This window comes from Acidiluteibacter ferrifornacis, assembly GCF_009909615.1.
Taxonomy (GTDB): domain Bacteria; phylum Bacteroidota; class Bacteroidia; order Flavobacteriales_E; family Vicingaceae; genus Acidiluteibacter; species Acidiluteibacter ferrifornacis.
Map to the genome: position 1 here is coordinate 57,672 of NZ_WWNE01000006.1, position 56,291 is coordinate 113,962.

At 35.5% G+C, this 56,291-nt stretch carries 66 protein-coding genes (2 of these 66 cut by a window edge); 22 read left to right on the forward strand and 44 right to left on the reverse strand.

Annotated features, from left to right (window positions below; translation table 11 throughout):
* From GQN54_RS06740 to GQN54_RS06765, 6 genes are all read left to right on the forward strand, one after another.
* Positions 1-187, forward strand: partial view of a hypothetical protein gene (locus GQN54_RS06740; protein WP_160632771.1) — the 3' end only. It extends 1,199 nt beyond the left edge of the window; only the last 187 of its 1,386 coding nucleotides appear in the window; its start codon lies beyond the left edge, outside the window; it ends in the stop codon at positions 185-187.
* A 74-nt stretch (positions 188-261) separates the two neighbouring features.
* Entirely contained in the window at positions 262-2,013 is a 1,752-nt protein-coding gene (locus GQN54_RS06745; RefSeq protein WP_160632772.1) for a DUF6089 family protein, read from the forward strand.
* A gap of 6 nt (positions 2,014-2,019) precedes the next feature.
* On the forward strand, positions 2,020-3,135 hold the full coding sequence (locus tag GQN54_RS06750; RefSeq protein WP_160632773.1) for an NAD(P)/FAD-dependent oxidoreductase: 1,116 nt from the start codon (positions 2,020-2,022) through the stop codon (positions 3,133-3,135).
* A complete protein-coding gene (locus GQN54_RS06755; RefSeq protein ID WP_160632774.1) occupies positions 3,132-4,166 on the forward strand; it encodes an endonuclease/exonuclease/phosphatase family protein in 1,035 nt (344 codons plus the stop codon). Before GQN54_RS06750 ends, GQN54_RS06755 begins: the two co-directional genes overlap by 4 nt.
* 80 nt (positions 4,167-4,246) lie before the next feature.
* Complete coding sequence (locus GQN54_RS06760; RefSeq protein ID WP_160632775.1) at positions 4,247-5,863, forward strand: S41 family peptidase; 1,617 nt, start codon at positions 4,247-4,249, stop codon at positions 5,861-5,863.
* A gap of 41 nt (positions 5,864-5,904) precedes the next feature.
* Positions 5,905-6,429 (forward strand): DUF1573 domain-containing protein, encoded by a 525-nt coding sequence (locus tag GQN54_RS06765; RefSeq protein ID WP_235932996.1) that lies wholly within the window; start codon positions 5,905-5,907, stop codon positions 6,427-6,429.
* Between the two features lie 56 nt (positions 6,430-6,485).
* Here GQN54_RS06765 and GQN54_RS06770 read toward each other — a convergent pair whose 3' ends face one another.
* The 38 genes from GQN54_RS06770 to rpsL form a co-directional block, all read right to left on the reverse strand.
* Positions 6,486-7,580 carry a BamA/TamA family outer membrane protein gene (locus GQN54_RS06770; RefSeq protein WP_160632776.1) on the reverse strand — a complete coding sequence of 365 codons (1,095 nt, stop codon included), beginning with the start codon at positions 7,578-7,580 and terminating at the stop codon, positions 6,486-6,488.
* A gap of 24 nt (positions 7,581-7,604) precedes the next feature.
* Entirely contained in the window at positions 7,605-9,446 is a 1,842-nt protein-coding gene (locus GQN54_RS06775) for a UbiD family decarboxylase (RefSeq protein WP_160632777.1), read from the reverse strand.
* Positions 9,447-9,558: 112 nt separating this feature from the next.
* Positions 9,559-10,845 (reverse strand): citrate synthase, encoded by a 1,287-nt coding sequence (locus GQN54_RS06780; protein ID WP_160632778.1) that lies wholly within the window; start codon positions 10,843-10,845, stop codon positions 9,559-9,561.
* A 115-nt stretch (positions 10,846-10,960) separates the two neighbouring features.
* Entirely contained in the window at positions 10,961-12,250 is a 1,290-nt protein-coding gene (eno, locus tag GQN54_RS06785; protein WP_160632779.1) for a phosphopyruvate hydratase, read from the reverse strand.
* A gap of 4 nt (positions 12,251-12,254) precedes the next feature.
* On the reverse strand, positions 12,255-13,364 hold the full coding sequence (gene carA / locus GQN54_RS06790) for a glutamine-hydrolyzing carbamoyl-phosphate synthase small subunit (protein WP_160632780.1): 1,110 nt from the start codon (positions 13,362-13,364) through the stop codon (positions 12,255-12,257).
* A gap of 84 nt (positions 13,365-13,448) precedes the next feature.
* The gene (gene rplQ / locus GQN54_RS06795) at positions 13,449-13,946 is read right to left on the reverse strand and encodes a 50S ribosomal protein L17 (RefSeq protein ID WP_160632781.1); all 498 of its coding nucleotides are present in this window, start codon (positions 13,944-13,946) and stop codon (positions 13,449-13,451) included.
* Between the two features lie 5 nt (positions 13,947-13,951).
* Entirely contained in the window at positions 13,952-14,944 is a 993-nt protein-coding gene (locus GQN54_RS06800) for a DNA-directed RNA polymerase subunit alpha (protein ID WP_160632782.1), read from the reverse strand.
* Between the two features lie 27 nt (positions 14,945-14,971).
* Positions 14,972-15,577: a 30S ribosomal protein S4 gene (gene rpsD, locus GQN54_RS06805; RefSeq protein ID WP_160632783.1), complete on the reverse strand. Its 606-nt coding sequence runs from the start codon at positions 15,575-15,577 to the stop codon at positions 14,972-14,974.
* Between the two features lie 41 nt (positions 15,578-15,618).
* The gene (gene rpsK / locus GQN54_RS06810) at positions 15,619-16,005 is read right to left on the reverse strand and encodes a 30S ribosomal protein S11 (protein WP_160632784.1); all 387 of its coding nucleotides are present in this window, start codon (positions 16,003-16,005) and stop codon (positions 15,619-15,621) included.
* Positions 16,006-16,022: 17 nt separating this feature from the next.
* Positions 16,023-16,400 carry a 30S ribosomal protein S13 gene (rpsM, locus tag GQN54_RS06815; protein ID WP_160632785.1) on the reverse strand — a complete coding sequence of 126 codons (378 nt, stop codon included), beginning with the start codon at positions 16,398-16,400 and terminating at the stop codon, positions 16,023-16,025.
* 25 nt (positions 16,401-16,425) lie between these two features.
* Entirely contained in the window at positions 16,426-16,542 is a 117-nt protein-coding gene (gene ykgO, locus GQN54_RS06820) for a type B 50S ribosomal protein L36 (RefSeq protein WP_160632786.1), read from the reverse strand.
* Between the two features lie 43 nt (positions 16,543-16,585).
* Positions 16,586-16,804, reverse strand: a complete 219-nt coding sequence (infA, locus tag GQN54_RS06825) for a translation initiation factor IF-1 (protein ID WP_160632787.1) — start codon at positions 16,802-16,804, stop codon at positions 16,586-16,588.
* Between the two features lie 4 nt (positions 16,805-16,808).
* Complete coding sequence (map, locus tag GQN54_RS06830) at positions 16,809-17,591, reverse strand: type I methionyl aminopeptidase (RefSeq protein WP_160632788.1); 783 nt, start codon at positions 17,589-17,591, stop codon at positions 16,809-16,811.
* A 2-nt stretch (positions 17,592-17,593) separates the two neighbouring features.
* The gene (gene secY / locus GQN54_RS06835; protein WP_160632789.1) at positions 17,594-18,934 is read right to left on the reverse strand and encodes a preprotein translocase subunit SecY; all 1,341 of its coding nucleotides are present in this window, start codon (positions 18,932-18,934) and stop codon (positions 17,594-17,596) included.
* 7 nt (positions 18,935-18,941) lie between these two features.
* Entirely contained in the window at positions 18,942-19,391 is a 450-nt protein-coding gene (rplO, locus tag GQN54_RS06840; protein ID WP_160632790.1) for a 50S ribosomal protein L15, read from the reverse strand.
* Between the two features lie 12 nt (positions 19,392-19,403).
* On the reverse strand, positions 19,404-19,583 hold the full coding sequence (gene rpmD, locus GQN54_RS06845) for a 50S ribosomal protein L30 (protein ID WP_160632791.1): 180 nt from the start codon (positions 19,581-19,583) through the stop codon (positions 19,404-19,406).
* 11 nt (positions 19,584-19,594) lie between these two features.
* Complete coding sequence (gene rpsE, locus GQN54_RS06850) at positions 19,595-20,113, reverse strand: 30S ribosomal protein S5 (RefSeq protein WP_160632792.1); 519 nt, start codon at positions 20,111-20,113, stop codon at positions 19,595-19,597.
* A 20-nt stretch (positions 20,114-20,133) separates the two neighbouring features.
* On the reverse strand, positions 20,134-20,490 hold the full coding sequence (rplR, locus tag GQN54_RS06855; protein WP_160632793.1) for a 50S ribosomal protein L18: 357 nt from the start codon (positions 20,488-20,490) through the stop codon (positions 20,134-20,136).
* A gap of 9 nt (positions 20,491-20,499) precedes the next feature.
* Positions 20,500-21,054, reverse strand: coding sequence for a 50S ribosomal protein L6 (gene rplF, locus GQN54_RS06860; protein ID WP_160632794.1), 555 nt, complete (start codon positions 21,052-21,054; stop codon positions 20,500-20,502).
* Positions 21,055-21,074: 20 nt separating this feature from the next.
* A complete protein-coding gene (gene rpsH, locus GQN54_RS06865) occupies positions 21,075-21,473 on the reverse strand; it encodes a 30S ribosomal protein S8 (protein ID WP_160632795.1) in 399 nt (132 codons plus the stop codon).
* Between the two features lie 18 nt (positions 21,474-21,491).
* Positions 21,492-21,761 (reverse strand): 30S ribosomal protein S14, encoded by a 270-nt coding sequence (gene rpsN / locus GQN54_RS06870; RefSeq protein ID WP_160632796.1) that lies wholly within the window; start codon positions 21,759-21,761, stop codon positions 21,492-21,494.
* Between the two features lie 2 nt (positions 21,762-21,763).
* Positions 21,764-22,327: a 50S ribosomal protein L5 gene (gene rplE, locus GQN54_RS06875; RefSeq protein WP_160632797.1), complete on the reverse strand. Its 564-nt coding sequence runs from the start codon at positions 22,325-22,327 to the stop codon at positions 21,764-21,766.
* Positions 22,327-22,647, reverse strand: coding sequence for a 50S ribosomal protein L24 (rplX, locus tag GQN54_RS06880; RefSeq protein ID WP_160632798.1), 321 nt, complete (start codon positions 22,645-22,647; stop codon positions 22,327-22,329). Before rplX ends, rplE begins: the two co-directional genes overlap by 1 nt.
* Positions 22,648-22,670: 23 nt before the next feature.
* Positions 22,671-23,039 (reverse strand): 50S ribosomal protein L14, encoded by a 369-nt coding sequence (gene rplN / locus GQN54_RS06885; protein WP_160632799.1) that lies wholly within the window; start codon positions 23,037-23,039, stop codon positions 22,671-22,673.
* A gap of 1 nt (position 23,040) precedes the next feature.
* Complete coding sequence (gene rpsQ / locus GQN54_RS06890) at positions 23,041-23,298, reverse strand: 30S ribosomal protein S17 (protein WP_160632800.1); 258 nt, start codon at positions 23,296-23,298, stop codon at positions 23,041-23,043.
* 13 nt (positions 23,299-23,311) lie between these two features.
* On the reverse strand, positions 23,312-23,512 hold the full coding sequence (rpmC, locus tag GQN54_RS06895) for a 50S ribosomal protein L29 (RefSeq protein WP_160632801.1): 201 nt from the start codon (positions 23,510-23,512) through the stop codon (positions 23,312-23,314).
* Positions 23,513-23,529: 17 nt separating this feature from the next.
* A complete protein-coding gene (gene rplP / locus GQN54_RS06900; protein WP_160632802.1) occupies positions 23,530-23,949 on the reverse strand; it encodes a 50S ribosomal protein L16 in 420 nt (139 codons plus the stop codon).
* 42 nt (positions 23,950-23,991) lie between these two features.
* Positions 23,992-24,717, reverse strand: a complete 726-nt coding sequence (gene rpsC / locus GQN54_RS06905; protein WP_160632803.1) for a 30S ribosomal protein S3 — start codon at positions 24,715-24,717, stop codon at positions 23,992-23,994.
* 29 nt (positions 24,718-24,746) lie between these two features.
* Positions 24,747-25,142, reverse strand: coding sequence for a 50S ribosomal protein L22 (gene rplV / locus GQN54_RS06910; RefSeq protein WP_160632804.1), 396 nt, complete (start codon positions 25,140-25,142; stop codon positions 24,747-24,749).
* Positions 25,143-25,153: 11 nt separating this feature from the next.
* Entirely contained in the window at positions 25,154-25,435 is a 282-nt protein-coding gene (gene rpsS / locus GQN54_RS06915) for a 30S ribosomal protein S19 (protein ID WP_160632805.1), read from the reverse strand.
* Positions 25,436-25,448: 13 nt separating this feature from the next.
* Positions 25,449-26,273: a 50S ribosomal protein L2 gene (rplB, locus tag GQN54_RS06920; RefSeq protein WP_160632806.1), complete on the reverse strand. Its 825-nt coding sequence runs from the start codon at positions 26,271-26,273 to the stop codon at positions 25,449-25,451.
* Between the two features lie 12 nt (positions 26,274-26,285).
* Complete coding sequence (rplW, locus tag GQN54_RS06925) at positions 26,286-26,576, reverse strand: 50S ribosomal protein L23 (RefSeq protein ID WP_160632807.1); 291 nt, start codon at positions 26,574-26,576, stop codon at positions 26,286-26,288.
* Between the two features lie 6 nt (positions 26,577-26,582).
* Positions 26,583-27,209: a 50S ribosomal protein L4 gene (gene rplD, locus GQN54_RS06930; protein WP_160632808.1), complete on the reverse strand. Its 627-nt coding sequence runs from the start codon at positions 27,207-27,209 to the stop codon at positions 26,583-26,585.
* 21 nt (positions 27,210-27,230) lie between these two features.
* Entirely contained in the window at positions 27,231-27,845 is a 615-nt protein-coding gene (gene rplC, locus GQN54_RS06935) for a 50S ribosomal protein L3 (RefSeq protein ID WP_160632809.1), read from the reverse strand.
* A gap of 25 nt (positions 27,846-27,870) precedes the next feature.
* Positions 27,871-28,176: a 30S ribosomal protein S10 gene (gene rpsJ, locus GQN54_RS06940; protein WP_160632810.1), complete on the reverse strand. Its 306-nt coding sequence runs from the start codon at positions 28,174-28,176 to the stop codon at positions 27,871-27,873.
* 17 nt (positions 28,177-28,193) lie between these two features.
* Positions 28,194-30,302 carry an elongation factor G gene (gene fusA / locus GQN54_RS06945; RefSeq protein ID WP_160632811.1) on the reverse strand — a complete coding sequence of 703 codons (2,109 nt, stop codon included), beginning with the start codon at positions 30,300-30,302 and terminating at the stop codon, positions 28,194-28,196.
* A 25-nt stretch (positions 30,303-30,327) separates the two neighbouring features.
* Complete coding sequence (gene rpsG / locus GQN54_RS06950) at positions 30,328-30,798, reverse strand: 30S ribosomal protein S7 (protein WP_160632812.1); 471 nt, start codon at positions 30,796-30,798, stop codon at positions 30,328-30,330.
* A gap of 35 nt (positions 30,799-30,833) precedes the next feature.
* Complete coding sequence (rpsL, locus tag GQN54_RS06955) at positions 30,834-31,208, reverse strand: 30S ribosomal protein S12 (RefSeq protein WP_160632813.1); 375 nt, start codon at positions 31,206-31,208, stop codon at positions 30,834-30,836.
* A 258-nt stretch (positions 31,209-31,466) separates the two neighbouring features.
* Here rpsL and GQN54_RS06960 point away from each other — a divergent pair, with 258 nt between their 5' ends.
* The 7 genes from GQN54_RS06960 to GQN54_RS06990 all read left to right on the forward strand — a co-directional run bounded on the left by GQN54_RS06960 (position 31,467) and on the right by GQN54_RS06990 (position 40,516).
* Entirely contained in the window at positions 31,467-33,803 is a 2,337-nt protein-coding gene (locus tag GQN54_RS06960; protein WP_160632814.1) for an ATP-dependent helicase, read from the forward strand.
* Positions 33,804-33,870: 67 nt separating this feature from the next.
* Entirely contained in the window at positions 33,871-34,518 is a 648-nt protein-coding gene (locus GQN54_RS06965; protein WP_160632815.1) for a DUF4290 domain-containing protein, read from the forward strand.
* Positions 34,519-34,530: 12 nt separating this feature from the next.
* Complete coding sequence (gene murA, locus GQN54_RS06970; RefSeq protein ID WP_160632816.1) at positions 34,531-35,838, forward strand: UDP-N-acetylglucosamine 1-carboxyvinyltransferase; 1,308 nt, start codon at positions 34,531-34,533, stop codon at positions 35,836-35,838.
* A 12-nt stretch (positions 35,839-35,850) separates the two neighbouring features.
* On the forward strand, positions 35,851-36,399 hold the full coding sequence (locus tag GQN54_RS06975) for a peroxiredoxin family protein (RefSeq protein ID WP_160632817.1): 549 nt from the start codon (positions 35,851-35,853) through the stop codon (positions 36,397-36,399).
* Positions 36,400-36,490: 91 nt separating this feature from the next.
* The gene (locus tag GQN54_RS06980) at positions 36,491-37,099 is read left to right on the forward strand and encodes a nucleotide exchange factor GrpE (RefSeq protein ID WP_235932998.1); all 609 of its coding nucleotides are present in this window, start codon (positions 36,491-36,493) and stop codon (positions 37,097-37,099) included.
* A 16-nt stretch (positions 37,100-37,115) separates the two neighbouring features.
* Positions 37,116-38,270, forward strand: coding sequence for a molecular chaperone DnaJ (dnaJ, locus tag GQN54_RS06985; protein ID WP_160632818.1), 1,155 nt, complete (start codon positions 37,116-37,118; stop codon positions 38,268-38,270).
* A 158-nt stretch (positions 38,271-38,428) separates the two neighbouring features.
* Positions 38,429-40,516, forward strand: coding sequence for a 7TM diverse intracellular signaling domain-containing protein (locus GQN54_RS06990; RefSeq protein WP_160632819.1), 2,088 nt, complete (start codon positions 38,429-38,431; stop codon positions 40,514-40,516).
* Between the two features lie 83 nt (positions 40,517-40,599).
* Here GQN54_RS06990 and GQN54_RS06995 read toward each other — a convergent pair whose 3' ends face one another.
* Both GQN54_RS06995 and GQN54_RS07000 read right to left on the reverse strand, forming a co-directional pair.
* Positions 40,600-41,577 (reverse strand): T9SS type A sorting domain-containing protein, encoded by a 978-nt coding sequence (locus tag GQN54_RS06995; protein WP_160632820.1) that lies wholly within the window; start codon positions 41,575-41,577, stop codon positions 40,600-40,602.
* 449 nt (positions 41,578-42,026) lie between these two features.
* Entirely contained in the window at positions 42,027-43,850 is a 1,824-nt protein-coding gene (locus GQN54_RS07000; RefSeq protein ID WP_160632821.1) for a T9SS type B sorting domain-containing protein, read from the reverse strand.
* 257 nt (positions 43,851-44,107) lie between these two features.
* Here GQN54_RS07000 and GQN54_RS07005 point away from each other — a divergent pair, with 257 nt between their 5' ends.
* The 5 genes from GQN54_RS07005 to GQN54_RS07025 all read left to right on the forward strand — a co-directional run bounded on the left by GQN54_RS07005 (position 44,108) and on the right by GQN54_RS07025 (position 49,926).
* Positions 44,108-45,043, forward strand: a complete 936-nt coding sequence (locus tag GQN54_RS07005; RefSeq protein WP_160632822.1) for an ABC transporter ATP-binding protein — start codon at positions 44,108-44,110, stop codon at positions 45,041-45,043.
* Positions 45,036-46,361 (forward strand): ABC transporter permease, encoded by a 1,326-nt coding sequence (locus GQN54_RS07010; RefSeq protein WP_160632823.1) that lies wholly within the window; start codon positions 45,036-45,038, stop codon positions 46,359-46,361. The genes GQN54_RS07005 and GQN54_RS07010 overlap by 8 nt, the downstream gene beginning before the upstream one ends.
* Position 46,362: 1 nt before the next feature.
* The gene (locus tag GQN54_RS07015) at positions 46,363-47,295 is read left to right on the forward strand and encodes a Ppx/GppA phosphatase family protein (RefSeq protein WP_160632824.1); all 933 of its coding nucleotides are present in this window, start codon (positions 46,363-46,365) and stop codon (positions 47,293-47,295) included.
* A 4-nt stretch (positions 47,296-47,299) separates the two neighbouring features.
* Entirely contained in the window at positions 47,300-48,466 is a 1,167-nt protein-coding gene (locus GQN54_RS07020; RefSeq protein ID WP_160632825.1) for a sigma-54-dependent transcriptional regulator, read from the forward strand.
* 98 nt (positions 48,467-48,564) lie between these two features.
* Positions 48,565-49,926, forward strand: coding sequence for a UDP-N-acetylmuramate--L-alanine ligase (locus GQN54_RS07025; protein WP_160632826.1), 1,362 nt, complete (start codon positions 48,565-48,567; stop codon positions 49,924-49,926).
* Here GQN54_RS07025 and GQN54_RS07030 read toward each other — a convergent pair.
* The 3 genes from GQN54_RS07030 to GQN54_RS07040 all read right to left on the reverse strand — a co-directional run bounded on the left by GQN54_RS07030 (position 49,923) and on the right by GQN54_RS07040 (position 53,342).
* Complete coding sequence (locus GQN54_RS07030) at positions 49,923-50,423, reverse strand: DUF4199 domain-containing protein (protein WP_160632827.1); 501 nt, start codon at positions 50,421-50,423, stop codon at positions 49,923-49,925. The genes GQN54_RS07025 and GQN54_RS07030 overlap by 4 nt on opposite strands.
* 30 nt (positions 50,424-50,453) lie before the next feature.
* On the reverse strand, positions 50,454-52,169 hold the full coding sequence (gene rho / locus GQN54_RS07035; RefSeq protein ID WP_160632828.1) for a transcription termination factor Rho: 1,716 nt from the start codon (positions 52,167-52,169) through the stop codon (positions 50,454-50,456).
* A 144-nt stretch (positions 52,170-52,313) separates the two neighbouring features.
* Positions 52,314-53,342: a Gfo/Idh/MocA family protein gene (locus GQN54_RS07040; RefSeq protein ID WP_207554846.1), complete on the reverse strand. Its 1,029-nt coding sequence runs from the start codon at positions 53,340-53,342 to the stop codon at positions 52,314-52,316.
* A gap of 106 nt (positions 53,343-53,448) precedes the next feature.
* Between GQN54_RS07040 and galE the strand changes: the two genes are divergently transcribed.
* Positions 53,449-54,468: a UDP-glucose 4-epimerase GalE gene (galE, locus tag GQN54_RS07045; RefSeq protein WP_160632829.1), complete on the forward strand. Its 1,020-nt coding sequence runs from the start codon at positions 53,449-53,451 to the stop codon at positions 54,466-54,468.
* Here the strand turns inward: galE and GQN54_RS07050 are convergent.
* Complete coding sequence (locus GQN54_RS07050; protein WP_160632830.1) at positions 54,465-54,935, reverse strand: 23S rRNA (pseudouridine(1915)-N(3))-methyltransferase RlmH; 471 nt, start codon at positions 54,933-54,935, stop codon at positions 54,465-54,467. The two genes, galE and GQN54_RS07050, sit on opposite strands and share 4 nt — an antisense overlap.
* A gap of 79 nt (positions 54,936-55,014) precedes the next feature.
* On the opposite strand from GQN54_RS07050, the gene GQN54_RS07055 reads away from it, so the two are divergent.
* The 3 genes in view from GQN54_RS07055 to GQN54_RS07065 are tightly spaced (at most 6 nt apart) and all read left to right on the forward strand, a layout consistent with a single transcriptional unit that may run on beyond the window.
* Positions 55,015-55,407: a DUF4783 domain-containing protein gene (locus GQN54_RS07055; RefSeq protein ID WP_160632831.1), complete on the forward strand. Its 393-nt coding sequence runs from the start codon at positions 55,015-55,017 to the stop codon at positions 55,405-55,407.
* A gap of 6 nt (positions 55,408-55,413) precedes the next feature.
* Positions 55,414-56,247: a carboxylating nicotinate-nucleotide diphosphorylase gene (gene nadC / locus GQN54_RS07060; protein WP_160632832.1), complete on the forward strand. Its 834-nt coding sequence runs from the start codon at positions 55,414-55,416 to the stop codon at positions 56,245-56,247.
* A 2-nt stretch (positions 56,248-56,249) separates the two neighbouring features.
* On the forward strand, positions 56,250-56,291 hold the 5' portion of the coding sequence (locus GQN54_RS07065; protein ID WP_160632833.1) for a YihY/virulence factor BrkB family protein. 918 nt of this gene lie beyond the right edge of the window; only the first 42 of its 960 coding nucleotides appear in the window; the start codon lies at positions 56,250-56,252; the stop codon falls past the right edge of the window.

The window sequence follows — 56,291 nt, forward strand, 5'->3', positions numbered from 1 at the left end:
TCACGAAGGCTGGAGAAAATATACTGTTGGAAAATTTCCGATTTATAAAGCTGCAAGAGACAAAAGAAATGAAATCTGGGCTGCAAACAACAAAATCTCAGATGCTTTTGTAACAGCATACAACCAAGGGAATCGGATAACCGTGCAAGAAGCTTTAATGATTAGTAAACAGCAATGGTTTAAGTAAGATTCTAAGGGAGCATTCTTCATATTTACAAAAAAGCACGTATATTTAAATTCTGATAACCAGAGTGCAAGCCAATGAAAATCATATCCCTATTTGTAACCTTAGTCTGCCTGTTCTTTTCCACTCAAATATCCGCTCAATATGAGCAAGATACGTTAGAGACTATCGAAAAAACACCTTCTTCATTCACTCCACCAACTGTTGGTTTAGGGGTTGGACTTATTTCATTTTATGGAGATTTACGAGATTATAAATATGGAAACCCTTTTGTAAGCAATCCTGTTTACGAACTATATGTACATCAACCAATCTTAGACTACTTAAGTTTAAATGTTTATTTCATGTTTGGTAAGCTTAGGGTAGAAGAAAGACGAGTAGAAAGAAACTTAAACTTTGAATCTACCATTCGTGCAAGCGGATTAAATTTTGAATATAATTTTGGAAATTTTTTAAACCCTGATAGAAACTTTAGTCCATTCATAACTGCAGGAGTAGAGATTTTTGAGTTTAATTCGAAAACAGATATTCTTGATAAAAATGGTAACCCATATTATTACTGGAGCGACGGAACCATCCGAAATATAGCTCAAGATGATCCCAGTGCAGAGTTTGCAGTAGAAGTTTCAAGAGATTACACGTATGAAACCGATATTCGTGAAGCCAGATTTGGAGGAAAGGAACTGTATCCAGAAAGAGGAGTTGCAATTCCTCTTGGAATTGGATTTGGGCTAAAAATAACCAATCAAATTAATTTTAGATTGGCCTCTACCATGCATCTAACTTTTACCGACAATATTGATGGCATTGATGTTCATTCACCACCAGAAAGACTTGCTAATGATAGAGCAAATGCAAACAATGACTATTTTTTAGCATCAACAGTCTCTTTGACCTATAATTTTAGAAAGGTAGATTCCTATAAAGATGGATTTGATAAGGATGAGGTTATTGATTTTTACGCATATGATAACAACGATTATGATAATGATGGAATCATAGATTTTTATGATAAATGCCCCAATACTCCTGTTGGTGTGGAAGTAGACACACTTGGTTGTCCAATTGATAGTGATGGAGACGGTTTAGCTGATCACTTAGATAAAGAAATTAATTCTCCGGGAACGACTGTAAATGCTGAAGGAGTTTACTTAACAGATGAGATGATCTATGAATCATATCTAAGATATTCAGACACTTCTGGAGAATTCGCTGATGTGGTTTCTACAAATTTTTCAGGAAAAAGCAAAACTCAAAGTAGGTTTAGAATAAATGTAGGAGAATACGCTAGGGGACAAGAGCCTGCGGGAATGGAGCAATTGCTTAACCTTCCTGATTTAAAAACAGAGGTTAAGGATTCTACTGTTTTGTATTCTGTTGGAAGCTCTAACAATTTAGAAGATGTGGTTAAAAGAAAAACTGAAATAAGTCAGTTAGGTCTAAACCCCACGATAGAGGAAAGAAAAAATGATAATAGTTACAGTGATGCAGGTCAACGTGTAAATGAGCTAAAACCTCTTAATAACTCTGGCTCAGGAATTGATCCTAATCAAGTAATATTTAGGGTGCAATTAGGGGCATTTAAATCAAAACCAGATGATTCATACTTCAAAAATGTGGATAACATTATTGTACAAGAGAACGATAATATTTTTAGATATTATTCTGGAGCATTTGACACATTTGAAGCTGCAGCTGCTCACAAAGTAAAGTTGTCTGTGGCAGGATTCAAAGGAGCGTTTGTAGCAGCATTCAAAGGTGGTAAGAAGGTTCCTTTAAAATCAGTTGGTGTTAATCCTATCCAACAATCTCCATTGATTGGAAATTAAAAATTCATGAATAGCTTCTGGGAAAAAGAATCTCTTTTGCATTTTGATGTCATTATAATTGGGGGTGGGATAACAGGTATTTCTGCTGCAATTACGGTCAAAGAGAAAAGCCCGAGTACTTCTGTAGCAATTTTCGAAGCTGGGTCATTTCATTCTGGAGCTACTACCAAAAATGCTGGGTTTGCCTGTTTCGGTAGCATCACTGAACTTCTCGACGATGAACAGTCTATGGGAACTTCTAAAATGCTAGATTTGGTTGAGAAAAGGTGGAATGGATTAAAAAAATTAATCAAAAGAATTGGAGAGTCTAACCTAGACTATCATAATTATGGTGGTTTTGAATTATTGTTCCATCCAATTGATCAAGCTGAAATTGATAGAATTAATCAATTACTCTTTCCTATTTTTAATCAACCAGTTTTCTCAATTAAAAACCAACTTATCCAACAATTTGGGTTTGATCCTCGAAGGGTAAAGCAAATAATTGCAAATCCATTTGAAGGTCAATTGGACAGCGGTAAAATGATGAATCAGCTTCTTAGAATCGCAGGAAGTCTAGATATTAGAATATTTACCAACACAATGGTGAATGAGATAAAATCAAATGTAGTTGAAACGGAGGCTGCAAGTTATACTTGCAATCAAACCGTAATTTGTACCAATGCATTTACGAAGCAATTGTTACCTACTTATGAATTAGATTTGATTCCGGGTCGAGGTCAAGTATTAATTACTAAACCAATACAAAACTTAAAATTTAAAGGGGTATTTCATTATGACAATGGATACTTCTACTTTAGAAATATTGGTAACAGGGTATTATTTGGAGGTGGAAGAAATCTAGCAATGAAAGAGGAAGAAACGACAATTATAGATTTAAACTTTAGCATCCAAAATAAACTCCTCGAAGATTTACATTCAATCATCCTCCCTTCCACTCCATTTGAAATTGACTATCAATGGGCAGGAATAATGGCATTTGGTAAAGATAAATACCCAATAGTAAAAAGAATCAATAATCAACAAACACTGGCTGTTAAATTGGGCGGAATGGGCATTGCCCTAGGTAGCCTAATTGGAGAAGAAATAGCAGAATTAACATTAGAAAAAATTTCCACATGAAAAAGTATTTAATCATTCCCTTCGTTTTATTCCTTGGTTGCACAACGACAAAAGAGTCTACTAAAAAATCAAAATCAATCTCATATACAATAGGATTTTACAATGTAGAAAACTTGTTTGATGTAGAAGATGACCCACTAATAAACGACGATGAATTTGTCCCTGGTTCAGAAAAAGATTGGACTCCCCAGAGATACGAAGATAAACTTATAAAAATAGGCACCGTAATTTTGAATTCTGGGCAAGGAGAGTTCCCATTAGCATATGGGTTGTGTGAAATAGAAAATAAAGCTGTTCTAAATCAACTCATCAATACTGAAATATTATCTGGTGGCAATTATGCCATTGAACACTATGATAGTCCTGATGAAAGAGGTATAGATAATGCTTTTATTTATAGGAAGGATTTTCTGACAGTAGTAAAATCCACTCCAATTTCAATAGATTTAGAGAAACTAGGATATAATGATCAAACGAGGGACATTCTATATGTTGAGACCGTTATTAAAAACACTAAAAAGAAAGTCCACTTTTTTATTAATCATTTTCCCTCTCGTAGTGGCGGACAAGAAGCGTCTGAACCAAAAAGAATGGAAGTAGCCAAAGTTCTCAAAAGCATGGTGGATGATATCGCGCAAAATGAAAAAGATCCATCAATAATAATTATGGGAGACTTTAATGATATGCCGGAAAACAAAAGTATTAGAGAGGTTTTGAAAGCATGTCCTCTAGAAGAGAAGTGTTATCTAAATAATCTTTCATACCCTGAAGCCAAAGCCAATAGAGGAACTTATAAATATAAAGGAGATTGGAATATGTTGGATCAAATAATAGTGTCTAACAGTCTAACTGATACTAGTAATTCCATACATGTTGAAGAAAATAAAGCGCTCATATACCGAGAAGATATTGTAATGTATAACAATGATGCTGGAGATGCTTCTCCAAATAGAACATATGGAGGAAACAATTATTATGGTGGATACTCCGATCATTTGGCAACCTATATTAAACTTATAGTTCGTAAATAACAATTCAAGGAGCTTAACTTTTCTTAACTGTAAAAGGATTCATTTTTAATTAAATTTGGTTTCTTACAATTATTTACGATATGATAAAGGCCTTAAAAATCAGTTTCTGTGCAATTTTACTCTCAGGAATTGCTCCTACTTCATTGACTGCACAAACAATGAGTGCAGAACAAGAAAAAGGAATTCAAAAATTTAATACCCTATTAAGTATAGTTAATTATGCCTATGTAGACACGGTGAATAATTCGCAAATGGTAGATAATGCGATTGTTGCCGTACTAAAAGAACTTGACCCTCACTCCGTGTACATACCCAAAGATGAACTTCAAAAAATGAATGAGCCTTTAGAAGGCAATTTCGAGGGTATTGGGATCCAGTTCAATATTTTAAATGATACTATTACTGTAGTTTCTCCAATTTCAGGAGGACCCTCTGAAAAGTTAGGAATACAGTCAGGTGATAAAATAGTGAATATCGAAGGTGAACTAGTCGCAGGTGTTAAAATTACCAATAGTGGCGTAGCTGATCGGCTAAGAGGTAAAAAAGGCTCGATGGTCAATGTTGAGATTAAGAGGACAGGTGAAAAGAAATTATTATCTTTTGATATAGAACGAGATAAAATTCCAATTTTCAGTTTGGATGCTGCTTATATGGCCACTCCAGAGATTGGATACATTAAAATAAATCGTTTTGCTAGAAATACAACTCAAGAGTTTGATGAGGCGCTTTTAAAATTGAAAAAAGAAGGACTAACTGACCTCATTCTCGACTTAAGAGGCAATGGTGGTGGTTACTTAAACACTGCTTTTACTTTAGCAGATGAATTTTTGGGAGATAAGAAATTAATTGTTTACACCGAAGGATTGAAACAAAGAAGAGAAAACTATGAAGCTACCAATAGAGGAAACTTTGAGAAAGGACGATTAGTCGTTTTGATTGACGAAGGATCAGCTTCAGCAAGCGAAATTGTTTCAGGAGCTATTCAAGATTGGGACAGAGGACTAATAATTGGACGAAGGTCCTTTGGAAAAGGACTGGTACAAAAACCATTTCCTCTTCCTGACGGTTCAGCTGTTAGATTAACAACAGCTAAGTATTACACTCCTACAGGACGTTCCATTCAGAAGCCATATGAAGAAGGGAAAGACGCTTACTATAAAGATATTGTTAATCGATATAAACATGGAGAGTTATTTTCTTCTGATAGTATCAACTTTCCAGATTCCTTAAAATACTTCACCCCAAATCATAGAGTGGTATATGGTGGTGGTGGTATTATGCCTGATTTATTTGTGCCTATTGATACCTCACTTACTTCTGATTATAATTCTAAGCTAATTCGAACTGGCGCATACAATCAGTTTATATTAAATTACTTAGATAAGAATAGAAAAAAACTTTCAAATACCTATCCAACATTCAAAGAGTACAACTCTAATTTTGAGGTCAACAATGATTTATTAGAAGATTTTTACACATACGCTGAAAAAAAGAAAGACATTGAACGCAACTTAGAGGACATTGCAACGTCTGAGAGATTAATCAAAGTTCAATTAAAAGCACTTTTAGCAAGAAACTTATTTGAAGTTTCAGAATACTTTGAAGTAATCAACGAGTTGAATGAAGCATACCAAGAAGCACTAAAAGTATTGCAGAATGACGAATTCATGGGATTACTAGAAGACAATAAAAAATAGTTCATAATTTTACACACAACTAACAATAAACTTTAATTAAAATGAAAAACAACGTACTAATAGGAATTGTAGCCGGAATCGGACTTTTGACCGTTATTAACTCTTACATGATTTTTACAGACAATGGTGTCGACTATCAAAAAACAGAAGCCGTAACACCAACTAATAATATTGCAGCAACTCCTGCAAATCCAAATATGGATATCCAAAGTACTCCTGAAGTGCCTGCAGGTCCTTCTACTTCGATAAAATTTGAAGAAATGGAGCATGATTTTGGAACTATTGAACAAGACACAAAAAACACCAAGATTTTTAAGTTTACTAATACAGGTGAAAATCCATTGATAATTTCTAATGCAACTGGTTCGTGTGGATGTACCGTACCTAACTACCCAAGAAATCCAATCGCACCTGGAGAAACTGGAGAAATTGAAGTTGTTTATAGCCCAGGAAAACAGGTTAATCAACAAACAAAAACTGTAAGTATAACAGCAAATACAGAGCCATCTACTACTGTCTTACGAGTTAAAGCAAATGTTAATCCAGGTGAGCAAACTGAGGGTTAATAAAAAATACAATTATAAAAACGCCTTTTTGATAAACAACAAAAAGGCGTTTTTTTTTAAAATGCCTCTCCGATGGTTAAATAAAATCCATTGGTATTTTGGCCAAATCCCATATCAAGTCGAATATTAATTTTGTCATCTTCATCTAGAGCAAACCTTATTCCTCCTCCATAGGATGGTTTGATAGATTCTAATCTAAATTCACTAAATTCATTAGCAACTGCTGCTATTCCTCCGAAAGCTACTGCCCCTATTCTCCAAAAAAGTGGGACTCGGTATTCTCCTTGAAACACTAATAAATTTTTATCTCTAAATCTTCCTTCGTAATAGCCCCTCATTTTCCTTCGACCACCTAATAGAGCCATTTCATTAAATGGTGGTTTCCCATACATATTTACTGCATAGGTATTCATTGCTAATACCTGATCTTTGAATATACTGATGTATTTCACATAATCTATCGAGATTTTAGTAAACTCAAAAGGACTGCCAAAATATTTGCCATTTTGAGTTAAAACCAATTCTAAATAAGTCCCTTTGGAAGGAAAGTTATAATTATCCCTAGTATCGTAGATGACAATTCCTCCTAAACTAGATACAATTCCACCATTAGCACCCCTTACTTGTCCTTGATCCAATATTCCATTGGTTTCAACATCTCCTACATCATAATTATCAAACCAATACCGTATACCTGCATAAACATTTTTCCGAACCAACTTCGTATAATTCAATCGAACCCTTGAGTAGTTCACTTCGTAGTTTTCTTCTGAAGTAGAATTCGTACTTGACCCTACACCCCAAAAATTATAGGTATAATCATAATAGCCAATTTCACCAAAAGAAAAATATTGATCATTCTTCCAATACAATTGAAACGGTAAATAAAACAAAGATTGTTTTTCTTGAGTATAGGCTCCACCCAATTGAAATTGCGAATTTCTAGCCGTTGGAGACTGTCCTTTAAACCGAAAAGAAAAAAATCCAACAGCACCGAATGCCCAGCGCGTTTCAGGAGTATAGTATACTACTGGAAGAGGTGTAAAATGAAATCGCTTCGTTGAGTCGGGTGTTTGATCTGACTTGTTGTCTTGCGAAAAAACTCCAAGACATAAAAGTAGTGAATACGATAAAAAGGAAAATTTCTTCAAAAGCGATCTTTTAGAGCAATGAAGTTAAATAATTCCATATAAAGAACCACCCTTTTCTGCTAATCGGTCCACACTTTTTTCAACTTCTGGGTCTTTAACTAAAGGTGGGGCATGATGTGGTTTTGTTCGCGCATCAATAATGATTGCAGTTTTAGCTCCCCAATGCTTGTTCTCCATCGTTTCATTTACCCCATAAATATCATGAGATGGATTACTTTTTGTAAAAGTTTCCCAAAGAAAATTATTTAACGTTTTAGCAGTAAAACTACTATCGTCAACAATTAGTATTAAAGGAAATTGATTCAATTCTTCATGATATAACTCAAGATACGCAGCTATTCTCCTTACTCTCCTTTTTTCTATTTCATAGCTTTCGAATGAAGCACCAGAAAAAGCAAGAACCCCTGGAATAACCGATCTAGGTGAAGCAAAATCTTCAGGAATGTTTTCAAATAACGGACAACCTTTTCCAAGTGTACGTTTCTTATCTCCTGAAGCCGCAACCACTAACTTTGAACCAGTGTTTAATCCATCACCACTATAATCTAAAGTGTCAATACTTGTTTTGGTATAGAAGTGAAAATCTCTCTGCAAGTCAATTCGTTCAAGGATTCCTATGAGAAACTCTGCCTCTTCATGAATATCCATTAAGGGGTTATCGGCTTTGTTAGCAATAAAGAGATATTTTGCTAAACTCAACTGACCTGTTCCTAAAATGTGATTTGCGATTGTCAATAGTTCCTTTGGAGCTTGATCTTTTAAATAAGGTGTATACCGCTCACTACCTATTGCAAAAAGCAGTGGGTGGACTCCTGCTGCATCTACAGCATGCACAGCATGTAACCCAGGAATTTCCTGTGGTATAGCTTCTCCAGTCATGTCATGAATTAATGCACCAAAACTCGTATCTTCTTGGGGTGGCCTTCCAACTACTGTAAATGGCCAAATAGCACCCTTGCGATGATAAACCTTTTTTACTTTCATCAACGGAAAGTCATGTTTTAAACTATAATAACCAAGGTGATCTCCAAAAGGCCCTTCAGGTTTATTTTCATTTGGAAAGACCTCCCCAGTTATTACAAAGTCAGCTTCAGAAGAAATAGCGTAACCTTCCTTGTCATAACTATACCTAAACCTCCTAGCTCCTAAAGCACCTGCAAAAGTTAATTCTGAGATTCCCTCAGGCAGGGGCATTACAGCAGAGAAAGTATGCGCGGGAGGCCCACCCACAAAAATACTGACCTTTAAAGGCTGCCCTTTTTCATTAGCTTTGGTTTGATGCACACCAATACCACGATGCAATTGGTAGTGTAATCCTATTTCCTTATCCTGAATATAATCATTCCCACCAAGCTGTATTCGATACATTCCCAAATTTGAATTCATAACACCAGGCTTATCAATATCTTCGCTATAAACGATAGGTAGCGTTACAAACGGACCTCCATCCATAGGCCAACATTGGATTTGAGGAAGTTTAGAAATGGAAGTTTCAAATTCTGTTACTGGGTTCTTACTAGTTTTCTTGGGAAGAGCCGTTAATGCTGTAAAAGGAACTGAAATATTTTTGATCGGATTTTTTAATGCAGAAAGCGGGTCTCCTTTTAATCGAATCAATTGTTCTACTTTAGAGATAGTATCTCTAAACATAAATTTAGACCGTTCGACAGAACCAAATAAATTAGAAACAGCTTGAAATTGGCAGCCCTTTATATTTTCAAATAAGATGGCAGGACCATTATTCTCAAAAACTCTTAAATGTATAGCTGCCATTTCGAGATATGGGTCAACTTCTTCCTTTATTCTAATCAGATGACCATTTTTCTCTAAATCAATAATGCATTCTTGCATGCTTTTGTAGCCCATAAATCCAGTTCAATTTGATATGAAACAAATATAAGATAGAAGAGTTTTCTAGAAGAAAAAAAAGGCCTAAAGTGTTCATCACGATAGGCCTTTATATATTATCTAAATTTTATTATCTTTTTTCCATAGGAACGAAAGGTCTTAAATTTGCCCCTGTATAAATCTGTCTAGGACGACCAATTGGTTCTCCATTTTCTCTCATTTCTTTCCATTGTGCAATCCATCCCGGAAGTCTACCAATTGCAAACATTACAGTAAACATAGAAGTTGGTATTCCAATTGCTCTGTAAATAATTCCTGAATAGAAGTCTACATTAGGATATAATTTTCTTTCGATAAAATACGGATCACTCAATGCAACTTCTTCAAGACCTTTAGCAATTTCTAGAATTGGATCATTTATTCCCAATTTAGCCAAAACGTCGTCTGCAGCCTTTTTAATAATCTTCGCTCTTGGGTCAAAGTTTTTATATACTCTGTGACCAAAACCCATCAATCTAAAAGGATCGTCTTTGTCTTTAGCTTTAGCCATATATTTTTTAACATCTCCACCATCTGCTTGAATAGCCTCTAACATCTCTATAACAGCTTGATTCGCTCCACCATGAAGTGGTCCCCACAATGCATTAATACCACCTGATATAGAAGCATACAAACTAGCATGCGAAGAACCAACAAGTCTAACAGTTGATGTAGAACAGTTTTGCTCATGATCAGCATGTAGAATTAACAACTTATCTAACGCACTTGCAACAACTGGATCTACTTTATAATCATCAGTTGGCAAAGCGAACATCATCTTTAAAAAGTTGGAGCAGTAGTCCAATCGATTATCAGGATAGTTAACAGGATGTCCAATTTCATTCTTATATGCCCAAGCCGCCATAGTTGGCAATTTGGCTAAAATTCTCAAGATACTAAGATTAACACCTTCTGCAGATCTATTCGGATCTAATGATTCAGGATAAAATGCTGTCAATGAAGAAACCAATGAAGATAAAACTCCCATTGGGTGAGCATTAGAAGGGAACCCATCTAAAATACTTTTAATATCTTCATGTATTAAAGTGTGATGAGTAATTTTTGATTTAAAGTTTTCAAGTTCTTTGGCAGTTGGTAACTCTCCATTAATCAATAAATATGAGACCTCTAAAAAAGTAGATTTTTCAGCTAATTCCTCTATCGAATACCCTCTGTACCTCAAAATACCTTTTTCTCCATCTAGAAAAGTTATTGCGCTTTCTGTTGAACCAGTATTTTTAAATCCTGGATCTATCGTAACTAAACCAGATTCGGCTCTTAATTTAGCAATATCAATTGCACGCTCGCCTTCGGTTCCTTCAATAATAGGGAGCTGGTATACTTGGTCACCAACTTTAACTTCTACAAATTCAGACATATATATAATTATGTTTAGAGTGTTATTTTTTCTTATTCAATTCTTACAAATAGCAATATCTGCAAGGCATTTTGGGTTTGCTAATTTAGCCAACAAACCAGCAAATCACAAATACTTATCTAGCAAATTTGAAGCTTTTTCCTGGAAATATTGCACCACTGCCTAATTCCTCTTCAATTCTTAATAGTTGGTTATATTTTGCCATTCTATCAGACCTAGAAGCAGAGCCTGTTTTAATCTGTCCAGTATTTAATGCTACTGCTAAATCCGCAATAATACTATCTTCTGTTTCCCCCGAACGATGACTCATCACAGCTAAATATGAATTTGTTTTTGCCATATCCACAGCGTCAATTGTTTCTGTCAAAGTTCCAATTTGATTTACCTTAACAAGAATTGCATTTGCAATGTTCTCATCAATCCCTCTTTTTAATCTCTTTACATTTGTAACAAACAAATCATCTCCTACCAACTGTACATCTTTACCGATATAATCAGTCAACTCTTTCCATCCTTTCCAGTCGTCTTCAGCAAGCCCATCCTCAATTGAAATAATAGGATATTTATTAGTCCAATCTTTCCAATAACTTGCCATTTCTGATGGTGATAATTTATCTCCAGTAGATTTATGAAAGTGATACACATTCTCTTCTGATTTATAGAATTCTGAAGCTGCTGCATCCATAGCTATATATACGTCTTCTCCTGGACGATAGCCTGCAGACTCAATCGCTTTTAAAACATACTCAATAGCTTGTTCATTTGATTTTAAATTAGGTGCAAATCCACCTTCATCACCAACGTTGGTACTGTAATTCTCTTTCTTTAAAACAGTCTTAAGATGATGAAATATCTCTGTTCCCATTCGTAAAGCTGTACTAAAAGTATCAGCGCCTACGGGCATTACCATGAACTCCTGGAAATCTATGCTATTATCTGCATGTGAACCACCATTTAAAATGTTCATCATTGGGATAGGTAACGTTCTTGCACTAACTCCTCCTATGTATTTATGTAGAGATTGACCTGATGATAAAGCACCTGCTCTTGCAATAGCAAGTGAAACACCTAACATTGCATTCGCACCTAAATTTGATTTATTCTCGGTTCCGTCAAGATTAATCAAATGATGATCAATAGCATTTTGTTCAAAAACTGAAACCCCAGTCAATTCCTTCGCTATTGTTGTATTGACATTTTGTACAGCTTTAAGTACTCCTTTTCCAAGATAGATACCTTTGTCACCATCTCGTAACTCAACTGCTTCATGAATTCCGGTTGAAGCTCCGGATGGAACAGCTGCTCTGCCCATAGCTCCGTTTTGAGTCATTACTTCAACCTCTATGGTAGGATTCCCTCTTGAATCTAATATTTGTCTTGCATGAACTTTAGCTATGTAACTCATATAACTAGTTTTTATTTTGTTTAATTAATTCTATAAAATCATCAAATAAATATCTTGAATCATGAGGCCCAGGAGAGGACTCCGGGTGATATTGTACTGAAAATACAGGTTTATTTTTTAATTTCATTCCAGCAAGAGAATTATCATTCAAGTGAACATGCGTCATTTCAACATCTGGATTCAAACTCAAAGAATTTACATCAACCACAAAGCCATGATTCTGAGATGTAATCTCTCCCTTTGTGGTTAATAAATTCTTAACCGGATGGTTTATTCCCCTGTGTCCATTGTGCATTTTTAAAGTTTTTAAACCATATGAAAGACCCAGTAATTGATGACCTAAACAGATTCCAAAAATAGGAAGACCTGAGTCTACAAAGGTCTTTATAGTCTCGACATTTGAGGACATAGAAGAAGGATCTCCAGGTCCATTACTAAGCATAATTCCATCAGCTCCCCATTCTTTTATCTCATCCAATTGAGTATTCATCGGAAATACTTTCAATTTGCAATTTCTATCTGTTAAACATCGTAGAATATTCTTCTTTGTTCCATAATCCAAAACAGCAACTTTATAAGCAGCATCAGGACTTCCAAGCTCGTATGCTTCTTCAGTTGAAACTCGCGATGACAACTCTAGCCCTTGCATAGATGGTGTTTGCTTCAATAAATTCTTCAATCTATCTAAATCCTCAACTTCTGAAGAAATGATAACATTCATAGCTCCTTTATCACGAATATAACGCACCAAAGCTCTTGTATCAATATCTGAAATAGCAACAATATTATTATTCACAAAATAGTTTTGAAGCGAATCATTTGCCATCGAGCGGCTATAAGTAGAGGCAAACTTTTTACAAATTAAACCGTTAATTTTTACAGCTTCTGACTCAACTTCATCATTACTTACCCCATAATTGCCAATATGAGCAGTGGTACAAACCATAATTTGACCTAAATAAGAGGGATCAGTATAAATTTCTTGGTACCCAGTCATTCCGGTATTAAAACAAATTTCTCCTGTTGCCGTCCCCTTTAACCCAGCAGACTTACCATAGAAAATTGTACCATCCTCTAAAATAATAACTCCTGGAGAAGCATTTAAGTATTTCATAATAAGCTATAAAGTTTAAAAAATTACTCAAAAAAAAAGATAAAACTAACGTTTTATCTTTTTTATATTTTCTATGAAAGCCAATTAGTCATTCTTTGTATTGTCAGACTCTTCAGCATTGTTTGTGCTCGTTTCAGCAGTAGTATCAGCAGCTTTTTTAGCACCACCTCTACGACTTCTCTTTGGCTTAGCAGCTGCTTTTTCAGCACCGCCAACATAAAGATCATTGAAATCTACTAATTCCATCATACACATCTCTGCATTATCACCTAAACGATTTCCAGTCTTAATGATACGAGTATATCCTCCAGGTCTGTTTGCGATTTTAGGTGCTACCTCCCTGAATAACTCAGAAACCGCATCTTTACTTCTAAGGTAACTAAATACAGTTCTACGCATGTGAGTTGAATCATCCTTTGACTTTGTAATCAAAGGCTCTACATATCCTCTCAAAGCTTTAGCTTTAGCCAATGTTGTATTAATTCTCTTGTGCTCAATTAAAGAACAAGCCATATTCGAAAGCATTGCTTTTCTATGACCACTTTTTCTACTTAAGTGGTTAACCTTTTTACCGTGTCTCATTTTCCTTAGTCCTTATCTAATTTATACTTCGCTACATTCATACCGAAATGAAGACCCTTCTTTTCAACTAATTCGTCTAGTTCGGTTAATGATTTCTTTCCAAAATTTCTGAATTTCAATAGATCACTCTTATTGAAAGTTACAAGCTCTCCTAAAGTTTCAACATCTGCAGCTTTCAAACAATTTAATGCTCTAACAGAAAGATCCATATCGACTAATTTGTTTTTCAACAACTGTCTCATGTGCAATGAATCTTCATCAAACTCTTCTACCGCTGATTTTTCTTCACTATCAATTGTAATCTTTTCATCAGAAAACAACATAAAGTGTTGAATTAAAATCTTAGCAGATTCTTTTAAAGCTTCTTTTGGGTGAATTGATCCATCGGTTTCGATTGTTAAAACTAACTTCTCGTAATCCGTTTTCTGTTCAACTCTGTAATTCTCTATATTATACTTAACATTTTTAATAGGAGTATAGATTGAGTCTATTGGAATAACACCTACAACTGATTCAGGTAATGCATTCTCTTCAGAAGGAACATATCCTCTACCCTTATTAATAGTAATTTCGATAGTCAACTTAACAGATGTTTCCATGCTGCAAATCACTAAATCAGGATTCAAAACTTGAAAAGCTGATGTAAACTTACCGATATCACCTGCAGAAAAATTCTCTTGATTACTTACTGTAATAACTACTTTCTCGCTATCAGTTCCTTCTATTTGTTGTTTAAAACGAACTTGCTTTAAGTTCAAAATAATTGAAGTAACATCTTCTACTACGCCTTTAATAGTTGCGAACTCGTGATCAACTCCCTCTATTTTTAAAGAAGTTATCGCAAATCCTTCTAAAGAAGAAAGTAAAATTCGGCGAATAGCATTACCAATAGTAATTCCATAACCTGGTTCTAATGGACGAAACTCAAATTGACCTTCGAAATCGTTAGATTCAATCATTATTACCTTGTCAGGTCTTTGAAAATCTAATATTGCCATGTTTATTTTTTCTAGTGAATGAATAGATTATTTAGAGTACAATTCCACGATAAGCTGCTCCTTGATGTTCTCAGGGATCTGCTCTCTTTCTGGAGAAATAATAAACTTCCCTTTCATAGAAGCATTATCCCACTCTAACCAATCAAAATTATTTTTTCTTGATGCCAAAGAAGCCGTAATCGTTTCTAAAGACTTTGACTTTTCTCGTACTTCAATAACATCTCCTGCTTTTACAGTGTATGAAGGAATGTTTACTACATTTCCATTAACAACGATATGTCTATGACCTACTAATTGGCGAGCTGCACTTCTTGTAGGAGCAATTCCAAATCTAAAAACAACGTTATCTAAACGTGCTTCACAAAGCTTCAATAAGTTTTCCCCTGTAATACCTTTCAGTCTGTTTGCCTTTTCAAAGATATTAGCAAATTGTTTTTCAAGGATACCATAAGTATACTTTGCTTTCTGCTTTTCCATTAATTGAATAGAATATTCAGATTGCTTTCCTCTTCTTTTATTAGGACCATGCTGTCCAGGAGGATAATTCTTTTTTTCTAACGCTTTGTCTGCACCAAAAATCGGTTCTCTGAATTTTCTTGCAATTTTAGATTTAGGACCTGTATATCTTGCCATTTCTAATAATTATTTTTCTTGATAAAAATCTAAAGTATAAATTAAACTCGTCTACGTTTCGGAGGACGACATCCATTGTGAGGAACTGGAGTTACATCAATAATTTCTGAAACTTCAATACCTGAATTATGAATTGTTCTGATAGCAGATTCTCTACCTGCACCAGGACCTTTTACATAAACCTTCACTTTTCTTAATCCAGCTTCATGTGCTACTTTAGAACAATCTTGCGCAGCCATCTGTGCTGCATAAGGTGTATTCTTTTTAGAACCCTTAAATCCCATTTTCCCTGACGAAGACCAAGAAATTACTTGTCCTGTAGAATTCGTAAGTGAAATAATTATGTTATTAAAGGTAGCGTGTATGTGCGCCTGCCCTACAGCTTCAACCTTAACTATTCTTTTCTTTTTCGCAGTCGATTTTGCCATCTTCTATACTTTATTTACTATTTAGTAGCTTTCTTTTTGTTTGCAACAGTTTTCTTCTTTCCTTTTCGAGTACGAGCATTATTCTTCGTCTTTTGTCCTCTTAAAGGCAATCCAACTCTGTGTCTAACTCCTCGATAACAGCCAATATCCATTAATCGCTTAATGTTCAATTGAGTTTCTGATCTAAGAGCACCCTCTACTTTAATACCATCTGTGATAATCTTTCTAATTGCAGAAAGTTCATCATCGTTCCAGTCCTGAACTTTAGTATTCCAATCAACTTTAGCTTCAGTTAAAATATTCTGGGCAGTCTTTCTACCAATACCATAAATGTAAGTTAAACCGATTTCACCTCTTTTGTTCTTCGGTAAATCTATACCTGCTATCCTAGCCATATATGCTTAATTTATTTCTTAATTACTATCCTTGTCTTTGTTTGAACTTAGGGTTCTTTTTGTTGATCACGTAAAGTTTTCCCTTTCTTCTAACAATTTTGCATTCCGCACTTCTCTTCTTAATTGATGCTCTTACTTTCATGTTTACCTATTTTTCGGGGCGCAAAGTTATGATTTTTATTTTATTATTTATACCTATAACTAATTCTTCCTTTCGATAAATCATAAGGTGACATTTCAACCTTAACCTTATCTCCCGGCAATAGCTTGATATAGTGCATTCTCATCTTCCCTGAGATATGTGCAATTATTTCATGCCCGTTCTCAAGTTCAACTCGAAACATTGCATTTGACAACGCTTCTACTATCACTCCATCTTGTTCTATTGACTTTTGCTTAGCCATAAATTTATTTCAATTGTTTATTTAATGCTTCTTCAATATATTCATGTGTTGACAAAACTTCGGCTTTCCCTTTTCTCACAACTACATCATGCTCAAAGTGAGCTGATGGTTTGTTATCCGAAGTAATTATTGTCCATCCATCTTTATCCTGACGAACTCCCTTACTTTTTAAGTTAATCATTGGCTCGATTGCAATCACTAAACCCTCCTTCAAAATCATACCTGAACCACGCTTACCGTAATTCGGAACTTCAGGTCCTTCGTGCAATTCTCTTCCTAATCCGTGTCCAACAAGTTCTCTAACTACACCATATCCTCTAGACTCGGCATGAGCTTGAATTGCGTATCCTATATCTCCGATACGATTTCCAGCAATAGCAGCAGCTATACCCAACTCAAGAGATTCCTTTGTCGTTCTAAGGAGATTTTTGATTTCATCACTTACATCTCCAACTTCGAAAGTATAAGCAACGTCACCGTGAAAGCCATTCATAAATACACCACAATCCAAAGAAATGATATCTCCATCTTTTAGTGGCTTATTATTTGGTATACCATGCACAACGGCTTCATTCAAAGAAGCACACAATGTATTAGGAAAACCATTGTAATTTTTAAAACTTGGTACTCCACCATTGTCTCGGATAAATTCTTCTGCAATTTTATCCAGTTCCAATGTAGTTATGCCAGGTTTAACTAAAGGTGCTACCTCGGCCAATGTTTTACCAACAAGTAAAGAACTCTGTCTTATTAATTCAATCTCTTCTTCTGTCTTCAAATAAATCATTCCTAACCCGCCATATTAATGCTAGAACGACCTTTGATTCTACCCGACTTCATCAATCCATCATAATGACGCATCAACAAATGACTTTCTATCTGTTGCAATGTATCTAAGATAACACCCACCATAATCAACAGCGATGTACCACCAAAGAATTGTGCGAATTGAGCATTCACTCCAAAAATTCCCGCAAAAGCTGGTAAAATAGCTACCAATGCTAAAAATATAGATCCTGGCAACGTTATCCTTGATAATACATTATCAAGAAATTCTGCTGTTCTTTTACCAGGTTTTACACCAGGAATAAAGCCTCCATTCTTTTTCATTTCATCTGCCATCTGATTAGGATTTACAGTTACTGCAGTATAGAAGTACGTAAATGCAATAATCATCAACGCGAATATAAAGTTATACCAGAATCCAGTATAATCACTTAAAGCAGCTGCAAAAGAACCAAGTGTTTCAGAATCACCGAAACCTGCTAAAGTTATAGGAATAAACATAATTGCTTGAGCAAAAATGATAGGCATAACACCCGCAGCATTAACCTTTAAAGGTAGATATTGTCTCACACCACCATATTGTTTATTACCAACAATACGTTTTGCATATTGTACAGGCACCCTTCTAGTTCCTTGAACTAATAGAATAGTACCAACAATAATAACAAGTAGTAAAACTAGCTCTACAAGTAATATTACTAAACCTCCATCTTTTAATCTAGAAGCAAATTCAGCAACAAAGGCAAAAGGTAGATTTGCAATAATACCTATCATAATAATCAATGAGATACCGTTACCAATTCCCTTTTCAGTAATTCTTTCACCCAACCACATGACGAACATTGTACCAGTGATCAAGATGATAACAGTAGTAAACCACCAAAAGAAAGTATCAGGTCTAACCATAGCTCCACCTCCTGTGAATTCAGGAACTTGAGATGCGATGTACCCAGGCGCTTGAAAACCAACTATAGCAATAGTTAAAAAGCGAGTAATTTGATTGATTGTTCTTCTACCACTTTCTCCTTCTTTTTGTAATTTCTGAAAATAGGGAATGGCAATTCCCAATAATTGAACTACAATTGAAGCACTAATATATGGCATAATTCCTAAAGCAAATATTGATGCTCTTGAAAAAGCACCACCTGCAAATAAGTCTAATAAACCTGCTATACCACCACCTGAACCGCTGTTAGCGATTTGTAGAGCCTCTGAGTCCACACCTGGGAGGACTACATAAGAACCTAATCTATATATCAATAAAAAACCTAGGGTATTCAAAATACGCACCCTAAGGTCTTCAATTTTAAAAATATTTTGTATTGTCTCTAGGAATCGCTTCATTTTGGAATTAAATTAATTCTGCTTTACCACCTTTGGTTTCAATTGCTTCTTTTGCTGTTTTGGAGAATGCATGAGCATGTACTTCTACTGAAGCATCCAATGTTCCTCTACCAAGTATTTTAACTAAACTGTTTTTAGAAGCAAACCCGTTATCGATAAATGCATCAAAATCAATTTTTGTTAACTTTTTTGAATCTACCAGAGTTTGAAGAGTATCTAAGTTGATACCAACAAATTCCTTTCTATTAATATTAGTAAATCCAAACTTTGGAACTCGTCTTTGAAGTGGCATTTGTCCTCCTTCAAAACCAACCTTCTTAGAATAACCTGATCTAGATTTTGCACCTTTATGGCCTCTAGCAGCAGTACGTCCTTTACCAGAACCAATACCTCTACCTATTCTTACTTTAGCACTTTTATTTGAACCTTCTGCAGGTTTTAGATTACTTAAATCCATTCTAAAAATATTTTAAATCTCTTCTACAGAGACAAGGTGTTTAACTTTATTAACCATTCCTAAAACTTGAGGAGTTCCCTCTACTTCTACAGATTGATTGTTTTTTCTTAAACCAAGAGCAATCAACGTTCTTTTTTGTCTCTCAGGTCTACCTATGTAACTTCTTACTTGTGTGATTTTAATCATTCCCATCTCTATCAATATTATCCGTTAAAAACAGTATTCAAATCAACACCTCTATGCTTAGCAACTGTATAAGCGTCACGCATCGTAGCTAGAGCTTCAATAGTAGCTTTAACTACGTTGTGAGGGTTAGAAGAACCTTTTGACTTAGCAAGTACATCAGTAACACCTACACTCTCTAAAACTGCACGCATTGCACCACCGGCAATTACCCCTGTACCATGAGCAGCAGGCTTCAAAAATATCTGAGCACCACTATACTTTCCGTATTGTTCATGAGGAACAGTACCGTTTACAATTGGAACCTTAATTAAGTTCTTCTTTGCATCGTCGATACCTTTAGCGATTGCTTCAGTAACTTCATTAGCTTTTCCTAATCCGTGACCTACAACTCCATTTTCGTTTCCTACCACAACTATTGCAGAGAAACTAAAATGTCTACCTCCTTTAGTTACTTTAGTAACTCTTTGAATTCCTACAAGCTTATCTTTTAATTCGATTTCGCTTGACTTTACTCTTTTTATATTCGCGTTTGCCATAATCTAATCCTATTTGCTAATTAAAAGTTTAAGCCACCTTCACGTGCACCTTCTGCCAATGACTTAATTCTACCGTGGTATAAATAACCATTTCTATCAAAACTTACCGTTTCGATTCCGGCAGCCTTTGCTTTTGCAGCAGCAGCTTTACCTACTAAAGCTGCCTTTTCTACTTTATTAGCTTTCGACTTTGCTATTTCAGCTTCAGATGAAGAGGCAGTCAACAATGTAGTTCCCGTTGCATCGTCAATAAGTTGAACGTAAATTTCCTTATTACTTCTGAATACAGACATTCTTGGTCTATCAGAAGATCCTTTAACGACCTTTCTAACTCTTCTCTTAATTCGAATTCTTCTATCTTTCTTTGATAAAGCCATGATTTAATATTATTTAGAGGCTGATTTACCAGCTTTTCTTCTTAATTGTTCTCCTTTAAACTTAATTCCTTTTCCTTTATAAGGTTCAGGCTTTCTAAGTGATCTAATTTTTGCTGCTACTTGACCGATCAATTGTTTATCGTACGATTCCAAAGTAACAGTAGGGTTTTGACCTCTTTCACTTGCTGTAGTAACTGAAACCTCTTCTGGAATTTCAAACACAATATTGTGAGAAAAACCAAGAGATAACTCCAATCTCTGTCCTGTATTAGCGGCTCTGTAACCAACACCTACTAACTCTTGAACTGTTTTATAACCTTCAGATACACCAACAATCATATTGTTAATCAAAGATCGATATAAACCATGCATCGCTTTATGAGGCTTCTGCTCAGTTTGTCTAATCAATTCAACGTGACCTTCTTTCACTTCTACAGTGATAGCGGTATCAACTTGCTGAGTTAAAACACCTTTCGGTCCCTTTACAGTAACTAAATTCTTATCAGAAACTGTAACTTCAACACCTTTTGCTATTTTAACCGGAGCTTTTCCTATTCGTGACATAACTTAACTTATTTCAATTCTTAGTAAACGTAACATAAAACTTCACCACCAACTTTCAAATTATTAGCTTCTTTATCGGTCATTACACCTTTAGAAGTTGAAAGAATAGCTACACCTAAACCATTAATTACACGTGGTAAATTATCTGATTGAGCATATTTACGAAGACCTGGCTTACTAACTCTTGTTAAATTTCTAATTGCTGATTCTTTAGAAACAGGGTGGTATTTCAAAGCAATTTTAATGTTCCCCTGAGTATTTACACCTTCTTCAAATTTATAATTCAAAATATAACCTTTTGAATGAAGAATCTTTGTAATCTCTTTTTTCAAATTAGAAGCAGGTATGTCTACTACTCTATGTTTAGCAGCTACTGCATTTCTAACTCTTGTTAAATAATCTGATATTGGATCTGTCATTTTTAAACTATTACAATATTACCAACTAGCTTTTGTTACTCCCGGTATTAAACCATAAGAAGCCATCTCTCTAAATTTTACCCTTGAAATACCAAATTGACGCATATATCCTTTTGGTCTTCCTGTTAATTTACATCTATTGTGTAATCTAACTGCTGAAGAATTTTTAGGTAATTTCTGTAATGCTTCCCAATCACCTGCCTCTTTTAAGGCAGCTCTCTTATCGGCATATTTTTCAACCAGTCTTTGTCTTTTACGCTCTCTGGCTTTCATTGATTCCTTTGCCATAACTATGCTTCTTTATTAGTTTTCATAAATGGTAAACCAAACTCTTTTAATAAAGCTTTTGCTTCATCATTTGTTTCAGCAGTAGTAACAAAAGTAATGTCCATACCGCTAATATTATTTACTTTATCAATATTGATCTCTGGGAAAATAATTTGCTCTTTAATACCAAGAGTATAATTACCTTTTCCATCAAAACCTTTATTACTGATTCCTTTAAAATCTCTTGTTCTAGGTAAAGAAACTGAAATTAGACGGTCTAAGAATTCGTACATTCTTTCTCCTCTTAAAGTTACTTTAACACCAACAGGCATTCCCTTTCTTAATTTAAAGTTAGAGATATCTTTCTTGGAATAGGTAGCAATTGCTTTCTGACCAGTAATCATTGAAATCTCGTTAACTGCCGAATCAATTAATTTCTTATCCGATACGGCTTTACCAACACCTTGGTTGATACAAATCTTAGTTAATTTAGGAATTTGCATTACACTTTTGTAATCAAATTGCTTCATCAAAGAATCCTTAATCGTTTCTTTGTACTGCTCTTTAAGTCTTGGTGAATAGTTCATTACTTAATTACCTCCCCTGATTTTTTGTTAAATCTTACTGTTTTTCCATCTTCTACTTTTCTACCAGTCTTAGCAGCGACTCCTTTAGAATCAACAACCATTAGGTTAGAAATATGAATAGGAGCATCTTGCTCAACGATACCACCTTGTGGGTTTGCAGCATTAGGCTTAGTATGTTTACTAACCTTTTTAATTTCATCGCCTTCCACTAAAGCTCTTTTGGTGTCAGGATAAACCTTAATAACTGTACCCATCTTATTTTTAGATTCTCCAGCTAAAACTTTTACTTTATCCCCTTTCTTTATATGTAACTTAGACATAGTCTTATTAGATTTCAATTTATTTATAATACCTCAGGTGCTAAAGAAACAATTTTCATAAATTGTCTATCTCTTAATTCACGTGCAACAGGTCCAAATATACGAGTACCTCTCATTTCACCTGCAGCATTAAGAAGAACTACAGCATTGTTATCAAATCTGATATAAGAACCATCAGGTCTTCTTATCTCCTTTCTAGTTCTAACCACTACTGCTTTAGAAACTGCACCTTTTTTAATATTACCAGAAGGGATCGCACTTTTCACAGAAACAACTATCTTATCTCCAATTCTAGCATATCTTTTTCCAGTACCACCTAAAACGCGAATACATAAAACCTCTTTCGCACCGCTATTATCTGCAACAGATAATCTTGACTCTTGCTGTATCATATTACTTAACTCTTTCTATGATTTCTACTAATCTCCAGTTCTTACTCTTACTTAAAGGACGAGTTTCCATGATCTTTACAGTATCACCAATATTACACTCATTCTTCTCATCATGAGCCATAAACTTGGAAGTTTTCTTAATAAACTTACCGTAAATTGGGTGCTTTACTTTACTTTCTACAGCAATCGTAATAGACTTCTCCATCTTATTACTAAGAACAACACCTATTCTTTCTTTTCTTAAATTTCTCTTTTCCATCGAAGTAATTTTCTTATTTAGCTACTTGAAGCTCTCTCTTCCTAATTTCAGTTTTTAGTCTAGCAATAGTTTTTCTAGCAACTGTTATTTGTTTTGGATTTTCCAAAGGAGAAACTGCATGACTCATCTTTAACTTTTCGATAAGTGTTACATTTTCTGCGAGCTGCTCTTGTAGATCATCTGTAGAAAGATTTTTTATATCTGCTTGTTTCATTTGTATCCTGTTTTAGATTATGCTTTATAATCTCTTCTAACAATAAATTTAGTCTTAACCGGTAGCTTTTGTGCTGCTAACCTCATTGCTTCTTTTGCAACCTCTAAAGGCACACCATCCGCTTCGAACAAAATACGGCCAGGCTTAATTGTCGCTACCCATAACTCAGGTGCTCCTTTACCTTTACCCATCCTTACTTCTGCAGGCTTCTTTGTAACTGGCTTATCTGGAAAAATACGAATCCAAATTTGACCTTCTCTCTTCATGTATCTTGTTACTGCAATACGAGCAGCCTCAATTTGTCTAGCAGTAATCCATGCAGCATCCATAGTTTTGATGGCAAAACTTCCAAAAGCAATCTCCGAACCTCTTCCGGCATTACCTTTCATTCTACCCTTCTGCATTTTTCTAAACTTCGTTCTCTTCGGTTGTAACATCTCTTTCTACTTTATTCTATCGTTACTTAAATCTTCGAAATATTATTTTCTTTTCTTTCCTCTAAATCTATTTCCAGCATCAGCTCTACCTTGACCACCTTTTGTTGGTTTGTTCGAACCTATGTTTGGTGATAAATCTCTCTTCCCGTATACTTCGCCTTTACAAATCCAAACTTTCACACCTATTCTACCATAAGTAGTATGTGCTTCCGCTAAAGCATAATCTATATCTGCTCTAAATGTGTGTAAAGGGGTTCTACCTTCTTTATAAGACTCTGTACGTGCCATCTCAGCACCACCTAATCTACCCGCAGTAGAAATCTTAATTCCTTCAGCACCCATTCTAATTGAAGAGGCTACAGCCATCTTAGAAGCTCTTCTAAAAGAAATTCTTCCTTCGATTTGTCGAGCTACACTATCAGCAACTAATTGTGCATCTAATTCAGGACGTTTAATTTCAAATATATTTATTTGAACATCCTTTTTTGTCAACTTTTTTAACTCTTCACGAAGTTTATCAACCTCTTTACCACCTTTACCGATGATAATACCTGGACGAGAAGTGTTAATAGTAACAGTGATTAACTTCAACGTTCTTTCAATAATAATTTTTGAAATACTAGCTTTTGCTAAACGCGCCATCAAATATTTTCTAATTTGATCGTCTTCTGCTAACTTATCGCCGTAATTTCTACCGCCATACCAATTTGAATCCCATCCTTTGATGATTCCTAATCGATTGGCTATTGGATTTACTTTCTGTCCCATTATATACTGATATTCTTCGTAAACAATTATTATTTCACACTATCAACAATGATAGTAACGTGGTTAGATCTTTTTCTAATTCTATGTCCTCTTCCTTGCGGAGCAGGTCTCAAACGCTTGAGCATACGAGCGCTATCAACTTTCACCATACTTACAACAAGTTTGTGGTCTTCTGGTCTCTCACCCTCATTCTTAGCTTCCCAGTTGGCAATAGCTGAACGAAGTAATTTCTCCATTTTCCCTGCTGCATCCTTAGAACTAAACTGTAACATATATAAAGCTTTAGTCACTTCCTCGCCTCTGATCATATCAGCTACTAACCTCATTTTACGTGGTGAAGTAGGGCAATTCTTTAAACTAGCAAAACTTACCGTTTTGTTCGCTTCTTTTCTCTCGTTTGCTCGTAATCTTTTTCTAGCACCCATAGTTCAATTTTTTACTTTCTTCCTTTATCCTTTTTATTACCACCATGGCCTCTGTAAGTTCTTGTTGGAGCAAATTCTCCTAACTTATGACCTACCATATTCTCTGTAACATAAACAGGAATAAATTTATTACCATTGTGCACTGCTATTGTTAATCCTACAAAATCAGGAGTAATTAAAGAGGCTCGTGACCAAGTTTTAATAACATTTTTCTTTCCTGAACTCTGTGCTTCTTCAACTCTTAGAGCTAATTTATAATGCACAAATGGTGGTTTCTTTAATGAACGACTCATACTCTAGCTGTTATTATTTCTTTCTTCTCTCGATTATATACTTACTTGATTGCTTCTTAGGAGCTCTAGTTTTGTATCCCTTAGATGGCAAACCTTTTCTAGATCTAGGATGTCCTCCTGAAGAACGACCTTCTCCACCACCCATTGGGTGATCTACAGGGTTCATAACAACCCCTCTTACTCTTGGACGTCTACCCAACCATCTTGATTTCCCAGCCTTACCTGAACGCTCTAACATATGGTCAGAGTTTGAAACAGCTCCAATAGTTGCCATACAAGTAGTCAAAATCATCCTGGTTTCACCAGAAGGCAATTTAATAACAACATACTTCTCTTCTCTTGCCACCAATTGAGCATAAGAACCAGCACTTCTTGCCATCTTACCACCTTGCCCAGGTCTTAATTCTATGTTATGAATAATTGTACCTAAAGGAATTTCTGAAAGTAACATTGCATTACCAACTTCAGGCTCAACACCCGGACCAGACATTACTGTTTGGTCAACTGCAATACCATTAGGAGCAACAATGTATCTCTTTTCACCATCAGCATACACTAACAATGCGATTCTTGCAGACCTATTCGGATCATACTCAACTGAAGCTACTCTAGCTGGAATGTTATGCTTATCTCTTTTGAAATCTATTACTCTATACTTTCGTTTGTGACCACCACCGATATAACGCATAGTCATTTTACCAGTGTTATTTCTACCACCAGATTTAGACTTAGTAGCAATCAAACTCTTCTCTGGAGTTGACGTTGTAATCTCTTCAAAAGTCGAAGCGTATTTAAATCTTTGCCCCGGTGTAGTTGGTCTTAACTTCTTTACTGCCATCTTTACTTTCTATTAAATATTACTGTAAAAATCAATTGTTTCTCCTTCTTCTAGAGTTACAATAGCTTTCTTAGTACTATTAGTTCTTCCTTCTACCCATCCTGTTCGGGTATATCTTGTCTTTTTCTTACCGAAAATATTCATGGTGTTTACATCTTTCACTGCAACACCATATGCTTTCTCAACAGCCTCTTTGATTTGAATCTTATTTGCTGCTTTATCAACAATAAATCCATATCTACCTAGACTTTCTGTTAGGTTAGTCATTTTTTCGGTAATTACCGGCTTTTGTATAATACTCATGGCTATTTAGCTTAATAATGTTTGAATTGACTCTAAAGACCCTTCACTTAGCAAAATATTTGACGCGTTCATCAAATCATATGTACTTAAACCTGAAGCAGTTACTACTTTAGTGTTTTTCAAATTTCGGGACGACAAATATATGTTTTTATTTAAATCTGAAAGCACAATTAATGATTTTTTATCATTTACTTTCAAATTTTCTAGTATCGACTTGAATTCCTTAGTCTTAGGAGCATCAAAAGTGAAGTCCTCGATAATTGACAATCCACCATTCTTTGCTTTATAAGATAGTGCCGATTTTCTAGCTAATGCTTTTAATTTTTTATTCAATTTAAAGCTATAGTTTCTTGGTCTTGGACCAAAGATAGTACCACCGCCTTTAAAAACAGGAGATTTAATGCTACCAGCTCTAGCGGTACCTGTACCCTTCTGCTTCTTAATTTTCTTAGTACTTCCAGTAACTTCAGCTCTTTCTTTAGCCTTACTTGTACCTTGTCTTTGATTTGCTAGATATTGTTTTACATCTAGGTAAATCGCATGATCATTAGGTTCAATACCGAAGATACTATCCGAAAGATTTACCTTCTTTTTGGTATCGCTACCCTTGATGTTCTTTACAGTTAATTCCATATCGTGATTCCTCCGGATATTTTACTTGTTAATAGTTACGATTGATCCTTTTGCACCTGGCACAGAACCTTTCAACACAATTAGGTTTTTCTCAGGATAAACTTTTACAACCTCTAAATTCTCAGTTGTAACTCTAACTCCACCCATTTGACCTGCCATTCTCATACCCTTCATTACTCTTGATGGAGTAGAAGCAGCACCAATAGAACCAGGAGCTCTTAACCTGTTGTGCTGTCCGTGAGTTTGACCACCAACACCGGCAAAACCATGTCTTTTAACAACCCCTTGGAAACCTTTTCCTTTAGAAGTCCCAGTTACATCTACCCATTCGCCCTCTGCGAATAAAGAAACATCAACTGAATCTCCAACTTTTTTATCTTCAAAACCTTTAAACTCGATAGTCTTGATTTTTGGAGTTGTACCTGCTTTTTTGAAATGACCTTTCATTGCAGCAGAAGTACGCTTCTCCTTTCTTTCTCCGTAACCTAATTGGATAGCTTCATAGCCATCAACTTCGGATGTCTTTACTTGTGTTACGACACAAGGACCTGCTTCTATAACTGTGCATGGGATATTCTTCCCCTCGGCACTAAAAACGCTGGTCATACCTATTTTTTTACCTATTATACCTGGCATCCTATTGATTATAAATTATTACTAATTATACTTTAATCTCAACATCAACTCCACTTGGCAATTCAAGTTTCATCAATGCATCTACTGTTTTAGAAGTAGAACTATAAATATCTAACAAACGCTTGTAAGAACTCAATTGAAACTGCTCTCTTGCCTTTTTACTAACATGAGGAGACTTCAATACTGTGTAAATTCTTTTGTGAGTAGGTAATGGAATTGGACCACTAACTACTGCGCCTGTTGACTTAACAGTCTTAACAATTTTTTCTGCTGATTTATCAACTAAGTTGAAATCGTAAGACTTTAATTTTATACGAATTTTTTGATTCATTCTATTTATCTTAAATATTAAGCTTCTACTTTTCCGTGAGCCTTGTCTATAACTACTTTAGCAAGGTTTTGTGGCAACTGATCATAGTGTGAGAACTCCATAGAAGAAGTCGCTCTACCTGAAGACATCGTTCTTAATGAGGTTACATATCCAAACATTTCTGACAATGGCACCTTAGCTTTAATTACTTTAGCTCCATTTCTATCATCCATACCATCTACTTGCCCTCTTCTTCTATTCAGGTCACCAACAATATCACCCATATACTCTTCTGGAGTTACAGCTTCCATCTTCATAATTGGCTCCAGAATTACGGGATTAGCTTTTGGCATTGCAGCTCTATAAGCCATCTTAGCTGCCAATTCAAATGATAATTGATCAGAATCCACAGGGTGGAAAGATCCGTCGTGTAAAGTAACCTTTAAACTATCAACAGGATATCCTGCAAGCACACCGTTCTTCATTGCTTCTTTAAAGCCTTTCTCAACAGAAGGAATAAATTCTTTTGGAACGTTACCACCTTTTACTTCGTTTACAAACTCCAACCCTTCTTTTTCTACATCAGCAACTGCTTCTATTGTCACTTGTATGTCTGCAAACTTACCTCGTCCACCAGATTGTTTCTTATAAACTTCTCTGTGTTGAACAGCTCCTGTGATAGTCTCTTTATAATTTACTTGTGGTGCGCCTTGATTACACTCCACTTTAAATTCTCTTTTTAATCGATCTAAGATAATATCCAAGTGAAGCTCACCCATTCCGCTTAATACAGTCTGACCAGAATCTTCATCCGTGTGAATAGTCAAAGTTGGATCTTCCTCAGATAATTTAGCTAAAGCCATACCCAATTTATCAACATCCGCCTGAGTTTTTGGCTCAATAGCAATACCGATTACTGGATCCGGGAAATCCATAGATTCTAAGACAATTGGATGTGCTTCATTACAAAGTGTATCTCCCGTTTTAATATCTTTAAATCCAACTAATGCAGCAATATCTCCCGCTTGTAATCTCTCAATTTGATTTTGCTTGTTCGCATGCATTTGAAAGATTCTTGAAATACGCTCTTTCTTACCAGTTCTAGAATTTAAAATATAAGAACCCGCCTCAAGAACTCCAGAATATGCTCTAGTAAAGCACAAACGCCCTACGAAAGGATCTGTTGCAATTTTAAATGCTAATGCAGCGAAAGGTTCATCTATACTTGGCTTTCTGCTTGCTGGTTGATCAGTATTTGGATTCACACCATCAATAGCCTCAACATCCATAGGTGAAGGCAATAATTCCATCACATAATTCAGCATTGTTTGAACACCCTTATTCTTAAAAGATGAACCACACAACATTGGTACAATCTTCATAGAAATAGTAGCCTCTCTTAATGCTTTTAAGATCTCATCCTCTGAAATAGAATTTGGATCTTCAAAATATTTCTCCATTAACGTGTCGTCAAATTCAGCAATTGCCTCCAATAATAATTCACGGTAATGCGTAGCTTCTTCAATCATATCTTCTGGAACGTCGATTGTCTCATAGGTCATCCCCATATCCTCTTCATTCCAAATAATACCTCTCATGTTTAATAAGTCAACAACTCCTCTAAAGTTCTCTTCAGAACCAATAGGCAATTGTAAAGGAACAGCAGTACTACCTAACATCTCCTTCACTTGCTTACATACTTTCAAAAACTCAGCACCCTGACGGTCCATTTTATTTACGAAACCTAAACGAGCTACATTGTAGTTATTTGCCAACCTCCAGTTAGTCTCAGATTGTGGTTCAACACCATCAACCGCACTAAATAAGAATACTAAACCATCTAATACACGCAAAGATCTGTTCACTTCAACAGTAAAGTCAACGTGTCCTGGAGTGTCAATAATATTAATATGGTATTGGTGATCTTTATAAGGCCAAAACACAGTAGTTGCAGCAGAAGTAATTGTGATACCTCTTTCTTGCTCTTGCTCCATCCAGTCCATAGTAGCTCCACCATCGTGAACCTCACCAATTTTGTGACTTACTCCTGAATAATATAAAATACGCTCAGTGGTAGTTGTCTTTCCAGCATCAATATGTGCTGCGATACCAATATTTCTGGTGTATTTAAGATCTCTTTTTGCCATTGTATTATTTTCTTCTTGTGTAATATTAGAATCTAAAATGAGAGAACGCCTTATTTGCTTCTGCCATTCTGTGAGTATCTTCTTTCTTCTTGTGAGAAGCGCCTTCTTCTTTAAAAGCAGCGATAATTTCTCCAGCTAATTTATCAGCCATTGTTTTCTCGTTTCTTTTTCTCGCATATCCAATCATTGCCTTTACAGCCATTGACGTTTTTCTTTCGTCACGGATTTGCTGAGGAATTTGAAACGTCGCTCCCCCTACTCTTCTACTTCTAACCTCTACTTGTGGAGTTACATTCTCAACCGCTTTTTTCCACACTTCTAACGCATTCTCATCTTTCAATCTCTCTTGAACAATATCAATCGCAGAATAAAATATTTGATACGCTATACTTTTCTTACCATCCAACATCATGTTGTTAACAAATCTTGTAACATCAACGTTATTAAATCTTGGATCTGGAAGAATTGGTCTACTTTTAGCTCTAGTCTTTCTCATGGTTTCTTACCTTAATACTTTTAAAGTCTTTTATCTTATTTTTTTGGTCTTTTAGCACCGTACTTAGATCTTCTTTGAGTACGTCCAGCAACACCAGCAGTATCTAAAGCCCCTCTTACGATGTGATAACGAACCCCAGGCAAATCCTTTACTCTACCACCTCTCACTAACACTATAGAGTGCTCTTGCAGGTTGTGTCCCTCTCCAGGAATGTAAGCATTCACTTCTTTTTGGTTGGTTAATCTTACCCTTGCTACTTTTCTCATCGCTGAGTTAGGCTTCTTAGGTGTTGTAGTATATACTCTTACACAAACTCCTCTTCTTTGAGGACAAGAATCTAAAGCAGCAGATTTACTTTTCTTTTCAAGCTTTACTCTACCTTTTCTTACAAGTTGTTGAATCGTTGGCATACGTTATTATTTATATAAATGCACAAATTATCCCAAATTTTTGGGGACGCAAATGTACAAGATTTTTTATTTAAAGCAATGATGCAATTAATTTTTTTTAAATATTTTATGTAGTTTTTTTCTACACCGTTATTTAAAGCGCAAAATTCCACATTTTTTGATTCATTTCAAGACGAAAAAAAATCAAAATATCTCTTCTTAGAATTAAATCTTATCAATCGACCCTAAAAAATTGACTGATTCCCTAATTTTGTACTCATGGATTATTTAGCAGGATTAAACGAAGCTCAGAAAGCTGCGGTTATAAATACAGAAGGCCCTACTATGGTAATAGCAGGTGCAGGGTCAGGAAAAACTAGGGTGCTTACATTTCGTATTGCCCATATGTTGCAAAAAGGTGTTGACCCCTTTAATATTCTTTCTTTAACCTTTACCAATAAGGCTGCTAAAGAAATGAAGGAAAGAATTTCAAAAATTGTGGGAGGAAATGAGGCTAGGAATCTATGGATGGGAACTTTCCACTCTATTTTCGCTCGTATACTCAGAAGCGAAGCTGAAAAATTACATTACCCCTCTAATTTCACCATATACGATTCTGCAGACTCTAAAAGCCTTATTAAAGATATTCTAAAGCAATTAGGACTCGATGACAAATCGTATAAACCTTCTCTAGTTTTAAACCGTATTTCTTCTGCTAAGAACAATTTAATTTCAGCACAAGCCTACCTAAACAATGTAACCATACAATCTGAAGATCGCCAAATGGGGAAACCTAAAATTGGTGAAGTTTATAAACTATATGAGCAACGCTGCTTCAGAGCAGGTGCAATGGATTTTGATGATTTATTATTCAAAACCAATATTCTATTGCGGGATTTTCCAGAGGTATTGCATAAATACCAGCACAGATTCAAGTATATTTTAGTAGATGAGTATCAAGACACCAACTATTCACAATACTTAATAGTTAAAAAACTCGCAGCAGTCAACGAAAATATTTGTGTTGTTGGTGATGATGCTCAAAGTATATATGCATTTAGAGGAGCGAATATTCAAAACATTTTAAATTTTGAGAAGGATTACCCAGATTTAAAAACCTTCAAATTAGAACAAAACTATCGATCGACTAAAAACATCGTTAACGCTGCAAATTCAGCCATAAAAAACAACAAAGAACAACTGGATAAAGAGGTTTGGACAGCCAATGATGAAGGGACTAAAATCAGGGTTAGTCATACCCTTACCGATAATGAAGAAGGGCGGATGGTAGCTAATTCCATATTTGAGACTAAATTAAATAATCAAGCTAGGAATGAAGATTTTGCCATACTGTATCGAACGAATGCTCAATCTCGTTCTATGGAGGAGGGATTAAGAAAGCAGGACATTCCTTACAAAATATATGGTGGTTTATCTTTTTATCAGAGAAAAGAAATTAAAGATCTTTTAGCCTATTGTAGACTAGTCATTAATCCTTCCGACGAAGAAGCGATAAAAAGAGTAATTAACTACCCTACAAGAGGAATAGGTAAGACGACAATTGATAGAATCCTATTTGCTGCCTCTGAACAAGACACTAGTCTATGGAATATAATTAAGCAAATTAAAACCACTAATGTAGGTGTCAGTGCGGCCGTTCAAAATAAAGTAATGGATTTCGCTGTAATGATTAACAACTTTTCTAAAATGGTAGATAAGTTAAGCGCATATGATTTAGCTAGTAATATTGCACAGTCAACCGGAATTCTAAAAGAACATTTTTCGGATAAAACTCCGGAAGGTATAGCTAGGTATGATAACGTTCAAGAATTGTTAAATGGAATCAAAGAATTTTGTGAAGATAAACCAGAAGGAGACACTTCACTAAGGACTTTGGATTTGTATATGCAAGACATTGCACTACTTACTGACATCGACAATGAAAATGAAGATGATAGAGATAAAGTAAGTTTAATGACCATACATGCGGCAAAAGGTCTAGAATTTCCTTATGTATACCTAGTCGGTTTAGAGGAAAATCTCTTCCCATCTCAGATGTCGCTAAACTCTAGATCAGATCTTGAAGAAGAAAGAAGATTGTTTTACGTCGCCATTACTCGTGCTGAAAAGCAAGTGAATATAAGTTATGCATCTTCGAGGTATAAGTGGGGTAATTTAATCAGTTGTGAACCGAGTCGATTCATCGAGGAAATTGACGAAAAGTATTTGGAGTATGACATGCCTCCTCAAAGAGTAGGTAAATCTAGCACAGGATTTGGAAGAACTACTGAGATTGAAAATAGACCAACACCTCAAGCTGGAAAAAAGACGATGATCTACACTAAGAAAAAACAAGACCCTAGACCATCTGCAACGATAATTCCTCCAAGAAAGAAGATGGTAAAAGTCACTGATAACATTCCAGATGATCCATCATTTACGACACTTGCAAATAATATTGAAATAGGATTTCGAGTTCAACATTTGCGATTTGGAAAAGGTGAAATCACTGCATTAGAGGGAACTCCTCCCAATGTTAAAGCGACGATTCTATTCGATCAGATCGGCGAAAAACAGCTATTGCTAAAATTTGCGAAACTGAAGATTATTAAATAACTCAGATATTGTAGTTTCAACTGAAATCATTATTATTACTTTTGAAGCTGATTTTGAAAAATAAAGAATGAATTATAACACATCAAGACCACACTTAATTATCCCAGAATATGGACGCCATATTCAAAAAATGATTGATTATGCAGTTGGTATAGAAGAAGAAAGTGAAAGAGAGAAAGTAGCTCATGCTATAATAAACGTAATGGGAACATTGAATCCACACCTTAGAGATGTTCCAGATTTTGCACATAAATTATGGGATCACCTGTTCATCATGTCTGATTTCAGATTAAAAGTTACTTCTCCATACCCGCTGCCCGCTGTTGAGGAGCTAATTGAGAAACCAAAGCACATGCCCTACCCTCAAAATGATATCCGTTTTAAGCATTATGGCAAAGGAGTTGAAAAGTTAATCAGTGCTGCGATTGAAATGGAGGAAGGAGAAGAAAAGACCGCGCTAACTGTATCAATAGCAAACTTGATGAAGAAGTTTTATTTAAGTTGGAACCGAGACTCTGTTGACGATAAAGTAATCTTGAACGATTTAAATAGACTTTCTAAATCCAAATTAACTTTACCTGAAGGGACAGAATTGGAGTCCACGCAAACCATCATTCAAAAAGCAGGACTAAATGCTCCTAAACAGAACTTTTCAAAGAAAGGAAAGAAACGTTCAAAGTCGAATAATAACAACTACAAAAAGAAAAAATATTAATACATCTAGCACATGGGCACTTTTGAAATAGAAGGAGGTAAACGACTAAAAGGAGAATTAATTCCGCAAGGAGCAAAAAATGAAGCATTGCAAGTTTTATGCGCAGTATTACTAACTCCTGAAAAAGTAATCATTCGAAAAGTGCCTAATATTGTTGATGTTAATAAGCTTATAGATTTACTTCAAGATCTTGGAGTAAAAGTTGAGAAATTGGGTCCTGAAGACTATTCATTTCAAGCAGACGATATTGACATTGAATACTTAAATAGTCAAACTTTCAAGAAAAAAGGAGCTAGTTTAAGAGGCTCTGTAATGATATTAGGACCTCTTTTAGCTCGATTTGGTAAAGGTTATATTCCTAAACCAGGTGGAGATAAAATTGGTAGAAGAAGATTAGATACTCACTTTTTAGGATTTGAAAAGTTGGGCGCTGAATTCGTTTACAATGAAAAGAGTAAGTTCTACAAAGTAAACGCTAAGAATCTTCAGGGTACTTATATGCTTCTGGATGAAGCCTCTGTTACTGGAACTGCGAATATTATTATGGCAGCCGTAATGGCAAACGGAGAAACAGAAATTTATAACGCTGCCTGTGAACCATATATTCAACAATTATGTAAAATGTTGAATAAAATGGGAGCAAAAATTCAAGGAGTTGGTTCCAATCTATTAAAGATTACAGGAGTAAAGAACCTTGGCGGATGTGAACACAAAATTTTACCGGATATGATTGAGATTGGTAGTTTCATTGGATTAGCCGCAATGACTCAATCGGAAATTACGATAAAAGATGTTTCTTATCCTGATTTAGGAAGAATTCCTTCCGTATTCAGAAGTTTAGGTATAAAAATCGAGTTGAGAGGCGATGATTTATTCATACCTGCTCAAAAAAGCTATGAAGTTCAGCCATTTATAGATGGATCAATTTTAACCATTGCAGATGCACCATGGCCCGGATTCACTCCAGATCTATTAAGTATTATCTTAGTAGTTGCTACTCAAGCTAAAGGATCTGTTTTAGTTCATCAGAAAATGTTTGAGAGTCGACTTTTCTTCGTGGATAAACTAATTGATATGGGCGCTCAAATTATATTGTGCGATCCTCACAGAGCTACAGTGATTGGCATGGACAGAAAGACACCTTTGCGTGGTATTCAAATGACATCACCTGACATTCGTGCAGGAGTTTCTTTATTAATTGCTGCCATGTCTGCTAAAGGAAAGAGTACCATTCACAATATTGAACAAATTGATAGAGGTTACCAAAATATTGATGAGCGATTAAACGCATTAGGTGCTAGTATTAAAAGAATTAATTAAAAATTAAAAGTCATGAAAAAGTTTTGGACAGTTTTTACTATTGTATGTTTCTCCGGTTTTATTTACAGCTTTATGCCGCAACCTGAGCCCACTTTTGAAGGCGAAAATGTCGGTTTAAAAATTGGGAATATTGCTCCCAATATCTCTTTAAATGATCCCAATGGGAAAACGATAGAATTAAAAGATTTAAGAGGGCAATTAGTATTAATTGACTTCTGGGCAAGCTGGTGCAGACCATGCAGAATGGAGAACCCAAACGTAGTGGCCAACTACAAAAAATTCAAAGACACTAAATTCAAGAATGGAAAAGGTTTTACGGTCTATAGCGTTTCTCTAGACCGTGCAAAAGCGGCATGGCAAAATGCTATTATGCAAGATGGGTTGATGTGGTCAAATCATGTGAGCGATTTAAAATACTGGCAATCAGAAGCTGCCACTCTATATGGAATTAGATCTATTCCTGCAGCTTATTTGATTGATGGGGATGGAATTATTATTGGTAAAGGACAATCATTAAGAGGTCAAGGCTTGTCCACCACCTTGAATTCCTTTGTAAAATAAAAAACTAACACAGTAAAAATAAAAGACAGGTAGTTATATCTGTCTTTTTTGTATTTAAACATTTCGTAAACTGTCAATTTGACACAATATTATGTTTGGCAAAAGAATTGACAAAGGGTGGAAACGAATTATAGATAGACTTAAGATGAAAGCAGAGGAAAATACCCAAGAAGAAGACGTATTGAAAAATGAATCGGCAGCGTCCGAAAATAGCACTGAGGAAGTAAAAGAAGAGGCCCCACAACTAACTCCGTTAGAAGAAATGGAGATTCAAGTTAAGGAGTTAAATGACAAATACCTCCGATTGTATTCTGAATTCGATAATTATAGAAAACGAACTCAAAAAGAGCGTTTAGAAATGATTCAGACCGCGGGAGAAGATGTTATAAAAATGATGCTTCCTATAATAGATGACTTTGAAAGAGCACAAAAATCAATGGATGAAAAAGCAGACTTTCAAATGTTAAAAGATGGGGTTGACTTGATTTATAATAAGCTTTTAAATAGCTTAGCTACTAAGGGATTAACTCCAATGTCTAGTTCTATTGGAGAAAAATTCGATAGTGATATTCAAGAAGCAATTACTCAAGTTCCCGCACCAAGTGAAGATTTAAAAGGTAAGGTGATTGATGAAGTTGAAAAAGGTTATATGCTCAAAGAAAAGGTGATTCGTTTTGCGAAAGTAGTTGTAGGGCAATAATTCTTAAAAAATTAAGATGGCAAAGAGAGATTATTACGAAGTTTTAGGTGTTTCTAAAAGCGCCTCTGAAAGTGAGATAAAAAAGGCATACCGTAAACTTGCTTTAAAATATCATCCGGATAAAAATCCAGATGATAAAGCAGCAGAAGAAAAGTTTAAAGAGGCTGCTGAAGCATATGAAGTGCTTAGTAACGCTGAAAAGAAGCAGCGATACGATCAGTTTGGTCATGCTGGAACGCAAGGTGCCGGTGGTTTCGGTGGCGGTGGCATGAACATGGATGACATATTTTCACAATTTGGTGACATTTTTGGCGGAGCTTTTGGAGGCGGTGGCGGATTTGGCGGCTTCGGTGGAGGTGGCGGAAGACGTCAACGTGTAAACCGAGGAAGCAATTTACGGGTGAAAGTTACATTGTCATTGGAAGACGTAGTGAATGGTGTAAAGAAAAAAATTAAACTCAATAAATATGTGAAATGTACCCCGTGCTCTGGTACTGGAGCTGAAGGTGGCAGCGGATTTTCTACGTGTGATACCTGTAAGGGAAATGGGCAAGTAAATAGAGTAACCAACACATTTTTAGGTCAGATGCAGACCACCACCACTTGCCCAACTTGCGGAGGTGATGGAAAAATTATTACCAATAAATGTAATAAGTGTCATGGAGATGGAATAGAGAAAGGGGAAGAAGTAGTAGAAATCAATATTCCAGCTGGTGTTGAGCAAGGCATGCAACTATCCGTTAGTGGAAAAGGTAATATGGGCCCTAAAGGAGGAATTGCAGGAGACTTAATCGTAGTGATTGAAGAGGAAGAGCATGCTGATCTAAAACGAGATGGACTCAATTTATTATATGATTTATACATTAGCTTTACCGACGCTGTATTGGGCGGAAGTGCAGAAATTCCAACTGTAGGCGGAAAGGTTAAGGTTAAAATTGAAGCAGGGACTCAAGGTGGAAAAGTTCTTCGACTTAAAGGAAAAGGAATTCCAGAATTGAACGGTTATAGAACAGGAGATTTACTCGTGAATGTGAATATTTGGACTCCTCAGAAATTGTCGAAAAACGAAAAAGAAACCATCGAAAAATTAAAAGATTCCAAAAACTTCCAGCCACAACCCACAGAAAAAGACAAAGGATTTTTCGAGCGAATGAAAGATCACTTTAGATAAACACTTAGTTATTAATACGTAGAACGGCCTTAATATTTTAAGGCCGTTTTTTTTGTTCGTTTTTAACATTTAATCCTTTATAAAGTTAAAAATCCAAAGAATTTATATCCGTATATTGTGATAATATTGCAATTGTTACAGATTGACTCACTACACTAATGAAGCTAACTCTACAGCTATTCTTAACAATAGTTGCAATTCACGTATTGCAATTTCTCCCTAGCCTAGCCTTTGGTAATGTTCAAGACCCTATTCCTTTTACCACTATAATAAAGGATTTAGATATCTCGCATCAACTGTTTCACTTTGAGGACACCACCAACTCTTTAGACGTCACTTCTGTCAATCAACTATATAAAGAAGGGCATTTTAATCAAATTGACAAACCTTTTAAAAACTGGGAAAAAGAAAGTTTCAACCAATGGTTCAGACTAAAATTTCTAAATGAGGTTCCGAGTATTCAAGATTGGATGTTGGCTGTAGAATACCCTCCGCTCGATACCGTTGAATTATATTATTTGGAAAATAACAAATGGAGTAAAATTCTTTTAGGCGGACTAACCAAAGCTTCCAACAGACGATTCAATAACAGATTTTATATATTTCCAATCAGTGTTCCTTACAAGAACATTGAGACTTTTTACCTGCGGGTAAAAACAGAAGGAGCCCTTCATCTTCCAGTGAAGGTTTATAACCCTTTCTATTTTTATGAAATAAACTTTAATCAAGAAGCCCCGTTTTTTATACTATATGGAATCATCATCATTATGATGATTTACAATCTAATTATATACTTCTCTTTAAAAGATAAAACCTACCTCTATTACGTCTTTTTTACTGGTTCTTTATTTATATTTTTCAATTCTCTTCACGGACACTTATACCATTATGTGGTAGGAGAATTTCCCTATATTTCTAAGTTTACCAATACGATTTCGCTCTCCTTAATTGTTACAACATCGTGCCTTTTTGCGCGGCAATTTTTTGGTCTTACCTCCAAAAATAAAATTTGGTTCTATTTAATGAATACAGGTATTGTTGTAGGGCTAATTAATATTGTCCTTACTCCTTTCCTTTCAACCGTCTCCTCTTTAATCAATGGCACCTTATTAATGCTAATATTCTCGACGATCATATTGGTATTCTCCATTAGAAGTGTAAAAAAAGGAGAATACTCTTCAACTGCTTTTCTAATCGGTTGGGTCGCATTTTATATTGGCACCTTCTGTCTATTACTTGAAAAAACAGGCTATTTGCCTTTTAATTCTATCACCTCTAACCTACCGGGAATCACTACTAGTACATTAGTTGCCCTGCTATCAATTGCATTGATTAATAAGTTTAGATTAATCAAAGAAGAAAAAGAGCGAGCACAGCTAAAAGCTTTGGAATTAGAAATTCAAACTAGTGAAAACCTAGATCGAAAAGTAAAAGAAAGAACTGTTGAATTAGAGAAACAAAAAGACATAGCCGAAACCATTAAAGAAGAACTACTCTCTAGTATCAACTATGCAAAAGGAATCCAAAAGTCGATCATGCCTCCACGCAGTGAATTGAAGAAATACTTTAAAGATGGATTTCTTTTATTTAAACCTAGAGACATTGTTAGTGGTGACTTCTATTGGTTGTATAAGACTAAAGATGATATTGTGCTGTGGACTGTAGCCGACTCTACTGGTCACGGTGTGCCCGGAGCATTTTTAAGTATTATAGGAAATTTTCTATTGAATGAAGTAGCTGTAGACAAAGAAATCAATACGACTAATAAAGTATTGGATTCCATGCGAAACTCTGTTATTAAAGCGTTGAGTAATAACTCTAAGCCAGACAAACAGCTGAAGGATGGAATGGACATGGTATTTTGCGCATGGGATATGAAAACCAATCGATTGCAGTTTTCCGGTGCCAATAATCCACTCTATCTGATTCGGCAGAATGAGTTAATCGTTTATAAAACGGATAGACAACCGGTGGGCTACCATTTAGGAGAAGCCACTCCTTTTACTGCCAGAGAAATTCAGCTAGAGAAAGGAGATAAAATCTATTTGTTCTCAGATGGCTATTACGATCAATTTGGAGGAGAAAAAGGCAAGAAGTTTAAAGTGACTAACTTTAGAAAACTCCTATTGAGCATTCAAGATAAACCAATGAGCGAGCAACTAGACGAATTGCGAACCACTTTAGATTGGTGGATGGGAGACGAAGCTCAAATAGACGACATCTGTGTGATGGGCGTGGAGATTTAGAAAACCCTATTTACAGCGAGTTATCATAGAAAAAGAAAGGGCTTTAAATTAGTTGAAGCCCTTTCTTTCTGGGTTAGTCTAATTTAATCTATTACTAAATTACCACTTTTAGTAAGCGTGGAATTACTAATCAGACGGTAAAAATAGATGCCTTGTTGCAGCTCGGTCAGTGAAATAATATGCTTTTGATGATCCCCATTTAACTGTTCCGTTAGTTGCAATTGCCCTAAAGTGTTGTACAACTCAAAGCGCCCATTTTCGTTAGAAGAAGCAGTAAATTCAACGGTAATTTGATCGTGTGCCGGATTGGGGTAAATGGAAAACTCTTCTTGTTTGTTTGCACTATTTTCTGCTACCCCTATCGAAGTAGTGATGCTATCGCAATGACCCAAATACAAATTATCAATGAAGTAGTAAGTGCCATAATAATTTGGATCCTTTCCTCCACCAACAAAAAATGTATCAATGCCCAAAGTATCGTTAAAATTACCAATAGTTAAATAGCGTTCCCCTCCGACTGCGGTATATTGAAAATTAAATTCTGTCCAATTGAGTTTATCGGTTATATAATTGGTGGGAGAAACAATCAACTGTGGCGTATAGGGTAGATTAAAATTAGATGTAGAGGATACTGCGGTATTGGACAAATAGATCCCAAGTTGACCTCTTGAGGCATGTGTCATTGAGTCAGGCAAATTAACATACAATTGCATACAATATGTTGAATCTTTGGTTAAATTATTTCTAAGTTTTGTTTGTATATAATCCCTCATCGAAGGTGGATTTCTAATTAACAAATACATAACAAGTCCAAAGTAAGAAGAACCGTTATAAGCATGCTGATTTCCAAAAAAATTTTGAGGGACAGTCCACTTAAACTGATTAAAAGGAGTATAATGTTCTCCAACACTATTAAACCCACTGGGAGAAGTCCATTGTTTAGGAAATGTAAACCCCCCCCCATAACTAATCGTGTCCTCAAAACTTCCATTGGGGATTAAATTCTGTGCGGCGCAAGGCGCCACACAGAAGATAAAGATTATGATGATTAAATTTTTCATATTAGTCTACTATTAATTTGCCACTTTGAGTAAGCGTGGAATTACTAATCAGACGATAAAAATAGACGCCTTGTTGCATGTCATTTAATTTTAATGTAACGTTTTATTAGTTGTACTGACTTCATCCTTGTGTTCTTTTGGCTTGACCCAAAATGAACCAAAAGATCAAGTCTTTGATTTTCCTTCTGCTGATTCCTTCCTAAAGTCTAAGACCTACGCCGGATCTCCTCAATTCTTCGGAGCTAGACGAACTTACTAAGACTTTATTTCGAAATCCTTGAAGAAAACTCAAGGACAAATACCCTATGGCCATTTGATAAAAAACTGTTTTTTCTACTTTCAATTTTGTCATCCAGAATATTTCGACTGCGCTCAATACAGGCTTTTTCGAGTTTACAATTTGCCACGTCCAAATAAAAGATAAAAAGGTAATGACCTCAAAAACAAACCTACCTCAACAAACTCAACGTCCCTTTATACGTTTCTCCATCGTGTGTGATGATGTAGAAATAAACAGCAGTAGCGCAGTTATTTCCATCCCATGAGGGATTGTTTTTCCAATGTGCCACTTTCATGCCCCATACATTATAAATAGTAATGTCTAATGGCAAGCCATTGGTATTTCCCAATTCCCAAGTATCATTGTTGCCATCGCCGTTGGGGGTAAAAATGTTTGGAATAATTAACGCGCACGGTTCTACTAATACTTCTATTTTACTTCTTTCTTGCGCAACACAGCTATCTACTTCCGTTTCTATATAGAACGTTTGGTTGTTTTTTACTTTAAAGGAATAAGCAAACCCTTGAAAAAATGGGACAGTTGCTGTTTGAGAACTGTACCAATTGAGTGCAGAAATGTATTCCGGAAAATGGGGTACAATGGTTTCTGTAGTGTTTCGACAAAAACCAACTGAAGTATCTTTCAGTACAGGCGGATCATTCACTTCTACTTTTAAAGGTTCAGAATAATAATAATCACAAATTGAAAACCGATAGTAAGTCGTTTCTATTGGCTGATGGGTAGCAACAGTAGACTCATTTAGTGGAAGCCAATCGATTTGGTTTATACTGTATTGCCATTGTGGGTCGCCTTTACTGTTTTCACTTTTTAATGCAACAGAAGTTCCAAAACAAATTAATGAATCGCTGCTACTGATTGAACCAAGGGACAGATTATTGACAATGACTGTATCTAAAAAGTTGTTCGTAGTGTCTTCATCTGCTTTTAAGCGAGCCACTATTTTAAGTTGATAAGACTGACCAATTATAGAAAGGTTAATTGGGTTTAAAGGGAATGAAATACTGCTGTCTTGCCCCAACAAATGGCCGTTGTGGTTAAATGAATTATTGCTTATTTCTTGCTGAAAGCTCTGTATCACATTTCCATTACCTAAAACTTCGGCAGAAATTACTAACGTATCTTTTGTAAAATCAAGGGAATCTACACCCTTATTTTTTAAGGATAGATTGAATCCCGTATTCTTGGTATAACAAGCCGTTTCATTAAACAAAGAATTGATTGAAAGGTCTTTTTTCAAGGGAATACTATCACAGTGGCTGAGCCACACATTATCAATGTAATAATAACTTCTTTTAAAATATAGCTCCTTGCCTCCGTTTTGCAAAGGCAATGTATCTACAAAACTATAAGGTCGAAAATTGCCTAGCGTAATAAACCGTTCACCACCTTGAGCGGTATATTGGAAGTTATATTCTATCCAGTTGACTTTATCCGTAATGTAAGTCATGGGAGAAACTATGATTTGAGGCGAATAATTCAAAACCTCTGGATTATTAGAGCTAATGGCATTATTGGAAAAGTAAATCCCCAATTGATTTCGAGAAGCCAATTGGCAAGAATCTGCCAAACTGATGTAAAATTGCAAACAATAAATACTGTCTTTTTTTAGCGTTTGTTTCAATCGGGCTTGTAAATACTCTCTTAAAACATCTGGGTTTGTTGCATACCCATTCAAGACTAATCCCATATAGGCTATACCTGTTTTCGGATATTGATAGCCAACAACATTTAAAGGCATTCCATTCGAAAAAAAACCTCCTGGCACCCCTATTTCCTTATTCTTTGGAGAGAAATAATCGGGACTTCCTTGATTGGCGGTTGTCCAATCTGTAGCTATATGATAATAATAAGGTGTCCCAGGAGGAATAGGAACAGTATCCTCAAAAGAATAATTCGGAATCAGATTTTGCCCTGAAGCATATGGGCAAAATCCAACTCCGAATAAAATAAATATTGTGATTAATATTCTCATTCAGGTTATAAATAGTAGATAACAAATATAAAGTATTTGAAATTGAGTAGATTCATTTAACTCTATAAAAATTGGATATATGCTACTGAACTTGAAAATGATTCATATCAATAACTTCATTTGATATTTATTCTTGCTTTAAACTAAAACTCTTTCCACTGCTGAAAAAATAACCTATAAATAATCTCAAATTTTATATAAACGGTTTTGCGCTCGAAATTGATTTGATTAGTTTAGACCCATCAAATTCAATACTTATGAGTAACCTATTAGTTGCTGACAAAATAACCAAGAAATACCAATCTCATTTAGCATTAAATGAGGTCAGTATTGCAGTTCCTGGACAATCCATCTTTGGATTATTGGGCCCAAACGGAGCCGGAAAAACCAGCTTGATTCGGATCATTAACCAGATTACTGGTCCTGATAGTGGCAGCATCACTTTTGAAGGTAAACCACTTTCCAAAAAACACATCGAACAAATCGGGTACTTGCCAGAAGAGCGTGGATTGTATAAGAAAATGAAAGTGGGTGAACAAGCACTTTACTTGGCTCAGCTAAAAGGCATGGAAAAGTATGAGGCGAAAACCAAATTGAAACATTGGTTCGAAAAGTTTGACATTGCACCTTGGTGGAATAAACGAATAGAAGAACTTTCAAAAGGAATGGCGCAGAAAGTTCAGTTTATTGTTACAGTATTGCACGAGCCTAAACTGCTCATTTTGGATGAACCGTTTAGTGGTTTTGATCCCATCAATGCCAATTTAATCAAAGAAGAAATTCTACGATTGCGAGATAACGGAGCTACGATCGTTTTATCTACTCACAACATGAGCTCTGTAGAAGAAATTTGTGAGCACATTGCATTGATTAATCAATCTAATGTGGTGTTGAATGGCGCAGTGAAGCAAATCCAACAGGATTTTAAAGAAGATATTTTTGAAGTCACTTTTAAAGGAAATAAAATTGCATTCACCAACGCCATGTGGACTGGTGCGGAGTTATTAGATTCTAAAGAAAGTGACGGAATTACCACTTCAACCGTTCGTTTATTGAACAATCTAAAGCCAAATGACCTGCTAAAAGCTATATTGCCAGAAGTAGAAATATTAGGTTTAAGAGAGATAGTACCAACCATGAGCGAAATTTTTATCAAAAAAGTTCAAGAAAAAACAGGAGGGAATCATGAATAAGACCGTTCTAATCATACAGAGAGAATACCTGACAAGAGTTCAGAAAAAGTCGTTTATCATCATGAGTATTCTGGGGCCACTTTTGATTGCAGCCTTGATGATCGTGCCTGTTTGGTTGGCTACACAAGACGAAGACAAACAAATAATTGAAGTGGTAGATGAAACCTCACTATTCATCAATAAACTAGAAGATACTGAAAACTTGTCGTTTGACTATAAATTCAGATCTCTTAGTGAAGCCAAAAAAGACTTGTATTCGGCCAATACCACCGCTATTTTATTTATTCCTGATGTAGCGATTACTTCACCAAATACGATTCAGATTTTCTATAAGAAAAAGCCTAGCACTTCCTCTATGGGATATATCAAATCGGCTTTATCCAATACAATAGAGGATAAAAAGCTACAGGACTTTTACAAAGTCAGCAAGGATGAAATCAATGCCATTAAAACTCCTGTAAGAATTGTAAGTAGCAAGCTAAAAGAAAGCGGCGAAGAACAACAATCAGGTGGTGGCGTAGCCATGGTTGTCGCATTTGCATCGGCTATTTTTATTTACTTCTTCATTTTCCTATTCGGCGTTCAAGTGATGAGAGGTGTCATTGAAGAAAAGACAAGCCGAATTGTAGAAGTTATTATTTCTTCTGTTAAACCATTTCAGTTGATGATGGGTAAAATCATTGGAATCGCTTTGGTTGCCCTCACTCAATTTTTATTGTGGGTGGTGTTATCAACAGCTCTAATTACAGGAGTTTCTTCCATTTTTGCTGATGAATTCGCTGCAGCAGAAAGAAACAAAGCGACCATCGAACAAATGAATCCAGATGCGGCACAATTAAGCTTGGACAAGAAAGAGAATTTCATTGCAGAGGTTAAAAACAACATTGAAATGATCAATTTCCCCTTGATATTGGGCTGTTTCCTATTTTATTTTCTAGTAGGCTATTTGCTGTATAGTGCATTGTTTGCAGCGATTGGTTCAGTTGTAGATCAAGAAGCAGACAGCCAACAATTCATGATGCCGGTCACTATACCACTTATTTTCTCATTTGTGATTGCACAAAACGTGATGGACAATCCTGATGGACCTCTCGCCTTTTGGACTTCTATTATTCCATTCACCTCCCCCATCATTATGATGGTTCGAATTCCTTTTGGCGTTCAATGGTGGGAACTAGCGTTGTCAATGGGATTGTTGATATTGACATTTATTGGTGCCGTTTGGTTTGCTGCAAAAATTTACCGTGTAGGAATTTTAATGTACGGCAAAAAAGTGAGCTATAAAGAAATCGGGAAATGGTTGTTTTATAAAAACTAGAATGAGAATAGCCATAATTGACATTGGTACGAATACCTTCAATTTATTGATTCAAGAAGTTGATAAAAACACTACCACTTTACTTCACAAAGATAAAATCAGTGTGAAACTAGGGGAAGGTGGAATCAATGATGGAGTGATTCATCCTATTCCGTTTCAAAGAGGATTGGATGCAATTGGTGTTCATTTAGCAACGATCGATCAATTTCAGGTCGACAAAATTGTAGCTTTTGCAACCAGCGCTGTTCGGTCGGCAAAAAATGGCGGTGAATTTAAAGCAGCTATTTTTGATAAATATCATTTGTCGATTGAAATTATTGAAGGAGATCGAGAAGCAGAATTGATTTATAAAGGCGTAAAGGAGGCATGCCCTCTAACTTCTAAAACCATACTCATTATGGATGTTGGAGGTGGCAGTACTGAGTTTATACTCGCCAATCAAGATGAGATATTTTGGAAGAAAAGCTATAACATCGGAGCTGCTCGGTTATTGGATCGATTCAAACATTCAGAACCCATCACTAGTTCGGAAATTGAAAGCATCCAAGATTTTCTAGATTCACAATTTGCTGAATTAAAAGACGCAATGAAAAAATGGCCAACTGCTACACTAATTGGTTCATCAGGATCTTTTGAAACTTTAGCAGACATACTGGCCAATAAACATTTAAACAGAAGTATATTTGATTCACCCTTTACTTCTATACCTATGGATGTAAATCAACTGAAAGAATTATTTCCCGAAATTTTGAGCAAAAATATTTCTCAACGAATGGAAATAAAAGGGATGCTAGAACTAAGGGTAGACATGATGGTTGTCGTAAGTATTTTCATCGAATATATCATCGACACTTTTCATATCAATGAAGTTATTTTATCTGATTATGCCATGAAAGAAGGCATATTGACGGAAGTTATACAAAAAGACATTTAAGAATATGAGCTCGATATTAATTATAGATGATGAACGCCCAATTAGAAGTGCAATGCGCGACATTTTGGAATATGAAAAATATAAAGTAGACGAAGCTGAAGATGGCGCTATTGGTATCGAAAAAGTGGCCGCTAACAAATACGACTTGGTGCTTTGTGACATAAAAATGCCCAAGAAGGATGGATTAGAAGTCTTGACGCATATTTTAGAAAATCATCCAGATGTGCCTGTTGTCATGATTTCAGGACATGGAACCATAGAAACGGCTGTTGATGCCATTAAGCAAGGTGCTTTTGATTATATCGCTAAACCATTGGACTTAAATCGCTTATTGATTACTGTTCGAAATGCGCTGGATAAAGGTGTTTTGGTAGAAGAAACCAATAAGCTTCGTAAAAAAGTTAATCAAAATAAATTGACTGACATTGTTGGTGAAAGTGCCGGAATTCAAGAGGTAAAAAACATGATTAACAAAGTAGCTGCTACAGATGCTAGAGTATTGATCACAGGAGGCAATGGAACAGGTAAAGAGTTAGTTGCAAGAAGTCTACATCAAAACTCTTCCCGTAAAAATGCACCATTTATTGAGGTTAACTGCGCTGCAATTCCATCAGAATTGATAGAAAGTGAATTGTTTGGACATGAAAAAGGTGCTTTTACTTCTGCAGTTAAGCAACGTAAAGGAAAATTTGAGCAAGCTGAAGGTGGCACTTTATTTTTAGATGAAATTGGAGACATGAGCGCTTCAGCTCAAGCAAAAGTTTTACGGGCTTTGCAAGAGAATAAGATTACTCGTGTAGGTGGCGAAAAAGAAATCAAAGTCAATGTGAGAATTCTAGCCGCTACCAACAAAGATTTAATCCAAGAAATCAAGGATAATAATTTTAGAGAGGATTTATATCACCGACTGAGTGTAATATTGATTCATGTACCTTCATTGAATGAACGAAAAGACGATATCCCGATTTTAGCAGATTATTTTCTTCAAAAAATTTGCGATGAGAACGGCATGCCAAAAAAGGAGTTTACCAAAGATGGTTTAAAAGCTTTACAGGATATTAACTGGACGGGAAATATTAGAGAATTGAGAAACCTGGTAGAACGGTTGCTGATTTTAAGCGATCAACAAATTGATGCCGTTACGGTAAACAAATACGCAAATCCGAAATAGCCAAATTGACTTATAAAGTCGAATTAGTTAATAAATAGTTCGATTCAAGACTATAAATTCTCCATTATCGGCTTAAAATTGTACCATACAAATAGGATATGAAGGTACATTTTATTGCAATCGGAGGAAGTGCCATGCACAATTTAGCATTGGCTTTACATAGTAAAGGTTATACTGTATCAGGTTCTGATGATCAAATATTTGAACCTTCATACAGTCGTTTAGATAAAGTGGGAATTTTACCTACTGAAATGGGTTGGAGACCAGAGTTAATCTCTTCCGATTTAGATGCAATAATCTTGGGCATGCATGCCAGAAAAGACAATCCGGAACTACTAAAAGCTCAAGAGTTGGGTTTGAAGATATACTCCTATCCTGAATATATCTATGAGCAATCCAAAGACAAGCAAAGGGTTGTAATAGGTGGAAGTCACGGTAAGACTTCCATTACTTCGATGATTCTTCACGTATTGAATCATTTAAACATGCCTTTTGACTATTTAGTTGGAGCTCAATTAGAGGGGTTTGAACGAATGGTTCAGCTTTCTGATGCTCCACTGATCATTTTGGAAGGAGATGAGTACTTGTCCTCCCCGATTGATTTAACTCCAAAGTTCTTGTGGTACAAGCCGCAGGTTGCTTTATTGAGTGGAATCGCTTGGGATCACATCAATGTGTTTCCTACATTCGAAATATACAAACAACAATTTCAGCTATTTGCAGAGACCATCCAATCCAATGGAAGTTTGATTTACTTCTCAGGTGATGAGAATTTAAATAAAATAGCACAAAGTAATCTAGCAGAAGTAAATAGACTACCTTATCATACTCCAAATCACATTATAGAAAACGAACAAACCTTTTTAACTACACCAGGAGGAAATATTCCTCTAGCTATTTTTGGAAATCACAACCTACAAAACCTGGAAGGTGCTCGATTAGTTTGTCAAGAAATTGGAATTTCTTCAGAACAGTTTTATGAGGCGATACAGTCATTTAAAGGAGCTGCCAAGCGATTGGAATTGATAGGAAACAAATCGAAGACAACGGTCTATAAAGATTTTGCTCACTCCCCTTCTAAACTAAAAGCTACAGTGAATGCTGTAAAGAGTCAATATAAAAAAAGAAATGTAGTAGCATTAATGGAGTTGCATACATTCAGCAGCTTAAATAGTGAATTCTTACAACAATACAACGGAAGTATGAATGAAGCAGATGAAGCAATTGTTTATTATAATCCAAAAACCATTGCTCATAAAAAGCTAGATCCTATTTCTATTGGAGAAGTGAAAGCTGCTTTTGATCGATCTGATCTGAAGATCTATACTGATTCCAAACAACTACAAGCTGATTTACTCAGTATGAACTGGGACAATAGTGTGCTGCTATTAATGACCTCAGGAAATTTTGATGGAGTCAATCTAAATGATTTTGGGCAAAAGATTATTGACACTGTTTAGTGCCCAAACCCTTTCATTTTTCGCACAAAGAAAGTTATTAGAGCAGAATAAAATCCTCCAATAATTAAGAAGATAACCAGTGAAACGGTACTTTGAAAGTAGGGTGATAATACAAACTCTCCAGCTTTCTGTACTTCTTCGATGTTGGTATTCCCTGCAGCTTCAGCTTCTGCTACTTTTTGTTGAAGCATAATGGTGAAGTAATCAGGATCGATAAATGTATAATAAGAATAAATAAAAGCAGACATCAAGATCGCGTATAACGCTGTGACCTTCATGCCTGCTTTAAAGTCATCTACAAAAGCGGAAGTTCCTCCTACTTTCAGTTTATGATTTCGAATGGTGATAAAAATCGCTGTCATTAATAAAAAGACATAACCCAATCCTAGGTATAAATCAAAGTCAGTAAATTGCTGCCCGCTGAAAAAAATAATCATTTTCAACAGCACCGAAAAAACTGTAAACCAAACTGCAGTAGAAAAAACCGTCTTTGTCATTTAATTAAAAGTTTCAAGCGAAAACGTCTTTTAGCCGTTCATTGAAATTAAAAACTCTTCGTTATTTTTTGTTTTGGTAATTCTATCTTTCATGAATTCCATAGCTTCTACAGGGTTCATGTCCGCAATATGATTACGTAGAATCCACATACGTTGTACAATGTCTTTAGACAATAACAATTCCTCTTTACGAGTACTTGAAGAAACAATATCAATAGCAGGGTATACTCTACGATTAGAAATTTTACGATCCAATTGAAGTTCCATGTTTCCTGTTCCTTTAAATTCTTCGAAAATTACTTCGTCCATTTTAGAACCTGTTTCAGTCAATGCTGTTGCAAGAATAGTCAAAGAACCACCATTCTCAATTTTACGGGCAGCACCAAAGAAACGTTTCGGCTTGTGCAATGCATTTGCATCAACACCACCAGAAAGCACCTTACCTGATGAAGGAGAAACCGTATTGTATGCTCTTGCCAATCTGGTAATGGAATCCAGTAAAATAACCACATCATGGCCACACTCTACCATTCTCTTGGCTTTCTCCAAAACAAGATTAGCTACCTTTACGTGTCGTTCAGCAGGTTCATCAAATGTAGAAGATACTACTTCAGCATTTACACTTCTAGCCATATCTGTTACCTCTTCTGGACGTTCGTCGATTAGTAAAATCAACAAATACACTTCAGGATGATTTGATGCAATTGCGTTCGCAACTTCCTTTAACAATGTTGTTTTACCAGTTTTTGGTTGAGCTACTATTAGCCCCCTTTGCCCTTTACCAATTGGTGTGAATAAATCTATCACACGTGTAGACAAACCAGACTTTGCGTGACCAGTTAAGTTGAACTTTTCAAAAGGAAACAATGGAGTTAAATAATCAAAAGGGACTCTATCCCTAACGAAATCTGGGGTTCTACCATTAATTTCATCAACCCTAATCAAAGGAAAATACTTTTCGCCTTCTTTTGGTGGTCTAACACTACCTCTAACTGTATCTCCAGTTTTCAAACCAAAAAGTTTTACTTGTGATTGAGATACATAAATATCATCAGGAGAGTTTAGGTAATTATAATCAGAAGATCTCAAGAAACCATAACCATCAGGCATCATCTCCAACACACCTTCACTTACAATTATTCCGTCAAAGTTAAAACCATAGTCGGCTTTAGACTTTTGATCTCTTCGCTGATTGTTATTATGATTTGTGTTATTACTGGAATTCCCATTCGAATTTTGGTTCGAATTCGAATTGTTGTTGTTGTTGTTGGATTTTCTTGGAGGTCGCTGCTCTTGTTGAGTTTCCTTGGAGCTGTTATTTTGCTCAGACTTAGGTTCTGATTTTTGTTGTTGCTGTTTATGTTGAGGAGTTGCTCTAGGCTTCTCTTCAGGAGGAGTTTCCTTTTTCTTGAAACGAATTTCTTTTCTTTCATTCTGTTGTTTAGGAGAATCCTTCTCAACAGTTTCTGGTTTAGAAACCTCTTCCTTCGCAGGCTCCTTAGTTTCTGGCTTATTCACCGAAGTACTTCTAGGCTTCCTGGCCCTTATCGGCTTTTCTGTTTCCGGAGACTTAGTAGCTTTCTTTTCAGTAGGCGTCTTTTTAAGAGGTTGAATAGCTTGTTGATCGAGTATTTGATAGACCAACTCTTCTTTTTTCAGCTTATTAGACTTTTTAATATCTAATTCTTTGGCAATTTCTTTTAATTCAATTACCGTCTTCTGATTTAACTCAAGAATGTCGTACATTAATATGGAAATGTTGAAATAATAAATTTATAATTTGAAGTTCTTTTGGGAACAGACAACGTGAGAACGTGTCATTAATTTAATACTCGAATCAAGAAAACTGAGTAAATAATCAATGCAATTATACTAATTTATTTAACACCATTAAGATTTCAGTCGATATATATTCTCGATAATCTCAACTACTTTTAAACCCTCTAAAGAATTGGTCGAAACAAAATTCCTCCCTTTAAGTGTTTCCACCACATTATCAATTACAAAGTGGTGGTTAGCCGCACTTCCCTTGTATTTACCATAATCGTTGGCAGGAAGCGTTTCTTCTAACTTAGGCATTTCATATCCTTCTATATTGCATACCTCCACCTCATTCATATATTGCCCACCGACTTTAATACTCCCTTTTTGACCGATTATGGTAATACTACTTTCTAAATTATTATTCCAAACTGCAGTAGAGTAATTAATACTCCCTGCTCCTTGTTTTACGAAGTCGAAATGTATAATTCCGGAGTCTTCAAACTCAGTTGTTTTTTGATGATTAAAATCATAAAATTTGGCGTTAATGTTTTTAATATCACCAAATAACCAAAACATTGTATCGATGAAATGGCTAAACTGTGTAAACAATGTACCGCCGTCACTAGCTAATTTCCCTTTCCAATAATTGGGGTCTCCACCTTTATAGTAATCATCATCTCGGTTCCAATAACAATTAATTTGAACCATATAAATTTCACCTAAAATTCCATCATCAACTACACTTTTCAGCCATTGAGCGGGCGGACTATATCGATTCTGCATCACACAGAAGACCAGTTTGTTCCGTTTTAAGGCACGGAAAAGTACTTCCTCTGCGTCTTGTTTTGTGAGCGCCATTGGTTTTTCACAAACCACATGAAAGTTAGCGTCTAATGCATCAATTGATTGTTTTGCATGCTCACCATTAGGCGAACAAACATTCACTACATGTATTTCAGGATGATTCTTAAACATTTCTTGATGGGTTGTATAAACAGGAACTCCAAATTCCTGTCTCAATTCTTCGTGAACTGAAGTGTCTATATCAGTTAACGCCACCAGTTTTGAATATTCATTCTTCACAACCATTGTAGCATGTCTTCTACCTATTCTTCCAGCACCAATTACAGCAAAATTTACTATTCCTTCAATCATAATACAACCCTATTTTAAAATATCGAAATTACAATAATTTAGATTTAATCTTAAAATTTTTTTAACAAATACTATTCAATACTTTTGTGCTAAACAAAGTATAAAAATGACTGTATTAGTAACAGGAGGAGCAGGATATATAGGTTCGCATACAATTATTGAATTAATTCAAAAAGGATATACAAATATTATCTCTGTGGATAATTATTCGAATTCTGAAGAAAGTACTTATAAAAGAATTGAATCGATCACCAATTACAAGATTCAGTATTATTCAATTGATCTGACCAGCAAAATTGATTGTGAACGTCTTTTCGAAGAAAATGAATTTGATGCAGTGATACACTTTGCAGCATACAAATCCGTTCCTGAATCTGTTGAAAACCCTTTATCGTATTATCGCAACAACCTTAACTCATTAATTAACATTATTGATTGCTGTAATAAATACCATTGTAATCAATTAATCTTTTCTTCTTCTTGTTCTGTATACGGCAATTCAACGGAGTTACCAGTTACCGAAACAACCCCGCTTGGAATAGCTGAGTCTCCCTATGCTGAAACAAAATTTATTGGGGAAAGAATTATTCGTGATGCCGTAAAAGCAAATTCAGAAATGAAGGCTGTGATTTTACGTTACTTTAATCCTGTAGGAGCACATATATCAGGAAAACTAGGAGAACCCGCATCAGAACGCCCCAACAATTTAGTTCCTTTTATTACCCAAACTGCGGCTGGCTTAAAAGAAAAGCTAAAAGTTTTTGGAGGAGATTATAATACTCCCGACGGGACGTGTATTAGAGATTATATTCATGTTTCAGATATTGCAGATGCTCACATACTTGCTTTAGAATACCTTACCAAAACCAATAACAACATAGAGGTATTTAATCTTGGAACTGGTAAGGGAGTGACAGTGTTAGAAGTTATAAAAAGCTTTGAGTATGTAAATAAATTGAATCTCAATTATGAAGTTGTAGAGCGGAGAAAAGGAGACGTAGAAGCGGTATATGCTAACAATGATAAAGCTGTAAAACTTCTAGGTTGGAAGCCTAAACATAGCCTCAGTGAAATGATGGAAAGTGCTTGGAAGTGGCAACAAAACTTATTGGATGATCCAATTTAATGGTGATACTTCTCCCCTTTAATGATTGTATGTGCCCGGTAAAGTTGTTCAAGAAAAAATAATCGGACCATTTGGTGTGTTAGAGTCATTCTAGAAAGGCTAAGTTGGAGGTTCGCTCTAGCATAAACATCCTGACTAAAGCCAAAAGGCCCACCGATTACGAAAATAACATTAGAAACACCAGAAACTTGCCATTTTTGAATTTGATTCGCGAATTGCTCAGATGAAAATGACTTTCCCTTATTATCCAACAGAACTAAAAAGTCTTGGTTTCCAATCGACTGCAAAAGCAACTTCCCTTCTTCATTTTTTTGCATGTCAACAGAAGCAAACTTTTGTTTTTTAGGCAACTCTAAAACAATTGTCTCAAATCTTGCGTAATGTTTTAATCTACTCTCATATTCAACAAATCCTTTCGCGATGTAGTTATCCTTAGACTTATTGATTAGTATCAATGAATATTTCATATCGAAAAAACTATTTTGATTAACTTTAAAATCTGAAAGTAAAATCCCGGCTTGGCTTAATTTTTGTCAAATATAACTCATGAAATTTAAACAATTACTTCCCCTCGTCTTTATTGTACTATTCTCTTTCCAATTTCTGTTTGGTCAAAGCAATTCTGAAATTTCAAAAGCGATTGCAACAGGCAGTGCAAAAGAGTTGGCGAAATACTTTAATGAAAACATTGATTTAAAAATTCCAGGTACAGACGGTGTCTTTAATAAGATGCAAGCAGAATTAATATTAAAAGATTTTTTTGTTCAAAATCCAATAGAAAGTTATGAAGTAAAACATGAAGGAAAGTCTAAAAATGAAGCGCACTATTCTATTGGAGAACTTATCCTCTCATCAAACAAATACCGAACATACATTTTAATAAAAAAGCAAGAAAACTCTTTTAAAATAATCGAGTTTAATATTGAACTAGACGAATAACACCAAATGACAATAGACCAATTAATTAAAACAGCACTGCAAGAAGATATTGGCGACGGCGACCATTCTTCTTTATCATGTATTCCAAAAGATGCTGTTGGACGAGCGAAGCTATTAGTGAAAGAGCCAGGGATCCTTGCAGGTGTTAACATTGCTAAGCAAGTGTTTAAACAAGTTGACCCTCTTCTAACTTTTGAGCAAATATTGAATGACGGTGATGTGATAAAACCCGGCGATATTGCATTTTATGTCGAAGGTTCCTCTCAATCTATTTTGAAAGGAGAGCGATTAGCTTTAAATTTTATGCAAAGAATGAGCGGAATTGCTACTCACACTAATGAATTGGTCAAATTGGTTGGAGATCTTCCATGTAAGCTATTGGATACCAGAAAGACGACTCCAGGATTGCGAGAAATCGAAAAGTTGGCAGTAAAAATAGGAGGCGGAAGTAATCACCGTTTTGGTTTATACGACATGATTATGTTAAAAGATAATCATATTGACTATGCAGGAGGTATTTCTCAAGCGATCAACAAAACCAAAGAATATCTTGCTGAAAACAATAAAAAATTAAAAATTGAAGTTGAAGCAAGAGACCTAGACGAGGTAAAACAAATATTACAAGTTGGAGGTGTGGACCGCATAATGCTTGACAACTTTAATTACACTGACTTAAAAAAAGCGGTGGAATTAATTGGAGTTTCTTCAGAAACAGAAGCATCTGGTGGGATTACAAGAGATACACTCAGAAATTATGCTGAATGCGGAGTGAATTTCATTTCAGTTGGAGCCTTAACTCACCAAATCAATAGCTTAGATCTAAGTCTGAAGGCCGTATAATTATGATAGAAAAATTAAAGAATTGGGCGCTTAATCTTCCACTG

What these genes read in the sequence shown, in the direction of transcription:
- GQN54_RS06745 (WP_160632772.1), top strand. Translation starts at nt 262, where the DNA reads ATGAAAATCATATCCCTATTTGTAACCTTAGTCTGCCTGTTCTTTTCC.
- GQN54_RS06750 (WP_160632773.1), top strand. Translation starts at nt 2,020, where the DNA reads ATGAATAGCTTCTGGGAAAAAGAATCTCTTTTGCATTTTGATGTCATT.
- GQN54_RS06755 (WP_160632774.1), top strand. Translation starts at nt 3,132, where the DNA reads ATGAAAAAGTATTTAATCATTCCCTTCGTTTTATTCCTTGGTTGCACA.
- GQN54_RS06760 (WP_160632775.1), top strand. Translation starts at nt 4,247, where the DNA reads ATGATAAAGGCCTTAAAAATCAGTTTCTGTGCAATTTTACTCTCAGGA.
- GQN54_RS06765 (WP_235932996.1), top strand. Translation starts at nt 5,905, where the DNA reads ATGAAAAACAACGTACTAATAGGAATTGTAGCCGGAATCGGACTTTTG.
- GQN54_RS06775 (WP_160632777.1), bottom strand. Translation starts at nt 9,446, where the DNA reads ATGGGCTACAAAAGCATGCAAGAATGCATTATTGATTTAGAGAAAAAT.
- GQN54_RS06780 (WP_160632778.1), bottom strand. Translation starts at nt 10,845, where the DNA reads ATGTCTGAATTTGTAGAAGTTAAAGTTGGTGACCAAGTATACCAGCTC.
- eno (WP_160632779.1), bottom strand. Translation starts at nt 12,250, where the DNA reads ATGAGTTACATAGCTAAAGTTCATGCAAGACAAATATTAGATTCAAGA.
- carA (WP_160632780.1), bottom strand. Translation starts at nt 13,364, where the DNA reads ATGAAATACTTAAATGCTTCTCCAGGAGTTATTATTTTAGAGGATGGT.
- rplQ (WP_160632781.1), bottom strand. Translation starts at nt 13,946, where the DNA reads ATGAGACACGGTAAAAAGGTTAACCACTTAAGTAGAAAAAGTGGTCAT.
- GQN54_RS06800 (WP_160632782.1), bottom strand. Translation starts at nt 14,944, where the DNA reads ATGGCAATATTAGATTTTCAAAGACCTGACAAGGTAATAATGATTGAA.
- rpsD (WP_160632783.1), bottom strand. Translation starts at nt 15,577, where the DNA reads ATGGCAAGATATACAGGTCCTAAATCTAAAATTGCAAGAAAATTCAGA.
- rpsK (WP_160632784.1), bottom strand. Translation starts at nt 16,005, where the DNA reads ATGGCAAAATCGACTGCGAAAAAGAAAAGAATAGTTAAGGTTGAAGCT.
- rpsM (WP_160632785.1), bottom strand. Translation starts at nt 16,400, where the DNA reads ATGGCTAGGATAGCAGGTATAGATTTACCGAAGAACAAAAGAGGTGAA.
- ykgO (WP_160632786.1), bottom strand. Translation starts at nt 16,542, where the DNA reads ATGAAAGTAAGAGCATCAATTAAGAAGAGAAGTGCGGAATGCAAAATT.
- infA (WP_160632787.1), bottom strand. Translation starts at nt 16,804, where the DNA reads ATGGCTAAGCAAAAGTCAATAGAACAAGATGGAGTGATAGTAGAAGCG.
- map (WP_160632788.1), bottom strand. Translation starts at nt 17,591, where the DNA reads ATGATTTATTTGAAGACAGAAGAAGAGATTGAATTAATAAGACAGAGT.
- secY (WP_160632789.1), bottom strand. Translation starts at nt 18,934, where the DNA reads ATGAAGCGATTCCTAGAGACAATACAAAATATTTTTAAAATTGAAGAC.
- rplO (WP_160632790.1), bottom strand. Translation starts at nt 19,391, where the DNA reads ATGGATTTAAGTAATCTAAAACCTGCAGAAGGTTCAAATAAAAGTGCT.
- rpmD (WP_160632791.1), bottom strand. Translation starts at nt 19,583, where the DNA reads ATGGGAATGATTAAAATCACACAAGTAAGAAGTTACATAGGTAGACCT.
- rpsE (WP_160632792.1), bottom strand. Translation starts at nt 20,113, where the DNA reads ATGGCAAACGCGAATATAAAAAGAGTAAAGTCAAGCGAAATCGAATTA.
- rplR (WP_160632793.1), bottom strand. Translation starts at nt 20,490, where the DNA reads ATGGCTTTATCAAAGAAAGATAGAAGAATTCGAATTAAGAGAAGAGTT.
- rplF (WP_160632794.1), bottom strand. Translation starts at nt 21,054, where the DNA reads ATGTCACGAATAGGAAAAGCTCCGGTTAAAATAGCAAAAGGTGTTGAA.
- rpsH (WP_160632795.1), bottom strand. Translation starts at nt 21,473, where the DNA reads ATGACAGATCCAATATCAGATTATTTAACAAGAGTTAGAAATGCAGTA.
- rpsN (WP_160632796.1), bottom strand. Translation starts at nt 21,761, where the DNA reads ATGGCAAAGGAATCAATGAAAGCCAGAGAGCGTAAAAGACAAAGACTG.
- rplE (WP_160632797.1), bottom strand. Translation starts at nt 22,327, where the DNA reads ATGAACTATTCACCAAGACTTAAAGAGCAGTACAAAGAAACGATTAAG.
- rplX (WP_160632798.1), bottom strand. Translation starts at nt 22,647, where the DNA reads ATGTCTAAGTTACATATAAAGAAAGGGGATAAAGTAAAAGTTTTAGCT.
- rplN (WP_160632799.1), bottom strand. Translation starts at nt 23,039, where the DNA reads ATGATACAGCAAGAGTCAAGATTATCTGTTGCAGATAATAGCGGTGCG.
- rpsQ (WP_160632800.1), bottom strand. Translation starts at nt 23,298, where the DNA reads ATGGAAAAGAGAAATTTAAGAAAAGAAAGAATAGGTGTTGTTCTTAGT.
- rpmC (WP_160632801.1), bottom strand. Translation starts at nt 23,512, where the DNA reads ATGAAACAAGCAGATATAAAAAATCTTTCTACAGATGATCTACAAGAG.
- rplP (WP_160632802.1), bottom strand. Translation starts at nt 23,949, where the DNA reads ATGTTACAACCGAAGAGAACGAAGTTTAGAAAAATGCAGAAGGGTAGA.
- rpsC (WP_160632803.1), bottom strand. Translation starts at nt 24,717, where the DNA reads ATGGGACAGAAAGTAAATCCAATAGCCAATCGATTAGGAATCATCAAA.
- rplV (WP_160632804.1), bottom strand. Translation starts at nt 25,142, where the DNA reads ATGGGTGCTAGAAAAAGATTACGAGCAAACGAGAGAAAAGAAGCGAAC.
- rpsS (WP_160632805.1), bottom strand. Translation starts at nt 25,435, where the DNA reads ATGAGTCGTTCATTAAAGAAACCACCATTTGTGCATTATAAATTAGCT.
- rplB (WP_160632806.1), bottom strand. Translation starts at nt 26,273, where the DNA reads ATGGCAGTAAAGAAGTTAAGACCAACTACACCGGGGCAAAGATTTAAA.
- rplW (WP_160632807.1), bottom strand. Translation starts at nt 26,576, where the DNA reads ATGAGTATTATACAAAAGCCGGTAATTACCGAAAAAATGACTAACCTA.
- rplD (WP_160632808.1), bottom strand. Translation starts at nt 27,209, where the DNA reads ATGGAATTAACTGTAAAGAACATCAAGGGTAGCGATACCAAAAAGAAG.
- rplC (WP_160632809.1), bottom strand. Translation starts at nt 27,845, where the DNA reads ATGCCAGGTATAATAGGTAAAAAAATAGGTATGACCAGCGTTTTTAGT.
- rpsJ (WP_160632810.1), bottom strand. Translation starts at nt 28,176, where the DNA reads ATGAATCAAAAAATTCGTATAAAATTAAAGTCTTACGATTTCAACTTA.
- fusA (WP_160632811.1), bottom strand. Translation starts at nt 30,302, where the DNA reads ATGGCAAAAAGAGATCTTAAATACACCAGAAATATTGGTATCGCAGCA.
- rpsG (WP_160632812.1), bottom strand. Translation starts at nt 30,798, where the DNA reads ATGAGAAAGACTAGAGCTAAAAGTAGACCAATTCTTCCAGATCCAAGA.
- rpsL (WP_160632813.1), bottom strand. Translation starts at nt 31,208, where the DNA reads ATGCCAACGATTCAACAACTTGTAAGAAAAGGTAGAGTAAAGCTTGAA.
- GQN54_RS06960 (WP_160632814.1), top strand. Translation starts at nt 31,467, where the DNA reads ATGGATTATTTAGCAGGATTAAACGAAGCTCAGAAAGCTGCGGTTATA.
- GQN54_RS06965 (WP_160632815.1), top strand. Translation starts at nt 33,871, where the DNA reads ATGAATTATAACACATCAAGACCACACTTAATTATCCCAGAATATGGA.
- murA (WP_160632816.1), top strand. Translation starts at nt 34,531, where the DNA reads ATGGGCACTTTTGAAATAGAAGGAGGTAAACGACTAAAAGGAGAATTA.
- GQN54_RS06975 (WP_160632817.1), top strand. Translation starts at nt 35,851, where the DNA reads ATGAAAAAGTTTTGGACAGTTTTTACTATTGTATGTTTCTCCGGTTTT.
- GQN54_RS06980 (WP_235932998.1), top strand. Translation starts at nt 36,491, where the DNA reads ATGTTTGGCAAAAGAATTGACAAAGGGTGGAAACGAATTATAGATAGA.
- dnaJ (WP_160632818.1), top strand. Translation starts at nt 37,116, where the DNA reads ATGGCAAAGAGAGATTATTACGAAGTTTTAGGTGTTTCTAAAAGCGCC.
- GQN54_RS06990 (WP_160632819.1), top strand. Translation starts at nt 38,429, where the DNA reads ATGAAGCTAACTCTACAGCTATTCTTAACAATAGTTGCAATTCACGTA.
- GQN54_RS06995 (WP_160632820.1), bottom strand. Translation starts at nt 41,577, where the DNA reads ATGAAAAATTTAATCATCATAATCTTTATCTTCTGTGTGGCGCCTTGC.
- GQN54_RS07000 (WP_160632821.1), bottom strand. Translation starts at nt 43,850, where the DNA reads ATGAGAATATTAATCACAATATTTATTTTATTCGGAGTTGGATTTTGC.
- GQN54_RS07005 (WP_160632822.1), top strand. Translation starts at nt 44,108, where the DNA reads ATGAGTAACCTATTAGTTGCTGACAAAATAACCAAGAAATACCAATCT.
- GQN54_RS07010 (WP_160632823.1), top strand. Translation starts at nt 45,036, where the DNA reads ATGAATAAGACCGTTCTAATCATACAGAGAGAATACCTGACAAGAGTT.
- GQN54_RS07015 (WP_160632824.1), top strand. Translation starts at nt 46,363, where the DNA reads ATGAGAATAGCCATAATTGACATTGGTACGAATACCTTCAATTTATTG.
- GQN54_RS07020 (WP_160632825.1), top strand. Translation starts at nt 47,300, where the DNA reads ATGAGCTCGATATTAATTATAGATGATGAACGCCCAATTAGAAGTGCA.
- GQN54_RS07025 (WP_160632826.1), top strand. Translation starts at nt 48,565, where the DNA reads ATGAAGGTACATTTTATTGCAATCGGAGGAAGTGCCATGCACAATTTA.
- GQN54_RS07030 (WP_160632827.1), bottom strand. Translation starts at nt 50,423, where the DNA reads ATGACAAAGACGGTTTTTTCTACTGCAGTTTGGTTTACAGTTTTTTCG.
- rho (WP_160632828.1), bottom strand. Translation starts at nt 52,169, where the DNA reads ATGTACGACATTCTTGAGTTAAATCAGAAGACGGTAATTGAATTAAAA.
- GQN54_RS07040 (WP_207554846.1), bottom strand. Translation starts at nt 53,342, where the DNA reads ATGATTGAAGGAATAGTAAATTTTGCTGTAATTGGTGCTGGAAGAATA.
- galE (WP_160632829.1), top strand. Translation starts at nt 53,449, where the DNA reads ATGACTGTATTAGTAACAGGAGGAGCAGGATATATAGGTTCGCATACA.
- GQN54_RS07050 (WP_160632830.1), bottom strand. Translation starts at nt 54,935, where the DNA reads ATGAAATATTCATTGATACTAATCAATAAGTCTAAGGATAACTACATC.
- GQN54_RS07055 (WP_160632831.1), top strand. Translation starts at nt 55,015, where the DNA reads ATGAAATTTAAACAATTACTTCCCCTCGTCTTTATTGTACTATTCTCT.
- nadC (WP_160632832.1), top strand. Translation starts at nt 55,414, where the DNA reads ATGACAATAGACCAATTAATTAAAACAGCACTGCAAGAAGATATTGGC.